52 protein-coding genes and 1 pseudogene (1 of these 53 running past the window's edge) are annotated in these 57,671 nt (G+C 49.5%); 10 read left to right on the top strand and 43 right to left on the bottom strand.

Annotated features, from left to right (window positions below):
- The 10 genes and pseudogenes from ABY044_RS08060 to hldE form a co-directional block, all read right to left on the bottom strand.
- Positions 1-95: pseudogene (locus ABY044_RS08060) on the bottom strand (glutamine--fructose-6-phosphate aminotransferase); its annotated part reaches 727 nt to the left of the window's first position; the annotation flags it as partial.
- A gap of 120 nt (positions 96-215) precedes the next feature.
- Complete coding sequence (locus ABY044_RS08055; protein WP_373019736.1) at positions 216-2,708, bottom strand: glycogen/starch/alpha-glucan phosphorylase; 2,493 nt, start codon at positions 2,706-2,708, stop codon at positions 216-218.
- A 1-nt stretch (position 2,709) separates the two neighbouring features.
- Positions 2,710-4,227, bottom strand: coding sequence for a glycogen synthase GlgA (gene glgA, locus ABY044_RS08050; RefSeq protein ID WP_373019734.1), 1,518 nt, complete (start codon positions 4,225-4,227; stop codon positions 2,710-2,712).
- Positions 4,228-4,306: 79 nt separating this feature from the next.
- Entirely contained in the window at positions 4,307-6,529 is a 2,223-nt protein-coding gene (gene glgB / locus ABY044_RS08045; protein WP_373019732.1) for a 1,4-alpha-glucan branching protein GlgB, read from the bottom strand.
- Positions 6,530-6,559: 30 nt separating this feature from the next.
- A complete protein-coding gene (malQ, locus tag ABY044_RS08040; RefSeq protein WP_373019730.1) occupies positions 6,560-7,963 on the bottom strand; it encodes a 4-alpha-glucanotransferase in 1,404 nt (467 codons plus the stop codon).
- 28 nt (positions 7,964-7,991) lie between these two features.
- Entirely contained in the window at positions 7,992-9,719 is a 1,728-nt protein-coding gene (locus ABY044_RS08035) for a glycoside hydrolase (protein ID WP_373019728.1), read from the bottom strand.
- Between the two features lie 28 nt (positions 9,720-9,747).
- Complete coding sequence (gene glgC / locus ABY044_RS08030) at positions 9,748-11,016, bottom strand: glucose-1-phosphate adenylyltransferase (RefSeq protein WP_373019727.1); 1,269 nt, start codon at positions 11,014-11,016, stop codon at positions 9,748-9,750.
- 61 nt (positions 11,017-11,077) lie between these two features.
- Positions 11,078-12,184: a glucokinase gene (gene glk, locus ABY044_RS08025; RefSeq protein WP_373019726.1), complete on the bottom strand. Its 1,107-nt coding sequence runs from the start codon at positions 12,182-12,184 to the stop codon at positions 11,078-11,080.
- 70 nt (positions 12,185-12,254) lie between these two features.
- The gene (locus tag ABY044_RS08020) at positions 12,255-12,860 is read right to left on the bottom strand and encodes an SIS domain-containing protein (protein WP_373019724.1); all 606 of its coding nucleotides are present in this window, start codon (positions 12,858-12,860) and stop codon (positions 12,255-12,257) included.
- Positions 12,853-14,292, bottom strand: coding sequence for a bifunctional D-glycero-beta-D-manno-heptose-7-phosphate kinase/D-glycero-beta-D-manno-heptose 1-phosphate adenylyltransferase HldE (hldE, locus tag ABY044_RS08015; RefSeq protein WP_373019723.1), 1,440 nt, complete (start codon positions 14,290-14,292; stop codon positions 12,853-12,855). Before hldE ends, ABY044_RS08020 begins: the two co-directional genes overlap by 8 nt.
- 123 nt (positions 14,293-14,415) lie before the next feature.
- Here hldE and ABY044_RS08010 point away from each other — a divergent pair, with 123 nt between their 5' ends.
- Genes ABY044_RS08010 through ABY044_RS08000 form a run of 3 tightly spaced genes read left to right on the top strand, consistent with a single transcriptional unit; the run spans position 14,416 to position 17,410 of the window.
- On the top strand, positions 14,416-15,090 hold the full coding sequence (locus ABY044_RS08010; RefSeq protein WP_373019722.1) for an acyloxyacyl hydrolase: 675 nt from the start codon (positions 14,416-14,418) through the stop codon (positions 15,088-15,090).
- Positions 15,091-15,124: 34 nt separating this feature from the next.
- On the top strand, positions 15,125-16,066 hold the full coding sequence (locus ABY044_RS08005; RefSeq protein ID WP_373019720.1) for an SIS domain-containing protein: 942 nt from the start codon (positions 15,125-15,127) through the stop codon (positions 16,064-16,066).
- Positions 16,067-16,078: 12 nt separating this feature from the next.
- Complete coding sequence (locus tag ABY044_RS08000) at positions 16,079-17,410, top strand: 3-deoxy-D-manno-octulosonic acid transferase (RefSeq protein WP_373019718.1); 1,332 nt, start codon at positions 16,079-16,081, stop codon at positions 17,408-17,410.
- 103 nt (positions 17,411-17,513) lie between these two features.
- Here ABY044_RS08000 and ABY044_RS07995 read toward each other — a convergent pair whose 3' ends face one another.
- From ABY044_RS07995 to dapF, 5 genes are all read right to left on the bottom strand, one after another.
- Positions 17,514-18,077 carry a YqhA family protein gene (locus ABY044_RS07995; protein ID WP_373019716.1) on the bottom strand — a complete coding sequence of 188 codons (564 nt, stop codon included), beginning with the start codon at positions 18,075-18,077 and terminating at the stop codon, positions 17,514-17,516.
- Positions 18,078-18,097: 20 nt separating this feature from the next.
- Positions 18,098-18,640: an ATP-dependent protease subunit HslV gene (gene hslV / locus ABY044_RS07990; RefSeq protein WP_373019714.1), complete on the bottom strand. Its 543-nt coding sequence runs from the start codon at positions 18,638-18,640 to the stop codon at positions 18,098-18,100.
- A gap of 160 nt (positions 18,641-18,800) precedes the next feature.
- A complete protein-coding gene (locus ABY044_RS07985; RefSeq protein ID WP_373019712.1) occupies positions 18,801-19,760 on the bottom strand; it encodes a tyrosine recombinase XerC in 960 nt (319 codons plus the stop codon).
- Positions 19,761-19,766: 6 nt separating this feature from the next.
- On the bottom strand, positions 19,767-20,444 hold the full coding sequence (locus ABY044_RS07980; RefSeq protein WP_373019711.1) for a DUF484 family protein: 678 nt from the start codon (positions 20,442-20,444) through the stop codon (positions 19,767-19,769).
- Positions 20,437-21,273, bottom strand: a complete 837-nt coding sequence (dapF, locus tag ABY044_RS07975; protein ID WP_373019710.1) for a diaminopimelate epimerase — start codon at positions 21,271-21,273, stop codon at positions 20,437-20,439. The genes ABY044_RS07980 and dapF overlap by 8 nt, the downstream gene beginning before the upstream one ends.
- Positions 21,274-21,409: 136 nt before the next feature.
- Between dapF and hslU the strand changes: the two genes are divergently transcribed.
- Genes hslU through ABY044_RS07940 form a run of 7 tightly spaced genes read left to right on the top strand, consistent with a single transcriptional unit; the run spans position 21,410 to position 27,398 of the window.
- On the top strand, positions 21,410-22,738 hold the full coding sequence (gene hslU / locus ABY044_RS07970) for an ATP-dependent protease ATPase subunit HslU (RefSeq protein ID WP_373019738.1): 1,329 nt from the start codon (positions 21,410-21,412) through the stop codon (positions 22,736-22,738).
- A 27-nt stretch (positions 22,739-22,765) separates the two neighbouring features.
- A complete protein-coding gene (locus ABY044_RS07965; protein WP_373019709.1) occupies positions 22,766-23,146 on the top strand; it encodes a gamma-butyrobetaine hydroxylase-like domain-containing protein in 381 nt (126 codons plus the stop codon).
- A 38-nt stretch (positions 23,147-23,184) separates the two neighbouring features.
- Complete coding sequence (gene ubiE / locus ABY044_RS07960) at positions 23,185-23,937, top strand: bifunctional demethylmenaquinone methyltransferase/2-methoxy-6-polyprenyl-1,4-benzoquinol methylase UbiE (protein ID WP_373019707.1); 753 nt, start codon at positions 23,185-23,187, stop codon at positions 23,935-23,937.
- A complete protein-coding gene (locus ABY044_RS07955) occupies positions 23,937-24,530 on the top strand; it encodes an SCP2 domain-containing protein (RefSeq protein ID WP_373019705.1) in 594 nt (197 codons plus the stop codon). The genes ubiE and ABY044_RS07955 overlap by 1 nt, the downstream gene beginning before the upstream one ends.
- A gap of 14 nt (positions 24,531-24,544) precedes the next feature.
- Entirely contained in the window at positions 24,545-26,158 is a 1,614-nt protein-coding gene (ubiB, locus tag ABY044_RS07950; RefSeq protein ID WP_373019703.1) for a ubiquinone biosynthesis regulatory protein kinase UbiB, read from the top strand.
- Positions 26,159-26,215: 57 nt separating this feature from the next.
- The gene (locus ABY044_RS07945) at positions 26,216-26,857 is read left to right on the top strand and encodes a hypothetical protein (RefSeq protein WP_373019701.1); all 642 of its coding nucleotides are present in this window, start codon (positions 26,216-26,218) and stop codon (positions 26,855-26,857) included.
- Between the two features lie 19 nt (positions 26,858-26,876).
- Positions 26,877-27,398, top strand: a complete 522-nt coding sequence (locus tag ABY044_RS07940) for a thioredoxin family protein (RefSeq protein WP_373019699.1) — start codon at positions 26,877-26,879, stop codon at positions 27,396-27,398.
- A gap of 60 nt (positions 27,399-27,458) precedes the next feature.
- On the opposite strand, the gene ABY044_RS07935 is transcribed toward ABY044_RS07940, so the two are convergent.
- The 28 genes from ABY044_RS07935 to ABY044_RS07800 form a co-directional block, all read right to left on the bottom strand.
- Entirely contained in the window at positions 27,459-28,022 is a 564-nt protein-coding gene (locus ABY044_RS07935; RefSeq protein ID WP_373019698.1) for a hypothetical protein, read from the bottom strand.
- Positions 28,023-28,044: 22 nt separating this feature from the next.
- A complete protein-coding gene (locus ABY044_RS07930; protein WP_373019697.1) occupies positions 28,045-29,997 on the bottom strand; it encodes a S8 family serine peptidase in 1,953 nt (650 codons plus the stop codon).
- Between the two features lie 18 nt (positions 29,998-30,015).
- Positions 30,016-30,798, bottom strand: coding sequence for a type II secretion system protein N (gene gspN / locus ABY044_RS07925; protein ID WP_373019696.1), 783 nt, complete (start codon positions 30,796-30,798; stop codon positions 30,016-30,018).
- Positions 30,798-31,286 (bottom strand): type II secretion system protein GspM, encoded by a 489-nt coding sequence (gspM, locus tag ABY044_RS07920; protein ID WP_373019695.1) that lies wholly within the window; start codon positions 31,284-31,286, stop codon positions 30,798-30,800. Before gspM ends, gspN begins: the two co-directional genes overlap by 1 nt.
- Complete coding sequence (gspL, locus tag ABY044_RS07915) at positions 31,270-32,547, bottom strand: type II secretion system protein GspL (RefSeq protein WP_373019693.1); 1,278 nt, start codon at positions 32,545-32,547, stop codon at positions 31,270-31,272. The genes gspM and gspL overlap by 17 nt, the downstream gene beginning before the upstream one ends.
- Complete coding sequence (gene gspK / locus ABY044_RS07910; RefSeq protein ID WP_373019691.1) at positions 32,528-33,574, bottom strand: type II secretion system minor pseudopilin GspK; 1,047 nt, start codon at positions 33,572-33,574, stop codon at positions 32,528-32,530. The genes gspL and gspK overlap by 20 nt, the downstream gene beginning before the upstream one ends.
- Positions 33,571-34,245, bottom strand: a complete 675-nt coding sequence (gene gspJ, locus ABY044_RS07905; RefSeq protein WP_373019689.1) for a type II secretion system minor pseudopilin GspJ — start codon at positions 34,243-34,245, stop codon at positions 33,571-33,573. The genes gspK and gspJ overlap by 4 nt, the downstream gene beginning before the upstream one ends.
- A complete protein-coding gene (gene gspI, locus ABY044_RS07900; RefSeq protein WP_373019688.1) occupies positions 34,242-34,610 on the bottom strand; it encodes a type II secretion system minor pseudopilin GspI in 369 nt (122 codons plus the stop codon). The genes gspJ and gspI overlap by 4 nt, the downstream gene beginning before the upstream one ends.
- Positions 34,607-35,134 (bottom strand): prepilin-type N-terminal cleavage/methylation domain-containing protein, encoded by a 528-nt coding sequence (locus ABY044_RS07895; RefSeq protein ID WP_373019687.1) that lies wholly within the window; start codon positions 35,132-35,134, stop codon positions 34,607-34,609. The genes gspI and ABY044_RS07895 overlap by 4 nt, the downstream gene beginning before the upstream one ends.
- Positions 35,135-35,160: 26 nt before the next feature.
- Positions 35,161-35,631: a type II secretion system major pseudopilin GspG gene (gene gspG, locus ABY044_RS07890; protein ID WP_373019686.1), complete on the bottom strand. Its 471-nt coding sequence runs from the start codon at positions 35,629-35,631 to the stop codon at positions 35,161-35,163.
- Positions 35,632-35,672: 41 nt separating this feature from the next.
- Entirely contained in the window at positions 35,673-36,896 is a 1,224-nt protein-coding gene (gene gspF / locus ABY044_RS07885; RefSeq protein ID WP_373019685.1) for a type II secretion system inner membrane protein GspF, read from the bottom strand.
- Positions 36,897-36,930: 34 nt separating this feature from the next.
- A complete protein-coding gene (gene gspE, locus ABY044_RS07880; RefSeq protein WP_373019684.1) occupies positions 36,931-38,406 on the bottom strand; it encodes a type II secretion system ATPase GspE in 1,476 nt (491 codons plus the stop codon).
- Entirely contained in the window at positions 38,403-40,490 is a 2,088-nt protein-coding gene (gspD, locus tag ABY044_RS07875; protein WP_373019683.1) for a type II secretion system secretin GspD, read from the bottom strand. The genes gspE and gspD overlap by 4 nt, the downstream gene beginning before the upstream one ends.
- A 38-nt stretch (positions 40,491-40,528) precedes the next feature.
- Complete coding sequence (gene gspC / locus ABY044_RS07870) at positions 40,529-41,392, bottom strand: type II secretion system protein GspC (RefSeq protein ID WP_373019682.1); 864 nt, start codon at positions 41,390-41,392, stop codon at positions 40,529-40,531.
- Positions 41,393-41,761: 369 nt separating this feature from the next.
- Complete coding sequence (locus ABY044_RS07865; RefSeq protein ID WP_373019681.1) at positions 41,762-42,079, bottom strand: hypothetical protein; 318 nt, start codon at positions 42,077-42,079, stop codon at positions 41,762-41,764.
- A gap of 362 nt (positions 42,080-42,441) precedes the next feature.
- A complete protein-coding gene (gene glnT / locus ABY044_RS07860) occupies positions 42,442-43,803 on the bottom strand; it encodes a type III glutamate--ammonia ligase (RefSeq protein WP_373019680.1) in 1,362 nt (453 codons plus the stop codon).
- Positions 43,804-43,824: 21 nt separating this feature from the next.
- Complete coding sequence (locus ABY044_RS07855) at positions 43,825-44,592, bottom strand: creatininase family protein (protein ID WP_373019679.1); 768 nt, start codon at positions 44,590-44,592, stop codon at positions 43,825-43,827.
- Positions 44,593-44,776: 184 nt separating this feature from the next.
- Positions 44,777-45,757 carry an ABC transporter substrate-binding protein gene (locus ABY044_RS07850; RefSeq protein ID WP_373019678.1) on the bottom strand — a complete coding sequence of 327 codons (981 nt, stop codon included), beginning with the start codon at positions 45,755-45,757 and terminating at the stop codon, positions 44,777-44,779.
- 186 nt (positions 45,758-45,943) lie between these two features.
- Positions 45,944-46,798, bottom strand: coding sequence for a DMT family transporter (locus ABY044_RS07845; protein ID WP_373019677.1), 855 nt, complete (start codon positions 46,796-46,798; stop codon positions 45,944-45,946).
- 37 nt (positions 46,799-46,835) lie between these two features.
- Positions 46,836-47,678, bottom strand: a complete 843-nt coding sequence (locus tag ABY044_RS07840; RefSeq protein WP_373019676.1) for a sugar phosphate isomerase/epimerase family protein — start codon at positions 47,676-47,678, stop codon at positions 46,836-46,838.
- Between the two features lie 8 nt (positions 47,679-47,686).
- Positions 47,687-48,469, bottom strand: a complete 783-nt coding sequence (locus tag ABY044_RS07835) for an N-acyl homoserine lactonase family protein (RefSeq protein WP_373019675.1) — start codon at positions 48,467-48,469, stop codon at positions 47,687-47,689.
- 37 nt (positions 48,470-48,506) lie between these two features.
- Entirely contained in the window at positions 48,507-49,514 is a 1,008-nt protein-coding gene (locus ABY044_RS07830) for a fatty acid desaturase (protein WP_373019674.1), read from the bottom strand.
- Positions 49,515-49,740: 226 nt separating this feature from the next.
- Complete coding sequence (gene atzF / locus ABY044_RS07825) at positions 49,741-51,561, bottom strand: allophanate hydrolase (protein ID WP_373019673.1); 1,821 nt, start codon at positions 51,559-51,561, stop codon at positions 49,741-49,743.
- Positions 51,551-55,159 (bottom strand): urea carboxylase, encoded by a 3,609-nt coding sequence (uca, locus tag ABY044_RS07820; RefSeq protein ID WP_373019672.1) that lies wholly within the window; start codon positions 55,157-55,159, stop codon positions 51,551-51,553. The genes atzF and uca overlap by 11 nt, the downstream gene beginning before the upstream one ends.
- Before the next feature lie 112 nt (positions 55,160-55,271).
- A complete protein-coding gene (locus tag ABY044_RS07815) occupies positions 55,272-55,913 on the bottom strand; it encodes an urea amidolyase associated protein UAAP2 (protein WP_373019671.1) in 642 nt (213 codons plus the stop codon).
- Complete coding sequence (locus tag ABY044_RS07810) at positions 55,897-56,640, bottom strand: urea amidolyase associated protein UAAP1 (protein ID WP_373019670.1); 744 nt, start codon at positions 56,638-56,640, stop codon at positions 55,897-55,899. The genes ABY044_RS07815 and ABY044_RS07810 overlap by 17 nt, the downstream gene beginning before the upstream one ends.
- 2 nt (positions 56,641-56,642) lie before the next feature.
- Positions 56,643-57,119, bottom strand: a complete 477-nt coding sequence (locus ABY044_RS07805; protein WP_373019669.1) for a CopG family ribbon-helix-helix protein — start codon at positions 57,117-57,119, stop codon at positions 56,643-56,645.
- A 3-nt stretch (positions 57,120-57,122) separates the two neighbouring features.
- A partial coding sequence (locus tag ABY044_RS07800) for an ABC transporter ATP-binding protein (RefSeq protein ID WP_373019668.1) occupies positions 57,123-57,671 on the bottom strand: 549 nt, incomplete at its 5' end.

Genomic DNA, 57,671 nt, shown 5'->3' with positions numbered 1-57,671 from the left:
GACGAGTCATATCCCCGGTACTCCAGTCGTTTTAACCCTTCCAAAAGGATCGGGACGATATTACGCTCCGCAACGCCCCCTACAATTCCACACATAGAGTCAATCTAACCTAGCTACAGTCATTAATTAAGCGCTCAATTATAACATAAACTTGCTACAGTAATATGAGCTGAGCCCCTAAAAAATACCTACTTTTACGTAAAACCGCATAATATTTATGACTTTTGTCCTATCGGCTCTAGATGCCAGATCTCTTCGTTATACTGCAACATCGTCCGATCAGTCGAAAAAATCCCGCTGCGAGCCGAATTGACAATACTCATCTTCAACCACGAAGAGCGGTTTTGATAAGCCTGAGCAGCACGATCCTGAGCAGTGACATAACTCTGGAAATCCGCCAAAGTCATCCAAGGATCCGAAGGGCTTTTAAGGGAATGAATAATCTCATTAAAAATACCCGGCTCAAACTGATTGAAATGCCCGGACTCAAGCAACCCCATCACCGCTTGCAAATCATAATTCTGATCGATATAACTCTGCGGATGGTATTCGGAACGTAAAGCTTCCACATCCGGTGTGTGCAATCCGAACAAGAAGAAATTCTCTTCACCGACGGCATCGTGAATCTCAACGTTTGCGCCATCCAAAGTTCCGATGGTCAAAGCACCGTTCATCATAAACTTCATATTCCCGGTTCCCGAAGCTTCTTTACCCGCCGTTGAAATTTGCTCGGAAAGATCCGTTCCCGGACAAATGACTTCCATGGCAGACACCCGGTAATTTGGGAAAAACACCACCTTAAGTTTATTACCTACATCCGGATCCGCATTGACGACATTGGCAACATTATTAATCAATTTGATGATTTTCTTTGCCATCGCATAACCCGGTGCCGCTTTACCTCCGAAGATAACGCTTCGATTGGTCCAGTTTTCCGCATCACCGCGCTTGATGCGAGAATAGAGATGGATAACATGCAGCACATTCAACAACTGACGTTTGTATTCATGAATACGCTTCACCTGAACGTCAAACATCGAATCGACACTCAAAGTAACGCCGGTTTCCTTGAAAACCATATCCGCCAAGCGCTGTTTATTGCCTTGTTTAACTTCATACCATGCTTGTTGAAACTTAGAATCTTCCGCCAACGGTTCAATTTGTTTCAACTCGGTTAGATTGGTAATCCAACCTTCCCCAATCTGCTCTTTTAATAGTGCACGCAAATTCGGATTACATCCCGCCAACCAACGTCGCTGCGTCACCCCATTGGTCTTATTGTTAAATTTTTTCGGCCACAACTGATAGAAGTCGTTAAACAACCCCTCTTTCAATAACGTGGAATGCAACTCGGCCACCCCGTTTACGGAATGACTTCCGACAATCGCCAAGTACGCCATACTGACATTGTTATGTTCATCGATAATCGACATGCGTCGCTGACGTTCCGTATCACCGGGCCATCTCATAGCCACTTCGGTTAAAAAGCGTCGATTGATTTCGTAAATAATCTCCAAAGGACGTGGCAATAATTTTGCAAACAGACTCACCGACCATTTCTCCAATGCCTCCGGCAACAAAGTATGATTGGTATAAGCCATTGTTTTAGATGTGATTTCCCACGCCTTTTCCCAACTAAGCTTCTCTTTATCCACCAACAAACGCATCAGTTCAGCCACAGCCAAACTTGGATGTGTATCGTTCAACTGAAACGCACTGTGAGCGGCAAAGTCCTTAAAGTCTCCATAACGAGCCTTCCACTGACCGACTACATCCTGCAAACTCGCCGACACTAGGAAATACTGCTGCTTGAGACGCAACTCCTTTCCGTTTTCGCTACTGTCATTAGGATACAGAACCATTGTAATGTTCTCGGCTGAAGCCTTTTTAGCCACCGCTTCGTGGTAAGACCCGGCGTTGAACTCAGAAAGGTCGAAACCTTCTCTGGCCATTGCCGACCACAAACGAAGGGTGTTTACGGTTTCATTTTTAAACCCGGGAATCGGCACGTCATAAGGAATCGCCAATACCACTTCGGCATGTTCCCAGTGAACCGTCATCTCTCCGGTAACCGGATCGATATATTGGCGAGACTCTCCACCAAACTTGACTACTTGGGTATATTCCGCACGCTGAATTTCCCACGGATAAGGTCCCATACCCAACCAATGATCCGGCTCTTCTACCTGATAACCGTTTTGAATGATCTGGCGAAACATCCCATACTCATAACGCAACCCGTATCCCATTACCGGCAGCTGCAAAGTAGCGCAACTATCCATAAAACACGCAGCCAAGCGCCCCAAGCCACCATTACCCAGACCGGCATCGCGTTCGGTTTCTTCAATCTCTTCCAGACTCAATCCCAATTCGTACATGGCCTGTTCGGTTTCGGTTTCAATACCCAGATTCAACAGGTTATTGGTCAAAGAGCGTCCGATCAAAAACTCCATTGACAAGTAATAAGCTTTTTTGAGCTTCTTTTCGTTATAAGCTTCCCACGTTCGCTTCCAATGGGTCATCAAACGGTCACGCGTGGTATAAGACAGCGCTTTGAATAGATAATAATCTTCTGAGGTGATATTGCGCCCCAAGGTATGACACAAATATTTCAAAAAATCGGTTTCGATATCTTCTTTTTCCATTCCGACATGGTGCAACATTTCGGAAACCAATTCCATTCGTTTTGCTTCTAGTGACGTTGGCATCTTATACATCCTCTGAATACAGTTCTACATAGTGCTTTGCACTGGCTTTCCAGCCAAAATTCTGTTGCATGCCGTTTTTCTGCAACTGCTGCCAGCTGCGTTTTTTGCCATACAAATGCAAAGCGTGTAATAAGGTTGACTTTAAGGCGTAACGACTCGGATCGTAAAAAACAAATCCGGTAGCCGTACCCTTCTTTAGATTTTCATCCGTGGCATTAACAACCGTGTCAGCCAGCCCACCGGTATGGTGAACGATCGGAGGCGTGCCATACGCCAAACTATACATTTGATTCAATCCGCAAGGTTCAAAACGCGAAGGCATTAAAAACAGATCCGCTCCTGCTTCAACCTGATGCGCCAAAACTTCCGAATATCCCACATAAACCCAAACTCGCTGAGGATAATTCTTTGCGATCTCCAACAAAGCCGCTTCAAAATACTTGTTCCCGTTACCGACAAATACAAAGTTCACATCGGTCTGATCAAGCACTTCGGGCAAAACCTCCAGAACCAGATCCAAGCCTTTCTGTCCCACCATACGCCCGACAAAACCAACCAAGGGAGCATCCAACCAAGCGGCTATCTCGTTTGCAACCGACTTTTCATCCAAGCCGCTCAACAAAGCCATTTCATTAAGCAAAAACGTTTTATTTTGCTTTTTACCGGCAACCCGCCCTTTTTCCAACGAATAGTTGCGGTGAATCAATTCATCCACTTTCGGGTTCCAGATTGTTTCATCGATACCGTTCAATATCCCAACCAAACGTCCTTCCTCCCGGCGTTTCTGTAAGACGCCTTCAAACCCGTAGGCAAATTCAGGAAAACAAATTTCTTTTGCATAAGTCGGGCTAACAGTCGTCACCCAATCCGATGACACCAGACCGGCTTTCAGCATGGAGAAATGTCCCCAAAACTCAACACCTTCCATCCCCCACAATTCGGCAGGAATATTTAACTGAGCGAATAAAGAGTGGGGAAAGTTACCCGGAAACGCCATGTTGTGAACCGTAAAGACGGTTTTAGGACGAGCCTCTTCCAGACTTAACAGTGCCGACACCAAGCCGGTCTGCCAATCATTAACATGCACCACGTCCGGCTTCCATTTCAAGCCGACTCGGTCCATCGACAATTCCGTGACCACTTTGGAAAATACGCCGTAACGCTCGCCGTTATCCCACCAGTCCGTTCCATCTTCCGCCAAATAAGGGTTTCCTCCTCGGGCGAACAGCTCTGGAATATCGACCAGCCACGCTGGCACATCGATACCTTCAAACGCACCCGCCTTTAACTGAAAGATTGACGCCGTATAAGTTCGACCGCAACCACCAACCTCCAATTCGGCGACTTTACGCATGGCTTTTTGTGGAATCTTGGCCATGACGTCACCGTAGGCAGGCAACACTAAACGCACCTTATGCTTAAGAGCCGACAAAGCGTTCGGCAAACTACCGGACACATCGGCCAAACCGCCGGTTTTAATCAAGGGATGTGCTTCAGAAGTGGCAAAAAGTATTTTCATTCCTCGTCCTAACAAGTTTAAATTTTAAATATCAATATTCTTGGATAAACGCCGAAAACAGTCATTTACGACGACACATTCACTTCAATGACAACACCAGTACCGACAACGGAGGCAAGGTCAATTCCGCCGAACAAGGTTGATTCATCCACGGTTGATCCTGAGTCGTCACAATACCGCCATTGCCCATATTGCTTCCTCCGAATCCTTCGGAATCGGAATTAAGCACTTCCACATACGTACCTGCATCCGGCAATCCGATGCGATAATTTTCCCTCGGTACCGGCGTGAAATTAAACACACACACCAACTTCTCATATTCGGAATAACGGATAAAACTTAAAATCGACTGTTGATAATCGTGGCAATCAATCCACGCAAACCCTTCACCGACGAAATCGCGTTCATAGAGTGCCGGATGGTTTTTATAGAGGTGGTTCAACTCCTTAGCCAAAAGCTGAATTCCGCGATTCAGAGGCACGTCGCACAAATGCCAATCCAAAGCGCGGGAATCGTTCCATTCCGTCCACTGTGCAAACTCCGATCCCATAAACAGTAACTTCTTACCGGGATTCAACATCTGATAAGCAAGCAGCAATCGCAAGTTAGCCGCTTTCTGCCAATCGTCTCCCGGCATCTTGCCGATCAACGAACCTTTCAAATGTACGACTTCATCGTGCGACAACGGCAAAATGAAATTTTCCGAATAGGCATACATTTGACTGAACGTCAGCTGATTATGATGGTAAGGGCGGTAGATCGGTTCCTTTTCAAAATAATCCAAAGTATCGTTCATCCAACCCATATTCCACTTCATGGAAAAGCCTAAACCGCCCATCCAGGTCGGCCGCGAAACCATCGGCCAGGAAGTGGACTCTTCAGCCATCACCACGGCACCCGGACACTGCGCATGAACTTCCTCGTTCAGTGCACGTAGAAAGTCGATCGCCTCAAGATTTTCTCGTCCGCCGTGCTCGTTCGGCACCCACTGCCCGTCTTCGCGCGAATAATCCAAATACAGCATCGAAGCCACAGCATCCACACGAAGACCGTCAATATGCAGCTCTTTAATCCAATACAACGCATTGCTCAACAGAAAATTGCGTACTTCGTTACGGCCGAAGTTGAAAATGTAAGTTCCCCAATCCTGGTGCTCGCCTTTACGCGGATCTTCATGTTCGTAAAGCGCCGTGCCGTCAAAACGGCCCAGTGCAAATTCGTCTTTAGGAAAATGCGCCGGCACCCAATCCAAAAACACGCCGATACTGTGCTGATGGCAATAATCCACAAAATAGCGGAAATCGTCCGGCGTACCGAAACGGCTGGTCGGAGAAAAATAACCGCTGGTTTGATAACCCCAAGATTGATCCAACGGGTGTTCGGAAATCGGCAGCAACTCAATATGCGTATACCCCATCCACTGAACATAATCGACCAATCGGTGAGCGATCTCCCGATAATTCAAAAAACCGCCGTCGTCGGCCTTTTGCCACGATCCCAAATGCACCTCATAAATATTGATCGGTGACTTCTGCCAATCGAATCCGGCCAGATAATCCAACCAGGCCCGATCGTTCCACTGATATTTCGAATCATAAACGATACATCCGGTTGCAGGACGATACTCCATCGATTGCGCATAAGGGTCGGTCTTGGTAAAGCTGTCTCCGGTATTACGATTTCGAATTTCAAATTTGTACAGGTCGCCGCTATGCAATCCCGGAATGAAAAGTTCCCACACCCCCGAACCGCCACGCACTCTCATGGGATGACGCAGACCATTCCAACCGTTAAAATCCCCGACCACGGACACCCGTTCCGCAGAAGGCGCCCATACGGCGAACTGAACACCTGCAATCCCGTCAACCGTTTTTGGATGCGCACCCAACACTTCATACAGATGCCAATGACGCCCTTCGGCAAATAAATGCAAATCCAATTCCCCAAGCTGAGGCAAAAAGGTATAAGGCGAAACCAAGCTATGCCGCGAGCCGTCGGCTTCGGTCCACAAAACCTTATAATGCAGCGGCAAAAGTGCTTTCTGCTCGGCGTCGATCACAACTACAAACAAGTCGCTGCCTTCGATACGTTCCAGTGTAATCGTTTGTTCGTCCTGAGTTAAAACGCAGGCCTCTTCCGCCGTCGGCAACCAAACACGAATCATCCAAGCCTGTTCATCTTCCGAAACCACATCCAGCGGATGACACCCCAGAACGGAGAAGGGATCGTGATGGCAACCTTGTTGCAAACACTGAATTTCGTTTTCAGAAACCGTATGAATCGCCTTTGATTTTATTTGCATCTGCTCTTTAACCCACCTATTGTTTTAACTTCATTCATTGGAATTTTCTTGAGACATCCGTTCGGTTCTTTCGATCAAAGCCTTAATATTTTGCTCCAATCCCGCTGGAATCTGTTCCCACCCGAACTGCCATCTCCAATTCCCATCCGGCACGCCGGGAACGTTCATTCGATGCGCCGAATCCAGCATCAGCCAATCCTGCATCGGCACAATTACTCTTTGCGCCACCGTATTCAAAGCGGCGGCAATTAACGGCCACGGCATTTTCGAAGGCAACTGCAACTCAGTCAACAAGCCTCCGACACGGGCGGCCAATTGTTCCCTGACCCAATATTCCGTCCCGGGATCCAAACTGTTATACCACCCAAGAGTGGTATCGTTGTCATGGGTACCGGTATAAGTCACGGAATTCTCCACTTGCTCGTCAAGCGAGTGCGGATTATCAGGCAGGCCGTTAAAGCCAAATTGCAGCACCGACATACCCGGAAGACCGTAACGGTTTTTCAGCGCGACCACACCTTCGGTGATAATCCCCAAATCCTCGGCAATCAACGGCATATCGGGAAAATCTTCGTGCAGAGCATCCAATAACGCCTCACCCGGCGTCTCCACCCAGTGGCCGTTGACCGCGGTCTCTTCGGAGGCGTCAATCTCCCAAGCCGCTTCAAACCCCCTAAAGTGGTCGATACGAACCAGGTCGAAATCTTCCAATGCCGCGGCTACCCGATCACGCCACCAGCCGAAGCCGTCAGCCTGCATCACTTCCCAGTTATAATGCGGGTTCCCCCAGCGCTGACCGGTTTTTGAAAAATAATCCGGCGGCACTCCGGTTACCACGGTGGGATTTAAATCCTCGTCCAATCGAAACTGCTGAGGATTCGCCCACACATCGGCGCTGTCAAACGCTACAAAAATAGGCATATCGCCAAACAGTTGTATGCCTTTGCGATTGGCATCCACTTTCAACTTGTGCCAGATTCGGTGCAATACAAACTGCTGGCGTTTTAAAGCCTGAATCACTGCTTGATGTTTTTCGGCAAAGGTTTGCAACGCTTTTGGTTCACGCGTTTTCAAATCATGAGGCCAATCCCGCCAACTTGCTAAATGATGCTCCTTGCGGATCGCCATAAACAAAGCATAATCATCCAACCAGTGCGGCGGATTATGAAGATAAGCTAAAAAGTCGCTTTCATCACACAAATCCGACCAATCATCCGGCAACAGTGCGGGGTTCAACGCAAAAGCGGATACCGCCTGATAAGGCGAACGATCTTCATGAGGTTCGCTCAATGGCAGCATCTGCCATATCGACAGACCGGAAGATTCCATCCAATCTAAAAAACGCCATGCCTGCTCATTCAACTGTCCGGGCTTACCGTCCGAATTGGGAAGAGAGGTTGGATGTAACAACACACCAGCTTGTCTTTTATTCACGGTCTTATCTCATGTTAAGAATTTATTCCTAATTGCGTCGCATCGTCCCTGAGTTTTCCATACTGCCACCGCCTTCCGAAATCGGTACGTTCAACGCTTCCGGCGGAGTTTCGCCCAACATCTGATATAACTTGGTCAAATGGCGTCGGTACAAGCGATCGAAATCTCTGACCGAATCCGACGGATTGTAATCTCCAAACCACCAGAACCAGTCGGAACCTTCGCAAATAGCCAATTGCTCCGTTGCCATTTCCACCTCTTGAGGTGTCAATCGATTGGCCGCCATCACCTCGTCGAAACAAAGCTTGGCTTCAACCAATAAATCCCACCCCTTGTTTTTATCCTTTTCGCCAATCCAGGTTGAAAACGAACCGTACACCCAACTCCCCGATTTTAATATCGGCAAATGACGGACTTTCGCCCCCTGTTCCAGCGCTTGAGAAAACGTCGTCATCTCTACACGCGGGTGACTGCTTAACGATTTATATAAACTCGATAAAAAATGATGGGCATTATCCGGGTAATATTCCCAGGCGTTCTCACCGTCCAAAATAACACTGACCACATGATCTTCGACATCTTCACCCAAAAAATTAGCGATATTCTGCATGTGTTGAACAAAATCCGCCGCGGCATCGTCCGGATGCCAGTCTTTATACTGAAAACCGATCAAATCGGACAAGCCGTCGTCCCTAAAGAACAAAGCACAATTTTGTGACGCATGCTGAAGAGGTTGATAAAGAGCTTTCTTACTGTGCAAATCATGCTGATTGATATGCGATGCTTCGCAGGAATGACGCCACACACCTTCCCCGGACGCCGTCCAACCGATGCCATATTCGTCCAACAGTCCGACAGCGGCACTGCTTAAAGCCCCTTCCGACAACCATATCCCCTTAGGACGGCAGCCAAAATGTTGTTCATAAACCTCAAAACCGTGCTGCATATGCCATTTTGAACGCTCGTAACCGTCCGGATAAGCGGCATAATGCGGAGACGGTGCATCCGGCAAAGCATCGCGCATGCTCTTAAAATCAATCAGTAAAGGAACGATCGGATGACCGTAAGGCGTCATTGAAATCTCTATCTGGCCTTTTTCCATCAAGGCGCGGTAACGAGGCACAATCCCGCCAACCGCATCCGCCATGATCTCAATCATCAAACGCTGATCGGCTTGACCGTAATTGTGTTTCTTAGCCATCAACCGATTAACCCGCGGGTCATCATGACGCAAACTAATCCCCATCCAAGCGAGGTGATACCACATTAAAAGGTCGGTGAAAAACTGGGCATTCAAATAACCGACACAAACGCTGTCGATCCCTTCCGGGGCACTATTGGCCTGAACCATCTCAACCAATTCACGGAAATGCGGCAACGGATTAATCATGGTCGGTGCATAGGCGCGTTGACAGACGGCGACTATCTCTGCACGCTGTTTGATATCGCTGGGTACCGGCGTTACGCCCGCCACCAGATTCAACAACGGATCCTGCATGGGTTCGCCGGAATCCAACCAACGTTGCATCTGCTGTTGATAATCGCTCAACTGCTCTAACAAAACCGGGGCAAAATTGACCACAACTTTAGCTTGCGGACAATTTTCCAAATGCCACACCATGTCGGTGTAATCCTTGATGGCATGCAAATACACCCACGGCAGACGGTAAACTCCGTCCAATCCGTCCCGGTAATGCGGCTGGTGCATATGCCAGCACAACACAACCTTAATTTTCTTATCGCTTTTCGCTTTCATCTTCGCCGCCGGTCTTGTTATAAATCGTTCAACGGATCATGTGCAGTCGGTTACCCAACATGTCGGGGGTCACTAAAACGATTCCGGAAGATTCTTCCACATAGAAACGTTTTGCATCTTCAACCGGATCTTCTCCGATTACCGTACCTTCCGGGATCACCGATCCTTTATCGATCACCGCATTTTGAATGCGACAATTACGCCCTACTTCGACTCTCGGTAAAAGAACCGAATCTTTAATCAAAGAGAAACTGTGAACGCGGGAACCGCTGGAAATAATCGAACGCTTAATTCTCGCTCCGGAAATAATACAACCACCGGCCACCATCGAATCAATCGCTTCACCGCGTCGGCCTTCGTCATCAAACGTAAATTTAGCGGGTGGCATTTGCGCCTGATACGTCCAAATCGGCCAATCGCGGTCATATAAATTCAACTCCGGCTCAATCGAACACAAATCCAAATTGGCTTTCCAAAAAGATTCGACCGTACCCACGTCACGCCAGTACATCGGCTCCCCGGTTTCATCCACAAACGGAAAAGCTCGTGCGCGCCAATCTTCAATAATCGAAGGAATGATATCCTTACCGAAATCGTGCGACGAATCCGGGTTATCTCGGTCTTCAATCAACTTTTGGTACAAAAATTCGGTTGAAAAAACATAAATCCCCATCGACGCCAATGCCATATCCGGTTTACCCGGCATGGAGTCAGGATCAGCCGGTTTTTCGGTAAACTTCGTGATATTCATCTCTTCGTCAACCGACATGACACCAAAACCTCTGGCTTCGTCTTTAGGAACTTCGATACAGCCAATCGTGACATCGGCACCTGAATTGGCATGCTCAACCAGCATATCGCTGTAATCCATCGAATAAATATGATCTCCACCTAGGACCAACACATATTCAGGGGTATGGCGGCGCATGATATCCAGGTTTTGGTACAGCGCGTCCGCCGTCCCTTTATACCATTCCTTATCAATTCGCTGCTGAGCCGGCAACAATTCGACGAATTCGCCAACCTCGTAACGCATGAAACTCCATGCACGCTGAATATGACGGATTAACGAGTGAGACTTGTACTGGGTCAAAACACCGATCTTTCGAATCCCGGTATTCACGCAGTTAGACAATACGAAATCGATAATTCGATATTTACCGCCGAAAGGAACTGCAGGCTTGGCACGCCATTTAGTTAAATCCTTTAGACGGCTTCCCTCCCCCCCAGCCAAAACAACAGCCAATGTCTTACGGGTCAATTCCGTTGCAGTCTTCGTCTCACAATAGTACTTCATTCAGATATCCTCTTTGCATCCAACTGTTCATGTCTATAACTAAATAAAACGTAAAAATCGACTAGGCGCCATTGGATTTTGAAAACCGCAAATTGTGTTGCATCGCGCCTCTCAAGCCCAATAAATCGTCATTAATCAAATAAACCGGACGACTCGCCACAATCTTCGACATACGTCCCTTCTCCAAATAAGCCTTATGAAAATAAGGCTTATTCATCCAATTAATGATCTTGGCAGCAATCCCTCCTGCAAGATAAACCCCCTGAGGAGCACTCCAAAGTAGTGCGGCTGCACCAACAAAGGCGCCATAAATCGTCACAAATTCGGTCATCGCCTTAACTGCAATCGGCTCATTTCGCTCTGCGGCACCGAATATTTCCGCGGCGGACAGGGGTTGAACATTTAGAGCATCCAACCGGGGTTCAGCAATAAATAAACCTAGTTGGTCATTTTGCGTACTTTTAATCCGATTTTTTTTAAAGTTTTGTGAATCATCCGCCGAATACGTCACCGGACAGTCATATAACTGAAAGAAACGATACAGGGTTTCCAACCCTGGTCCGGACAACACTCTTTCATAAGAGACGTGCTCATATTCCTGCCACAACCAGTTCAAAAGCAGCTGTTGGGTTTCCGAAATCGGCGCAAAATCGAAGTGTCCGCCTTCCGAAGCAATCGGATTTACCTCAGTACCGTCGAAAAAGACCGGAGAGACCCCCAAGCCGGTTCCTGCACCAATCACCAGATAATGTCCGGCAACCGGAAACGGCTCTTTTTCGTAGAGAGAAGGGTCATACAATGTCAACACCTGCTCGGAGGTCAGGGCCTGCACACCCAAGGCGGCAGCATGAAAATCGTTAATAAAAGAAACATTTCGAATTGAACAGAGCTGTTCGATTTGATCGGCATCGACTTCCCAAGGCAGATTCGTCAACTGCACGACACGACCGTCGACCGGCCCGGGCAGACCGAAACAAGCGGACTCAATAATATTGGAAGAAAGATTTAAACTGGAAAGAAAGGTTTGAATAATCGATTCGAGCGAGTCGAATTCTTGGCAAAGATAACGTTGTTGTCCACGATGAAGGGTTGTAGAAGTTTCCGGCTGAATTTCAATCAGTTGAAGCAGTGCTTTAGTGCCACCGATATCGCCCGCCAGAAACAACATCTAATTCCCCCTTTGCCCGTCGGGATCGTAATAACGACAGCCCCGGCAACGTGAGAGATTCATTTGATTCTTATTCCATCGCATATACTGAATCCAAGCCTTCGCAAATTAAATGGCTGATCATACTATGGGCTTCTTGGGCCCGGGCGGTTTCCATTGTATCCACCCGAAAGCAGATATCGGACAAATCATTCAAAGGACTCTCCGCACTGCCGGTCATTGCGACCGTAAAGCAGCCCTTATCTTTTGCGACCTCAATCGCCTTGACGACATTGGCGCTTTTTCCCGACGTGGACATTGCAATGACCACATCGTCCGGATTGGCCAACCCTTCAATTTGGCGGGCAAACACGGTCTCAAATTCATAATCGTTACTGTGTGCCGTCAAAATAGAACTGTCGGTAGTCAATGCAATGGATGCGATCGGACGACGATTCTTAACGTAACGCACCATCAGTTCGGCAGCCATGTGCTGAGCATCCGCCGCACTACCGCCGTTACCAAGCCAAATCACCTTACCACCGCTATCGACCGACTTAATGATGGACATAACGGCCTGTTCAATTTGCTGCGATTGCTGCAACACCGAATCAATCGCACGCTGGTGCTCAGCAAGTGCGTGAACAAAGTCAATCTGCATCTGTTTATTGTTCTTCAATGGTGATTCTCTATTCATCCAGCGCTTCTTGACGTTCCGCTTCATGGATACGCTCTACGATATTGGTGGTTGAATATCCCTGCCAGAAAGACAACACTTCAACCTGCCCTCCATTCTGCCAAACACACTGCGAACCTGCAATCTCTTCCGGACGATAATCTCCACCTTTTACGAGGACATCCGGTTTCAGCTTGCAGATCAGGCGCTCCGGCGTCTGCTCGTTGAACGGAACAACCCAATCAACGCAACTTAAAGCGGACAACAATTCCATTCGCCCTTCTAACGGCACAATCGGGCGGCTCGGCCCTTTCAGCATCTGCACCGATTCGTCTGAATTCACGGCGACAATCAAGCGCTCACCCAGTTTGGCGGCTTCGTTCAAATAACGCACATGCCCGCTATGAAGCAGATCGAAACAACCGTTGGTTATCACGACGCGCTCGCCGTTATTCTGTGCCAGCTGCACCAACTCCAACAATTCGTCCTCGTTCATGGCGACATAGCCCTGATGACGCATAGACGCTTTAATTGCTTCATCCAATTCGGCTTTAGAGACGGTTGAAGTACCAACTTTACGCACCACAATGCTGGCCGCCTGATTCGCCAGATGCACGGCATTCTGCATACTCATGCCACTGGCATACCCGGTCGCTAAGGCCGCCATCACCGTATCACCGGCACCGGTGACATCAAACACTTCCTGAGCCTGCGACTTCAATAAATACGGTTTTTCATTTTTAGTCACCAGCGCCATACCGTGTTCGCTGCGCGTCACCAACAAGCCCTGCAAATCCAGTTCCTGAAGAGATTGCTTCGCTTTCTCCACCAAACTTTCTTCATCCGCGCATATACCGGCAATGGCCTCAAACTCTCCCTGATTCGGTTTAATCAAGGTCGCGCCTCGGTAACGCGAGAAATCCAACCCTTTCGGATCGATGAGTACAGGCACGTCGACTTTTTTTGCCGCCGCAATCATCATTTCGACAAACTGCAAGGCCCCTTTGGCGTAATCGGAGATCACAACGACGTCATACTCACCGACCTTCTGAGCGACCTTATTCGCCAATTCCAAAGCAGGTTCGGCGGGAACCGGATTTTCAAAATCCATACGAATCAATTGCTGATGATGACTCAACACTCTCAATTTGCAGATCGTACCGCTATCCGAATAAGCCCAGTCGGACGTCACACCGGATTCTTCCAACAACGTTTCCAATTGCTGACCGTAAACATCATGGCCGACCACACCCATCAAATGCGCCTTAGCGCCTAAAGCGGCGATATTCAAAGCCACGTTGGCAGCACCGCCGGCACGCACCTCTTCACCCCCCACCTTAACTACCGGTACCGGTGCTTCGGGAGAAATGCGACCCGCTCGACCGGTCCAATACTGATCGAGCATTACGTCGCCCACGACTAGAATCTTTGATTGAGAAAAATCATGCATCATTTTTATAGGAAAAAACTCATTAACTATACAGGGTTTTAAAGACTTTAAATTCGTCCTTAAATTATCCAAAGCCCTGTTTAAATCGATTAGAATATGGGCGTTAGTTTATCAGGAAACCCCCAAATGCACAGTTGGAAAAAACAGTTTTCTTCACACTTCAAAAAATTATTTTTATTAGGTGCCGCGTTTAGCTGCGTTATCGGTTCTCAAAATGCTCTGGCGGGCAAATCCAATAACGATCCGATGACACTGGCGATTGCCGGCTCGATCATCTCTTTCGGTATGGCCTGTTACCAAGGCAAAGCCCCTTGTTCATTGTCTCCGGGCATCGATACCGATCAACTGACTTTCAGCGTGGACAAAGGCTCCGACAACACCATCGACCACTTACGCTTGGCACTTGGGGCGGATTGGAAAGAGAAGTTTTACGAATCCCCTAATTTCGAAATCGGCGGTCGTTGGGAAATCAACGCCAACCGTTGGAACTCTTCCCGCACCAACCCCGACAATAAAGAAGGCTACATTCTTGGAATCACGCCGCTTTTCCAATACAGCTACAAAATGTCGAAATTCGATATCTACATGGAAACCGGAGCCGGCCTTCAATGGCTCAACGACGCCACCATCGAAAACGAATTCAAATCCACCCAATTCCAATTCGGCGACATTTTCGGTCTGGGGATCAAGAACAAACGATTTGAACTCGGCTACCGTTACTTGCACATCTCTAATGCCGGTATTGAAATGCCGAATCCGGGAACCGATTTCCATAACATTCATTTAGGTTATCGTTTTTAATACGACTTAACAGAACAAACACAACGGAAAAACCATGTCTACAGATTACCAAGCCATCGCCAAACGCGTTTTCGACATCGAAGCCGAAGCGGTACTTCACCTTAAAACTCTTTTAGACAACGACTTCAACGGCAGCGTTGAGGCAATTCTAAAAGCACACGGGCGTGTCGTCATTTGCGGCATGGGCAAATCGGGACTCATCGGCAAAAAGATTATGGCGACTTTCGCCAGCACCGGAACGCCGTGCTTCTTCATGCACCCGGGCGAAGCTTTCCATGGTGATTTGGGGATGGTTGCGCCCGACGACGTGTTTCTCGCCTTATCCAATTCCGGCGAAACCGAAGAGGTGATTCGTTTACTGCCGTTTTTAAAAGACAACGGCAACATTCTGATTTCGATGACCGGACGCCCGGAATCGACCCTGGCGAAAAATTCCGATTTTCACCTCAACATTTCCGTGCCGCAGGAAGCGTGTCCGCACCAGTTGGCGCCGACCTCTTCCACTACCGCCACATTAGTCATGGGCGACGCATTGGCGGTCGCGCTAATGGAAGCGCGCAACTTCCAGCCGCACGACTTCGCGCGCTTCCATCCGGGCGGCAGTCTAGGGCGTAAACTTCTGGTCAAAGTCAAACACGAAATGACTTCGGCCAACCTACCGATGATCAGCTCTTCCGCATCAGTCAGCGACGTCATTCACACCATGAACGAAGGGCGTCTGGGACTGTGTATTGTCGATCAAGGCCGCGGCATCATCACCGACGGCGACCTGCGCCGACACATGGAGCAGGACGCCGGTAACTTCATGAACAAAACCGCCGCCGACCTAATGGGAACCAGCCCTAAGACCATCAGTAGCGAAGCGCGTTTAAGCGAAGCCGAGGAATTGATGAACCAATACAAGATCACGTCTTTATTGGTCACTGAAGCCGACGAGATCGTTGGCGTCATCCAAATTTACGACCTGAACCGCTAGGCGATTCCTGCGATGCGACTCGGCGTCTACCGTTTCCTTACCGCACTGGCAATGCCATTGATTGCCTACTCGGGCTGGAAACGCTGCAAGAAACACCAGTCGCAATGTGAACAGTACCCCGACCTACCGCCCATAGCGGATTGTTTTGCGTCTCGTTTCGGCCGTAACCGCCAAACTTACCGCAAAGGCGGGATTTGGATCCACGCCGTCTCCGTCGGCGAAACCCGCTCGATTTTCCCGTTGCTCAGCGCGTTGAAACAAAGCTATCCGGATCTGCCCTTAACCGTCACCAACGGTTCTACACAAGGCGCCATTCAGGCTCTGCAATTCTCGCCGGTCGACATTCAACACCAAATGATTCCTTACGACTTTCCGTTTGCCGTCAATCGCTTTCTTGACCAACTGCAACCCAAGCTCGTGGTCATGGTGGAAACCGAAATCTGGCCGAACCTATATCAAGCCTGCTCGGAACGCCAAATCCCGGTCATACTGGTGAATGCCCGCTTAAAAGAAAAATCCTTTCAAGCCTACCGGAAATGGGGCGGAGCCATGCTTAAAAAGGCTTTGAACCAGACCCGCTTTATCGCCGCACAATTTCCGGTCGATGCAAAATCGTTCCAAGCACTCGGTGCCGAACCGCAGAAAATCAAAACCCTCGGCAACATCAAATTCGATATGGAAATTCCGACCGGTTTAATCGAACAAGCCGAAGAATGGAAAAGTCAAAACCGTCTTCAAAACCGTTTTATATGGGTAGCCGCCAGCACGCATGCCGACCCGAACGCTCCGACACAAATGGAAAGCAGCGAAGAAAGTCTGATGTTACAGGCTCACCAACAATTGTTGGAAACCCGGCCGGATGCATTGCTCATCCTGGTGCCGCGTCATGCAGACCGCTTTGCCGAAGTCGCCGAAATGCTCGAGAACAGTTCATTCAAATGGGCTCGACGTAGCCAACACCAAGCCGTCACCGAGGACACACAAGTCTATCTAGCCGACAGCGTCGGCGAACTGATGCAATGGTTTGCCGCGAGCAACGCCGCCTTCATCGGCGGCAGCTTAGTACCGTTCGGCGGCCATAATATTCTGGAACCGGCCGCATTACACAAGCCGGTTATCTCCGGACCGCACTTCGCCAATCTGGATGCACTGTACCAAACCTTTATCGGTGAAGACGCGGTTCAATTAGTCGACGACTCCCACAGTTTGGGAGAGTTCCTGATGACAATCGCTTCCGATCCTCAAGCACAACAGGATGCCGGAGAAAAAGCTTATCGAGCGTTCGAACACAACACCGGCGCCTTGAAAAAGTTACTGGCTGAAATCAAGCCGCTCCTGGACTAATACGGAAGATGCGACCGCCAAGACGATCCGGACGATTTTAACAGACAATAAAAAAGCCCCGTTTAGGGGCTTTTTTATTCCTACTATCGCAAATCGAATCCGCTTAGTGATAGGCCTTATGCGACAGATACAACGCCAAGGCCACCATCATGATTGCCAAAGCGTAATACAACAATTCCAACGGCTCGGTCGGCTTCAAGAATATGGCTTGCTCGAAGAACATTACGATCAAAATCAACACGATGACTTTCGCCAAACGGTCTTTCAAATCGTCCAAAGAACTGATGAACAAAATATTACTCGCGCCGTGTTGGCTTTCCGCAATATCGATCTTGGAGATGAACAGTTCATACAACCCCAAAGAGAAGATCAACATAATCGCACCCAATAGGAAACCGTCAACCGAACCGACGACATGCGCCACCGTCTGCGCTTTCAACAAGGCACGCCCCGCATCGTCCATTTCGTGATAATGCGTCAAATGTGAAATCGTATAAAAAATATCCACCGAAGTCAGATAAAAAATCCCGAACGCCGTCACCATACTGGCAATGACCGCCACTAAAACGACAAAACGGCTGTTCCACAAAGCGGATTCAAACATCGATTCTACCTTGCTCGGTTGATGTTTCGGCACTGGCTGGCACTCAGTCTTATTGGCTTCCATCCAAATTACTCCTTTGTAAATTATTCTTTTGAACTCAACGATTCGATCGTCAAATTGTGATTCGTGTAAATGCAAAGTTCCGCTGCGATGTTCAACGCTTTCTCGACCACGTCACGCGCCGGCAATTCGGTATTTTCCATCAACGCCTGCGCCGCCGAGTGAGCATAACTGCCGCCGGAACCGATGGCGATAAAGTCATGCTGCGGTTCAATAACGTCGCCTGTTCCCGAAATCAGCAACATATTCTCCTGATCCGCGACCAACATCATCGCTTCCAATTTGCGCAAAGCTCGATCGGTTCGCCAATCTTTGGCCATCTCTACCGCTGCACGCATCAACTGTCCGTTATGGGCTTGCAAACGACCTTCAAAACGCTCGAACAAAGTAAACGCATCTGCGGTCGCACCAGCAAAACCGGCCAACACCTGACCGTTATACAAGCGGCGCACCTTGCGTGCATTGCCTTTCATCACCACGTGCCCCAAAGTGACTTGACCGTCTCCGCCGATGACCATTTCTCCGTCACGCTTGGCACACAATATCGTCGTTCCATGAAATGACATATTCAAACCCTTAAATTCTTATAATTCACATTTGTATTGGCGGCTATTCTAAATGAAAACAGGGGAAGAAACGAGCGATTTGCTTATTTCGAAAACCGGACAAGACCGTCGTTATTTTTTAGAAATTACGAATTCGTTTCAATTCATCCCCGAAATTACGTTATTTGTTTTTCTTAGCTCGAGGGTGCGCCTGGTCGTAGACTTGCGCCAGATGTTGGAGATCCAGTTTGGTATAAATTTGAGTGGTCGATAGATTGGCGTGGCCGAGCATTTCCTGAACCGCCCGCAAATCACCGCTGGATTCCAATACATGAGTTGCGCAAGCATGGCGCAGACGGTGCGGGGACATCTTAGTCGGCAAACCGGCTTGTAAGGTTCGTTCATCCAAACGCTTCTGCACACTACGCACACCTAAACGTCGACCGAGCCGATTGACGAAAACCGCCTGCTCGTCGGCCCTGGCGTAATCCGAACGAATCTTCAACCATTCCGATATTGCCTGTTGCGCTTTGGAACCCACCGGCGCCAAACGTGCTTTCTGGCCCTTACCCAATACATATACCCAACCGGAACGAAACTGATCCAATCCCGGAGTCAGATCCAATTCGGTACATTCGGACACACGCAGTCCGGCGGAATACAACAGTTCAAAAATAGCCTGATCGCGCACATCCTGCCAAGTCTTCAATGGCTGCTCCAACAACTTGCGCGTCCAATCTACATCGAGGCTTTTCGGCAACGGTTTAGGCTGTTTCGGAGACTTGACGCCCTTTGCCGGATTTTTCTCCACCACACCCTCTTCCAACAGATAATCGTAAAAGGAACGGATCGCGGATAATTGACGCGCGACGGTACGGGCACTGACGCCCTGCTGAACGCGATAACCTAAGAAAGCGCGAATCGCCTCCGAATCGATCAGCTTCCAATCATCAAATTTCGCCAACTTGGCTGACAACTGCGGATTATTGGACGCGGCATGCAGACCGTCGTCAAGGTCATTCAAATCGTCGGCAAAATAATAGCCCAGAAACGCTTCGACATCGCGCTGATAATTCAAAAGGGTATGAGGCGAACGGTTCTGCAATTTGAGATTGAGCAAAAACGCGTTCAGGGCTTGCATCGAAAATTATCCGGCAAACAAGTGAGACAAACGGGCGGTCACCATTTCCGCCATGATTCTCAGAAAATAGGTTCCCAAATTCGGGTGAAAACGGTCGGTCGTACTGCCCAACGCCAACACACCCCAAACACGTTTCTCGCCAAGCGGCAACAGACACACCGACTGCATCGGCTCGTTCGTATGGAACAACCCTTTCTGCCAAGCGTCTTCCAACAAACCACAGGCCGGCTCTTCCGGCTGCAACGTCGACTTCATGGTCTCGACCCAAGTCTGACTGATACCCAACTGGGTAATACCGTGCAAACTGGTTGAAGGCACATCCCAGGAAACCAATGCCACTTCTTCAACCTGAAAACGTTGTTGCATCTCCTCGATAATGCAGTCGACCGCTTCTTGTTCGCTACGAGCCGCCATCAATGCTTTAGTAAATTCCTTGACCTTATTGAACAGCTGGCCGTTTTCTCCGGCGATATTAATCAGGGTATCGACCTCCACCTGCAATTCGTCCCGCTGTTTGCGCAACTGGTAAATCTGGCGCTCCAACAACGAAACCGCCTTACCCGTCTCCGGATGGGGAATACTCAACTCGTCCAGCAGATTAGGAAAAACGTGAAAAAACTCGCGATTGCGGTTCAGGAAATTCGCCACGTCCTCTTCGTGAATATCGTTCAACAGACTAGACATGCTCAATCTCTCCTTCAAAAACGGTCTCCGCCGGACCGCTCATCCACACTGGCGACGAACGGTCGCCGTTCCAGACAATTTTCAAATCGCCGCCCGGCAGAGAAACCGTCACTTCGTCATCCACTTCTCCCCAGTTGCGATACACCACCATTGCAGCGCAAGCACCGGTTCCGCATGCCAGGGTTTCCTCGGCTCCGCGTTCAAACACCCGTAAACGGATACGACCGGCATCCACTTTCTCCGCGAAGCCGACATTCACACGCTCCGGAAAGAAGTCATGCGATTCGATCGCTGCGCCCAAAGTTTCAACCGGCGCCTGCCCGATGTCGGTTACGCGCAGTACCGCATGCGGGTTCCCCATCGAAACCGCTCCGATTTCAATCTGCTCGCCGTTGACTTCCAAATCATACACATCCTGTTCGGTCGGCATATTGAAAGGTAGTTTTTGCGGCAGAAAATGCGGCACGCCCATATTGACTCGAATCCAGCCGTTATCTTCGACATACAACACAATCATTCCGGAAGCCGTCTCTACGCGAATCTCTTTTTTATCGGTCAGGCCTTTGTCGTAAACAAACTTGGCAAAACAACGCGCGCCGTTACCGCACTGCTGGACTTCCGAACCGTCGGCATTGAAAATCCGGTAACGAAAATCCACATCGGGGGTTTCGGTCGACTCGACCACCAACAATTGGTCAAAACCCACACCGAAATGGCGGTCTGACCAGCGTTTGACTTGTTCGGCAGAAAGGTTAACGGTTTGACGGACGGCATCGATGACCATGAAGTCATTTCCCAAGCCATGCATTTTGGTGAATTTCAAGCCCATTTAGGCACCCTATATTTTTTATGGTTATTACATTGAAAACGATTATAAACGCAAATCTATCATGCGCACAGGGAATACGCAAACCGAAGCATTTTCCTTTATAATGACCCAATTATTCGTTAAACATTCAGGACAGATTTACCCAATGATGACTCCAAAAGAGATTGTTCACAGTTTAGACACCCACATTGTCGGTCAAAGCGAAGCAAAGCGTGCGGTTGCCATCGCCCTGCGCAATCGCTGGCGTCGTTCTCAACTCTCCGACGAGATGCGTCAGGAAGTCACGCCTAAAAACATCCTGATGATCGGACCGACCGGGGTTGGTAAAACCGAAATCGCGCGCCGTCTTGCCAAATTGGCGAACTCGCCTTTTTTGAAAATTGAAGCCACTAAGTTTACCGAAGTAGGTTATGTCGGCCGCGACGTCGATTCGATCATCCGCGACCTGATGGAAAACGCCATCAAGATGACCCGCGAGCAGGCAATGCAAAAAGTGCAACGCCAAGCGGAAGACGCAGCCGAAGAACGCGTTTTGGATATTCTTCTGCCACCGGCGCGCGGGCGTGAAGAAGAAAGTTACGACAATATGTCCGAAACTCGCCAGAAATTCCGTAAACGCTTGCGCGAAGGTTCTTTGGATGACAAAGAGATCGAAGTCAATATCAGCGCCACTCCGGCGCATGTCGAAATTCTTGGCGCTCCGGGTCTTGAAGACATGACCCAGCAGCTACAAAGCATGTTCGAAGGCATGAACCAGGGCAAGAAAGAAAAACGCAAAATGCCGATCAAAAATGCTCTTAAAGCGCTGGCCGAAGAAGAAGCGCAGCGTCTGGTCAACGAAGAAGACATCAAGACTCAGGCAGTTGAAGCGGTCGAACAGAACGGAATCGTTTTCATCGACGAGATCGACAAGGTCGCCAAACGTCAGGATGCCAGCGGCGGCGACGTCTCCCGAGAAGGCGTACAGCGCGACCTTTTGCCTTTAATCGAAGGTTCGACGGTATCGACCAAATACGGCATGATCAAAACCGACCACATCCTGTTCATCGCCTCCGGTGCATTCCACCTATCGAAACCGTCCGACCTGATTCCGGAATTGCAGGGTCGTCTGCCGATTCGAGTCGAACTGCAATCGCTTAAAGTCGAAGATTTCGTGCGCATCCTTACCGAACCGAAAGCGGCTTTGACCACCCAAGCGATCGCACTGATGAAAACCGAAGGCGTCGAATTAAGTTTCACTAACGGCGGAATCCAGCGTTTGGCGGAAATCGCCTTCCAAGTCAACGAAACCACCGAAAACATCGGCGCACGCCGTTTGCATACGGTTCTGGAAAGGCTTTTGGAAGAGATTTCGTTCGATGCGCCCGAAAAATCCGGCAGCAAAATCGAAATTACGCCTGAATTCGTCGAAGAACGTCTCGGTGAATTGGCGCAAGATCAAGACCTGTCGCAGTACATTCTGTAACCGACGGTAATTAATCAGGAATCCGTTATGCCACATCCTACCGACATCAAGCTGCACCAGCGCTCCAAAATACTGGAAGTCGCTTTTGACAGCGGCGAAACGTTCAAACTGCCTTGCGAATACCTGCGCGTCTATTCGCAATCGGCGGAAGTCACCGGACATGCTCCGGGACAGGAAGTGCTTCAAGTCGGCAAGCAGGACGTCAATATCGAGAACATCACGCCGGTCGGCAACTACGCGGTGAAACTGCATTTCGACGACGGTCACGACAGCGGCATCTATACTTGGGAACGCCTTTACGATCTGGGCAAAAACCAAGAAGAATACTGGGTGGACTATCTGCGCAGACTGATGCGCGCGGGTCACGACCACGAAGATTTACAGCGCCTAAAAGCGCAAAACCGATAAACCGAACAACACTCTTATCAAACACATAGGCAACCAATATGAGTCAGCAAAAGAAAACCATTGATTTCGGATTTAGCGAAGTTCCGCTTGAAGAGAAAGTCAAAAAAGTTAAAGGCGTATTCGACTCGGTTGCCGATAAATACGACGTCATGAACGATGTCATGTCCTTGGGAATCCACCGTCTTTGGAAACGCCATACCATCGAACTCAGCGGTATCCGTCCGGGCAATTGCGTGCTGGATCTGGCGGGCGGCACCGGCGACCTTACCAAAGAGTTCGCTAAACGCGTCGGCAAAAGCGGGCGTGTGGTCTTGGCGGACATCAACGAAAGCATGGTGCGTGTCGGCCGCGACCGTTTGATCAACCAAGGTATCGCCGGCAACGTCGATTACACCATCACCAATGCCGAAGCATTGGGCTTTCCCGACAACACGTTCGACCTGGCGACCATCGCCTTCGGACTTAGAAACGTCACCAACAAAGACAAAGCGCTTGAAGAACTCTACCGCGTTTTAAAGCCGGGCGGACAGTTGATGGTGCTTGAATTCTCTAAAGTCACCCAACCTCTATTGGCAAAAGCTTACGACTTTTACTCGTTCAACATCCTGCCGAAAATGGGCAAATTAATCGCGGACGACGAAGCAAGCTACCAATATCTGGCGGAATCGATCCGTATGCATCCCGATCAAGACACCTTGAAACAGATGATGCTGGATGCCGGTTTCGATAAAGCCGAATACCTCAACATGAGCGAAGGTATCGTCGCTCTTCACCGCGGCTGGAAATACTGATGGTTCTCAACAAAGCGCTGGAATTCATGCTCAACGAGGCGATACGTCTGGACGAGCGTCAAGGCGCAGACTTCAAACCGTTGGAAGATAAGGTCATTAGCCTGACGTTGAATGATTTGGGAACGACCTCACACCTATTGTTCACCGCCTACGGCGTCAGTGTACAAAGTGATCTTCAAGGCGAAGCCGATGCCGTCATCGAAACGTCACTGGGCAGTTTGCTTGCTTTTCCTCAGACAAATGAACTTAAAGGAGTCGTCTTTCACGGAGACGAAACCTTGGCGGAACAGTTCGTCCATGCCTTGAATTCGTTGGAAATCGATTGGGAAGAACACCTATCGCACTATACCGGCGATCTGATCGCTTTCAAAATCGGCCATGCCGCACGCACCGTACTGCAAACCAAACAAGCCGTTAAACAGCAGAGCGGCGACACTTTGAAAGAATATCTTCAATTCGAAATCAACGCTCTTCCGACCCAATCGCAAGTGCAACGCTTCAACCGTCAGGTCGGCCAGATCAGTGAAGCAGTGAACGAGTTGGAACTCCGTATCGACAAACTCCTCCAATCCGCTAAAGCGGCCACACAATAACAGAATACGACTCAATGAAACTACTGAAACAACTGTCGCGAATCATCAAAATCAACCGTGTACTGACGCACTACCAAATCGATCGCATGGTATTGGCCAATAGTAAATATGCCTGGCTGATCGTCGTCAACCAGCTATTGCCGTGGAACTGGCGCAGCAAATCCAAAGCCAGCCGCGGTGAACGCATTCGTTTTGCACTGGAAGAACTGGGGCCGATTTTCATTAAACTCGGACAGGCGTTATCAACCCGTAAAGACCTGTTACCGCAAGACATCTCGGTGGAGTTGACCAAACTTCAGGACGACTGTCCTCCGTTTGACGAAACACACTCCAAACAGATTATCGAACAGGCACTTAAACAACCGGTGGAAGAGGCTTTCGCCAGTTTTGACCCGGTACCGATGGCATCCGCTTCGATCGCCCAAGTGCATGCGGCCACGCTGCACAGCGGCACAGATGTCGTAGTCAAAGTCGTGCGTCCGGACATCAAACCGGTCATCGAACAAGACGTTAGCATCATGTTCAGCCTGGCCGGTCTGTTGGAAAAAGCGGTCAAAGAAACCCGCCGTCTCCATCCGGTGGAAGTGGTGGCCGAGTTCGAAAAAACCATACTCGACGAACTCGACATGATGCGCGAAGCGGCCAACGCCACCCAATTACGCCGTAACTTCGAAGATTCCGACTTGCTTTACGTTCCGGAAATTTACTGGTCGCACACCAACGACAATGTCATGACCATGGAACGCATTTACGGTACTCGCATCAGCGAAACCGAAAAACTGATCGAACAAGGCATCGACCTGACCGACCTATCCGCCAAAGGCGTGACTATCTTCTTCACCCAGGTGTTCAAACACAACTTTTTCCACGCCGACATGCACCCGGGCAACATTTTCGTCTTGCCCGACGGACGCTATGCGGCAATCGATTTTGGAATCATGGGCACTCTGACGCCGGAAGACCAACGTTATCTGGCGGAAAACTTCCTGGCCTTCTTCAACCGCGACTACCTGCGCGTATCGGAACTGCACATCGAATCGGAATGGGTGCCGCGCGATACCCGCGTTAACGAACTGGAGTCGGCGATCCGTGCAGTATGCGAACCGATCTGGGACCGCCCGTTGAAAGAGATCTCTTTCGGCCTTTTCCTAATGCGCCTGTTCCAGACTGCGCGTCGCTTCGGCATGGAAGTACAGCCACAATTGGTATTACTGCAAAAAACCTTACTAAATATTGAAGGTTTAGGTCGCCAGCTGGATGACGAACTTGATCTATGGGATACTGCTAAACCGTTCCTGGAAGAATGGATGCAGGATCGTGTCGGGCCGCAAAGCCTGATCAAAAACATCAAAGCCAACCTACCTTTCTGGATCGAACAGGCCCCGCAAATGCCGGGATTGTTACACAGCACACTGAATAAACTGGCACATGACGGAGTCGGCATAAAGTCCGGACAAATGGCCGAACTACAGCACGAGATTCGCACTCAAAATCGTCAACAACGTCAACGTGCGATCGGATTAGGATTGATTCTGTTCGGGCTGTTCCTGCCGTTTGAGATTCCTTACGGCGGCTGGGTACAAATCGGGCTGTTAGCGCTTGGCGGTTACTTCATCATTAAGAAATAACCGAATCAACAACTTAGTAACTATCGTTTTCACGTTCAAGGTCATCACGGAGCTGTCATGAAAAAAATCTTACTACTATCGGTTACCGCTTTATTGCTGGCTTCCTGTGCAAGCAACCCCTACCCGCTCAATATGAACGAAGAGCAGTGGCAGAAACTCACTCCGCAAGAACGCCAAGCCTTATTGTTGAAACAACAAGAGTATCAAGAAACTCAACGCCTTGAACGCATCAAGGCCGATGCCAAACAGCGCGAGTTGGATAAAAAGCTGGAACTCAAAGAACAGGAACGCTTGAATCGACTATACGATCACCCGAGTGGCGGAGACGTTGTTCGGATTAACATTTATAGCGGTGAATATCGCTATAAAAAACAAGTATTTAAGCTACAACCGTTCTCCACCCTGATCGCCCGCGGCGAAATCAAAGAAGTCGATCTTTCGATGCGCGACTACAAACAACGCCATCACCGCGAACGCGCTTATTTGAAATATAATCAGGACGGAACCGGTATCTACCTTTATTTATCGCATCCGAGTCACTATAACAATGACTATATCGCGCTATTACGCGATCGAAGCTGGGCATGCGGTTCCGAAAGCCGTAAAAGTTTCCAGTTCTCGAAAAACGAAGCATTGAACAACATGAAGTTCTATGTAGAAGAGCTTAATTCAAACTGCCGCGACCGACGCTATCGATAAAGCGGCAAGAGGAAACCCAATGAAAACGCTTATTACCCTTATCCTGTCTGCCGTCATGCTTGCTCCGTTACCGGGCAAAGCCGGGGAAGTCTTGCCTTTGGCTGTCGACCTGCAAAAAGCCGGAACGGTGGCCGATAAATATCAGGTTCCGGTCGTCATTTTCTTCACGGCAACCTGGTGTAATTATTGTAAGAAGCTGGAAGAGAATATCATCACGCCTCTGTTGGAAACCACTCCAATTGAACAGTACGCTCAATTTCAGCAGGTATTACTGGATAAAGACCACTGGATGATGAAAGACTTTGCCGGTAACGATATCGAGATGAAAACCCTTGGGCCTAAATTGGGCGTTGTCGTTGCACCGACCACACTGTTTTTTAACAGCAAAGGCGAGCAGATTGCCGAGCCTATCATCGGTCTGACACTGGAAGAACACTACCCGGGAAATCTTGAGAAACGTATCAACCAAGCTTTGGAAAAACTCGGGAATCCTAAACGTTTAGATCTTTATAAACTGGTGGAAGAGAGTAACGGCATCTAAGCCGTATTCAATCCTCTTAAGCGTATTCCGAACAAGTCTGTTCGGAATACCATCATCACTTTAACGTAAACGGTAACGCGGCTCCGAGAGCACCGGTACTGCGACTTGAATGTCCTTATCCCGATCCAACTCTTCCAACATACGGTCGTAAGAAATCACTCCGCTCACATCGAAAATGGCCGAACCGCCTCTCGGTAACAAGGTCAATAATTTAAAGCCGTAACGTTCGCCGATTTTATCGATATCGGCCTTTTGGTATGTCTTCACCAAAAAGCTTGACGTAATCACTGCATTTCGTCCACTGGTGCGGTTCAATAACACCGGCGCAAATTCAATCTCTTTATTCTGATGCCATTTCTTCAAAGGCGCACAGGTTTCCTTGTCGAACCAGCTCTCGTCGGCCTGGTAAATAAACCAGCCTCCGTTCTGTTCCAACAACGTCAAATTCCACTCTTCCGGCATTTCGGTGTTAGGGGTGAAACTGGCAATGCGCTTCGGCTGATTGTCGTAGGTCGGCCCCGCCATTTTCGCAACCAACTGGCACGGTTCGGTAAATGCAAATCCTTGTGTCGGCAACATGGCCGATGCCGCCAGTAACAGGCCTGTCCAAATCGATTTTTTCATATTTAATCTCTCTTTAACGGGCTTAATGACCATATACTTTCAACGACCAGGCAGTCAATTTACCGGTACCTGGATGATTGATCTGATTATTGGTGGAATTATCCAAATCACGCACAGTCAAGGCCCAATCCCCTGCACTGTTTTCTCCGTAAAAGGCGTGACTGATCAATGTCAAATTCACCATGTCGTAACCGGACTGATACGCATTGAACGGTGTCAGCAAGATACTTTCGGTACCGGAAGGCGAACGCAAAACAACTTGATAGTCGCTTATGTCGATCTTATTTTCCGAACCGTCCGTCGCCACACCATCAAGATCTTCAATGGACAACGTCAATTCGACACTTTCGGTCGCCAAGTTATTTGCAACGCTGACACTGGTCGACAGACCGGTCGCATTATAGTCCGGTATTTGATTTGCAACCGGCACCGTTCCGGCGATATCCGCCGTAGTTTGCAAAGCGGCCATCGAAGTACCGGCCGACTTCCACTCCAACGCCATCTGAAGGGCGGCATTGGTATTCGGCGCCCCGAACCCGTAAGCATTACTGTATGCAAAATAATTTCCGCTGTAAGGGTTAACCGCCTTGTTACTGACCCAGCCGCGCTCCAACACAACCGATTGCCCACCGACGGAGACCGTATTCGTAGCCAGATTCGGGTCGAGTTGACGTGCGGTCACGGCCAGAATGTGTTTGACGTCTCTCCAGGTCAGATTCGGATTGGCCTGCAACAGAAGTGCGACAATTCCACTCATCACCGGAGTCGAGGACGACGTTCCGTTGAACGCGGAAAAATAATTGCACTGTTCGTTATCGGTACCGTTCACACCGGTGTTGAAGTCAGAGTTATAAGGGGAATAAGCGAATATGCCGGCCGTCGATTGATTCTGACTGAAGCCGTAGGTACAGCCGCTCATATCCGTGGTAATCAGCGCGGGTGAATCCACCCCGTATTCGCCCGCCGGACCGACCATCCACAAGGCGGATCCGGTATTGGAGTAGGTAGAACGCTTGTCGTCGGCATTGAAACCGCCGATCACCATCAGATAAGGATTAACGTTTTCGTATTCCATATTGACGTTATAGCAAGTTAATCCGTTGGTAATCGCCTGACTGCACCAATCCGAAGAAAAAGCCGTACCACCGGCGTACTCATTTCCCGCCGCCTTCATGTAAAGCGCGCCCTTGCCGTCACGAAGATTCTCGGTTCCCCACTGGAACCCGGAAATGATCACCTCGCCATTCGTTTTTTCCACCCCGGTCGTGCCTTGGTACGGGTTTAGACCGTAACTCATATTAAAGACGTCGACATTCGCACTGTAGAGTTCCGGGTAAGATGAAACCGAATTGGCATAACCCAATGCCGCCATCTCCATATTCAAATCAAACCCGGAATACAACAGGTTATAACCGATCAACTCCGCTTGAGGTGCGACCCCCCATATACCAAGACTGTTTCCGCCTACGGCCGTCGCCAAACCGGCAACGGCAACGCCGTGATAACCGCTAGGGTTTTCTACCGTATTGGGCGGAGTCGGATCGTGTAAATCCTTGGTATTGCTAGCGGAAAAGAAATTATAAGAGGCGTTGGCTAATACATTACCAACCAAATCTTCATGTGCGATATCGACCCCGGTATCGATAATGGCAATTTGCACACCGTCGCCGGTATACCCTTTGGCGTAAGCCGAGACCGAATCCGTCGTACCGTCAAAAACCCGAATATCCGCATATTCATCGTCGCTGTTGACCGTCCCGCCAGTATTCGACACCGTCAAAGCCGTCTGGCCGTAATTGTAGAGATACCATTGGTGCTGAACAAATGGATCGTTAATCGCCGTAATCAATTCGTCCGGTACCGGTTCGGGAGCAGGAGCAACATAAGAGTCCGAACTGCCGCCTCCGCCGCCGCAACCGCCGATCGAGCCTATAACAAATAATAACGCGGTGAAACCAAACTTGTTGCTGTTCATCCTAACTACGCCTTATTCTTACCAACGTCCTTTTTGAACCAATGTAGCCAATACCGGTGTTTTTTTGCGCATTACCAAATCGATCCAGTCCGGCATACTTTGCGCATTGTCCGCCTGAATTTTCAAATTGTGCTGAAACGCTTTTGGACCCATCAGCGAACTGCCGCTCAGCTTCCATCCCGGCCCGCCGCCGTCCAAGCTCAGTTCAACCTGCTTGTTTTTCAATGCCGGTTCAACCTTCAACTGTGGGATATTGGCACCCAAAAAGTCCGCCTGACTGAATTGTGCGGAACCGTTGATCGAAGCCAACCAGCCCGTCTGAACGTCCCAAACCAATCCCAACTGCAGCAAACCGACTTGCCCTTTCAACTCACCCAAACCGCGAACACTATTGGGTAAAAACGCTTGAAAAGCCGTCAACTGCCACATCCCGTTCAAATCGCTCACTTCAATTCGGCTTTGATCCAGCAATCCGGTAGCAATATTCCATTTCGAACCGCCCTGCGCGTTATCCAACGACATCGCCAGATTCGGCTGCAACATCAATAAAGACCAAGGACTGAGTTGCCACTCCAACTTAGCCGAAAACACGCTCTGAGCCGACGGCGAAAAGGTCAACTGCGTCTGCCCTTGCCACAAAGTGCCCTGAGGTTCGGACAAGTGCAGATTTTTCGGCAACTGACTCTGCAAATTCATCTGCTTGAACACCCAACCGGCCGGCAAATGATATACAAAAGAAATCAGCAGGACTAAAACGAAGATCGACAGCAATCCAGCCAAAGAAGATTTAGTGCGTTGCATTATTTGCCCACCTCGAAGCTCACCGTCGCTTCGATCATTCCGGTTTTCACCGGAGTCACCTGCAACTGGCTACTCACCAATCCCTGCTTTTCAAGTAGCGATAACCAACGGAAAAAACGCGGCGCAGGCACTTCTTTAAAGCCGACCTTAATCGCCTTGGCATTCGGAGTAATGCTCTGCATAAAAGGTAATAGATTTTCGTCACGCAGGGTTTTCTGCACGCTTCCCATCAACTGCGACTGCGTCGAGAACAATAGTCCCGACTCTGCGGATGCGACTCTAGGATGGGCAACGACTTGCTCGCTCAACCACTGCCAGTCGTTAAGTGCTTGCTGTTCTTTTTGCACGGCTTGTTCATAACCCTTATGAATCGGCGACCATACCAGCAGATAAAACAAGACCACGGCAAGAAATGCGATCATACCGGAGAGCATCATTCTCTCGCGCTGTGCCAACTGCGACCACGTCTGGTTAATTTGCGCCAACATACAACACTCCTTCCGCCAACGTTTGCGAAACGTTCTTCACTTTCAATTCCACCAACATTTTCTGACCGGCCGCTTGCGCCAGACTTTGCAAATCGTTAACCTGCGCGGACTGGATCTGTAGGCTTAACTGCCCGCTTGACGCCTTCCAATCCAATCCGACAACCTGCACCTTCGGAAACTGTGCAAACACCGCTTCAACCTGATGAACCAACTGGCTCGGTCCAACTTTATCACCGGTTGTCGATCCCTGATTAAAGCCGGTTTTCGCTTGCGTGCGGATATTGATGATGCGTTTCACTTCCGGGAATCGCTGCTTAAATAATTTTTCAGTCTGAGCTTGATACGCCGCAGCTTGATCACGGTGTTGCTGGGCCTGCATAAACAGACTCAACAGATAAACCGCCACCAGAGCAACCAATAGAATCCCCGCGCTTTGCCAGATTTTCCATTGCCCACCCGATTTCGATTTAGACTGGAACTCGCCGCTGCGTAAATTGAAGCCTTTGCAGGCATGACGAACGCCCGCAATCGATGTCGCACAGTCGTTCGACAACGCAGATTCTTCCACGGTCTCAATCAACACCTCGCCGTGCTGTTGAATATGCAACTGTTTAAGCGGTTCAAACCATCCCGGACTTGCTGCAAACCCCGTATATTCGCCACTACGAACCAACAGACGTTGGTCGGTCTGCTGATAAACCGACCAGACCTGTCCATTTTGCGACTCTGAAGACGGTTCTTGTGCCATTGTATTTGCGGCTGTATTCGCCATACGCTCGGTCGGCGGAACCCGGAAACAATCGGCCACCAACAAAACGTGATCCAAGCCAATTTGACGAAGTTGCTCGACCCACAACTGCATACGTTCTTTGGTAATCACCGCCACGCTCACCTCACCTTGCGGGGTTCGGTTCAACGCCACAAAATGCAGACTTTCCACCGGTTCAGCCAGTGATTCTTCCAATGCATAAGGTAAGGCCGCAATCCAATCCGAACGGCGTTTTCCGGGAACGAAATGCTGCATCAGGCTCACCTGCTCGGTCGGCACCCAGACGACGGAAACCGCCGCTAATACTTTCTTCAATGCGTCCTTGTTATCCTTGCCCTCTTGTGCCTGAATAAACAACACCGCCTCTTGGCTTTCTCCTGATTCGGTCTCAACGAGCAATTTTCCGGACAGGTCAAATCGAACCTGACGGAAGACCGGCAAATGACTTTGCTTCACTTGCATCCCTTTTTGTTCAGTGTGTTTCTGCGACACTTAACCACCTTTGTACTAACTTAACTTGGTTTCTATCCGGGCGATAAAAAATGGCCGACAAACCTTGTAATGACTCGCCGAAATCGACTTGGCCGACCAATAAAAAATACTGACTGTTCACACTGATCAACCAATCCGGCAGCGCATCAGTTAAAGGCCCGCTTTCCATCCCGGTCTGTTGAGCGATAAACGTCCTGAATTCCTCAATGCTATTGGCAGGCGTTTCCTTACGCTGTGCAATCCAAGCCTCGGCAACCGATTCGTTCATCCAATCGGTCAATGCCATCAACACCTCTTTCGGAGCGGTATTAACATTGATGGCCGTCACCGTCGGCAACACGCTTGCCGTCAATTTCATGCGCTGCCAAATTTCAAAATCGATATTTTGCAGTCCCTGAATATTCTTCAACTCTTCGAACATCACCAAAGGTTGGTTGGCGGCACGATACGGAGGCTGCATCAGCAGATAAGCATCGCTCTCCGCACCGTTCGGTAAACGTTCGTCGTCTGCATCCACCCAATCGGTCAACACTTCCGCCGGGGCTTGTTGCAACCCTAACAGCAACGCCCATCGATTGATGATTGCCTGCCATGTCTCACGCTGCGCCTTATCGCTTTCCTGAACGTTATTCAGGTTCAGGCGCGCTTGCATATCGTAGAGCTGCCCGGAAATTTCTCCGCCTTCAAACGGCACTTTCAACATGGGCTGCGCCCAAAGTTCTTGTAAATGGTCGGTCTGGTTGTTTTTTGCGTCCAACAACAATCCCTGTTTAACCCAACCTTCCAGCCCCCATGCCACGGCTAACGACTGCGCTTGATGCAGCATATTGGTACTGCGGCTCAACGTCAGATGTTGTTGATAAATCAACTGGCCGGACAAAGTCGCCACCAACGCGACAATCAACAATACGGTTAACAGCGCAAACCCCTGCTGAGGTTTTTCTTGCGCCAAGCAAACCCGATTACGGTCGCCAAGGTGCCGCTTTCCATTTTCTTCACCGTATGCAGCGCGACTGACCGACTTCATTGATCGTTCGCCTCATTGTTATCGGTCGTCTGCGTAGCCGTGGCACCGGCTGCACTGATCTCCGCATCCGCCCCCATAAACAATCTCGTCATCTCGCCCATGCCGTCAATCTCCAGACTCACTTCCGTCAATCTCGGCAATGCGGTCAATGTCTGCTGCTCGCTCGGCCAGCTGCGAACATATTCGTTATTCGCGTTTAGCAAGCGTATCTCAAAACGCTCGACGTGATCCAAAACCGGCAGCTTGGTTGGCTGGGTATCCGGTGCGCGATCCAATACCGGCCACACTAACCGGTACAAAACACCGTCTTCCAAACGATACGCGACCCGCAACAAACCGCCCATGCCGTAAGGCGTCGGGAATTCGGCGATGCGAGTCAACTCAACCCCTAAATCGCGACGGTATTGGAATGCCGGCAGCACTCCGCCCAAACCATCCTGAATGGTTCGCGGCGCCAACTGGATGAAGTCTTGTTCCATCCACCAAATCGCACGCTGTAATTGTTCCATCTTGGCCGCATGATCTTCTGTACGCTCTTGCACCGTTACCACACTGCTGACGGTTTGGTAAGCCAACACCGCAATCACCGCTGAAATCGTCAAAGCGATCAGCAGCTCAATCAAAGTGAAGCCCGCTTGCCTTGAAGTCGAGTCGTTTACCGTCGAATTCACGGGCCGACCACCGTCGCCAGTGCGGCTGAAGGTTTTTTGCTGCCTTCCAATGTCACCGTCATGGTCGCTTTTTTAACATCCGCAATCATAGTGTCTTCGGTCGCCAACTCCGAAACCCAAGTCCGGTTCAACATCGTCACTTCCTGCTTGGCTTCCGCACGGCTATTAGGCATAACTTGCAATTTCACCAGTTCGTCTTCCGCCACCCAAGTAGCGACAATACGTTCGTCCAGCGCACTGTGATTGCTTACCGTCAAACCCATCGCTCGAGACAATGCGGCCAATGCGATCGACACTACGGCCAGCGCCACCATGACTTCAATCAAGGTAAACCCTTGTTGACGCTTGCGAACCGATCCAATCATTTCACGTTCCCGTTTTCTTGTTCGGCATCAAATTGCAGCAATCCATTCCAATGCACACTGTATGAGGATTCAGCCTGCTTACCGCGTAAAGAGGAATTCGAACGCGGACTAAATAAAACCGATCCGGCCATGACATCTCCGCTCGGCCAGAACACCCAACCTTCCCTCGGCAAATTCTGCTGTCGGGCGAACTGTTGATTATCGATTGTCCATTCGACCTGCAACGATTCCGACCACGCCAAAGAATCGATTTTCTCATCCTTCTGCCATTTACCGCGTTGCTGACTATAGGCGCTCAAACCTTTTTCGTCGACGGCCACCAGATACAATCTCTGCTTAAGCGCCGCCTGATCGCGAACGAAGCTCAACAAGGATTTAACGCTGCGTTCTTGGGAACGTAACGTTGCCTGTTCGCTGGAACCGATCGACATCATGCCGACGGTGACGACCACCGACATAATAACGACCACCACCATCAATTCAATCAAGGTGAAGCCCGATTGCGCGACTCGTCTGCTGACCATGTTAGGCTTCACCCCGTCAAAGGGCGTTACTTGATATTCCAGTTACCGATGGTTGCATTCACGCCGTCACCGCCGTCCTGTCCGTCAGCACCGTAAGTAAACAGGTCGAAATCGCCGTGCTCACCCGGACTCAAATAAAGGTACGGATTGCCCCAAGGATCCATCGGCATCTGTTCAAGGTACTGTTTCCAATGCTTCGGCTGAGGTTCGGTCGTCGGCTGTTTAACCAACGCTTCGATTCCCTGATCGGTTGTCGGATAAACATAGTTATCCAGTTTATACAGTTTCAAGGCGGACGAAATCGAACTGATATCCTGCTTGGCTTTAACGATTCTCGCTTCGTCCGGACGATCCATCAACTTAGGGGCGACAAACGCGGCCAATACCGCCAGAATGACCACCACGACCATCAATTCGATTAACGTAAAACCTTTCTGTACAGCAGAATTACGCTTCGCCTTAATCGTCTGCATCATCGGTGTTTGTGTATTTTCCATCTCATACTCCTAAAAACGTCTGTTTTATTTCTTTGTTACGCTTAACCAACCATTTGGTTCATTTCAAAAATCGGCATCATGATCGCCAGAACAATGGTCAAAACCACGCCCCCCATGACGATGATCAACATCGGTTCCAAAATGCTGACCAGGGTGCCTGCGGCATTTTCGACCGCCTGTTCGTAATGCACTGCACCCTTCAACATCATATTATCCAGTTCGCCGCCGCTTTCACCGGTCTGCACCAAGTTCAACAACAACGGCGGGAAAAAGCCGGCCTGTTGCATGGTAACGCTGATACGTTTCCCTTCGCGAACCTGAGCGACCATCTTCTCCACTGCCTGTTTCATCGGATCCAGACTCATTACCTCTGCCGATATCTTCAAAGCGTCGGTGGCGGTCACGCCACTGGAAAGCAAAACCCCGACGGTACGAGACCAACGTGCGGTCGCCGAATAAATCACAAATCGTTTCACGCCCGGGGTTCGCATCATCAACTGATGTACCCGGTAACGCCAGGCCGGCTGGCGCATCATCAACTTAAAGCCGACAAACGCCGCAATTACCGCAATTAAAATCCAACCCCATTGAGCTTGAATGAACTCGCTCACCGTCAATAACCCTTGCGTTAACGGCGGCAAGGTCTGATTCATGTTATCGAAAACGCCGACGACTTTCGGCACCACATACACCATCAGGAAAAACACGATGATGACGGCGACGACCACCATCAAGATCGGGTAGATCAAAGCGGTTTTCATTTTCTTGTTAAGCTGGTCTCGCTGTTCGATCGCATCCGCCAGACGCGACAGCACCTTATCCAAATGCCCACTCTCTTCACCGGCACGGATGGTGGCGATAAAATCCTGTCCTACCCGATAGTTCGATTTTTCCAACGCATGGGCCAATGAATAACCTTCCGACACCCGGGTATGAAGATTGGCTAAAAAACGTCGCATCAATTTAGATTCGGCTTGCTGGGAGATCGACTGCAAAGCTTGAGTCAGCGGCGTACCGGCATCCAATAAAGTGAACAATTGACGGGTGGCCAACGCCAGATCGGCAGTTTGAATCTTCGGCGCGAAGAAAGATTGTGCGGCAACGTTTTTAGATGCGTTCTTTTTCTGCTCGATGGATTTCAGTTCCACCGGCGTCAGGTTCTGTTCGCGCAGCATTTGGCGAACCTGACGTTCGGAATCCCCTTCCATCAGGCCTTTCTTCATCTGACCCGTTTGGGTCATCGCTTTGTATTCAAATGCAGCCATGAACGCTATCTATCTTCCATCAATTTTTAAAGAGTTAGTTTTGGGTTACCCGCAAAACTTCTTCGAGACTGGTTTCGCCGCTCAACACTTTTTCCAAACCGCTTTGCATCAAGGATTTAGCGTCTTTATGAACATAACGTTCAATTTCCAATTCGGATTCATCCGCGTGGATCATCTGGCGCACCTGATCGTCCACCATCACTAATTCATACAGCCCCATTCGTCCCTGATAACCGGTATGCTGGCAGTGGTCGCAACCAACGTGCTGATAAATCAACGCCTGATCGACGCCCAAGGTCGCACATTCCGCATCGTCGGCCTGATGTTCCTGCTTACAGTGCGGACACAACTTTCGGACCAGACGCTGCGCCAAAACACCGATTAGACTCGATGATAGCAAAAACGGTTCGATGCCCATATCGCGCAAACGGGTGATGGCACCTACTGCCGTATTGGTGTGCAAGGTCGACAAAACCAGGTGTCCGGTCAAGGAGGCCTGAACCGCGATTTCCGCCGTCTCGATGTCTCGGATCTCACCGATCATCACCACATCCGGATCCTGACGCAAAATGGCGCGCAATCCTTTGGCGAAAGTCATATTGGCTTTATTGTTAACTTGAGTCTGACTAATACCGTCAATGTTGTATTCGACCGGGTCTTCGACCGTCATGATATTGCGCTGGGCATCATTCAAGCGGCTCAAACCGGCATACAGTGTGGTGGTTTTACCGGAACCGGTCGGCCCGGTCACCAGGAAAATACCATGGGGCTTATTCAGCAGGTGTTGGATACCTGCATAGATCGGTTCAGCCAAACCCAGCTGATTCAGGTTCAAACGTCCGGCGCTCTTATCCAACAAACGCATAACCACTCTTTCACCAAAACTCGACGGGATTGTGGAAACACGTAAATCAACCGCGCGACCGCCGAGTTTCAAAGCAATACGCCCGTCTTGCGGCAGACGCTTCTCGGCGATATCCAAACGCGCCATAACCTTGATACGCGACACCAACATACTGCCGATGCCGGGCTTAGGCGTTAAAACCGTACTTAATCGCCCGTCGATACGGAAGCGGATTCGCAACTGGCTCTCGAACGGTTCGATATGCACGTCGGACGCATTAGCGCGGATCGCTTCGGCCAGAATCGCATTCAGTAATTTGATGACCGGCGCATCGTCGGCGCTGTTCAACAAGTCTTCCGGCTCGCCCAGTTCCGCAACGACGCTGGCTAAATCTTCGCTTTCGAACTCATCGAAAGTCTCGATCGATTTCTGTCCGCTGCCGGCATAAACCGCTTGAATCTTACGCTCGAAACTCGACTCGTCCAATTGTTGGAAAACAATCTCGCACTGCTCGGCTTTTTCGGCCTGCTCGATTTTTCGCTGCAACTCCAACAGAGCCGTAGCCGGGGTTTTTTGAGTGTAAAACACTCCGACACGACCGTCTTCTAGAGCAGTCAGCACAACCTCATTGGATCGGGCGAATGCAAAAGCCAGTTCGGTGTTCATAGATCCCTCTCAAGCAAGGCATCTGAATCCGAACTCTGCTTGTCATTCGCTTCCAATTCAGTCTTTCCGCCCGATTTCGACTGGAAAGGCGTCGCCGGTTCCTGTTTTTTCCACTGATCTATGCTTGGTAAGCGAGGACGTAAACCGTTAAGCAATTCGGAATCGTATTTATTCAACAAATGATCCTGCTGCTGTTGAATTTGAGAATATTTCTTATGGCTGTAATAGTCACTCGTTGCACGGTCACGAATAATCACAGGACGTAGGAAGATCATTAAATTGACCTTCTCACGTTCGTTCTGCTTGGAGCGGAACAAGGCTCCCACAACGGGAAGGTCTCCTAATCCCGGTACCTTGGAAACCACTTCGTTTTCACGCTCCTGAATCAATCCGCCCAATACGATGACATTACCGTCTCCGACAATCACGCGGGTCTTAATCTGACGCTTGGAAGTCTGCACATCGACGGCTTCCGCTTTCGGAATGACATCCGAAATTTCCTGATCGATATCCAGATAAATTTCGTCGCCTTCGTTGATTTGCGGTTTCACCTTAAGTTTCAAACCGACGTCTTTACGCTCGATGGTATTAAACGGATTGCTGACGCTGGTCGTGGTACTGGTGTAACTTCCCGTCTGGAACGGAACTTCCTTACCGACCACAATCTCTGCCTCTTCGTTATCCAAGGTCACCAGAGACGGTGTCGCCAGAATGTTTGCATTGGTATCGCTGTTCAAGGCACGAATCAACGCACCCCAACCGTAACCGCTGGAATCCACTTCGCCTAATCCGCTCGTCACACCATGCCCGATTGCGGAAAGCTGCGTGGTCGGATCGCCGCTCAACAACGCCGGAATTGTGCCGGAGAAGTTGATCAAACCACCGCCGTTCGGACCGTAAGCACCCCATTCCACACCCAATTCAGCCGCTTTGGTTTCGGTCAATTCGACAAAAATCGCTTCGATTAATACTTGGGCACGACGAATATCCAGCTGCTTAACGACTTCCTTAAGTGCGCTGACCATGGCTGGCGGCGCACTGATAACCAAGGCATTCATACGCTCGTCAGCTTCGATACTGATACGTTCCTGCAGATTTTTCTTATCCATACTCGCGGTGGCCGACGTAGCCGCCCCTGCAGCCGGAGCCGCTTCCGCTCCGCCTTCGGCGACAACAGGCATATTCAATTCGAGCGGACTGCCGTCATCAGACAACAACAAGGAACGGTTGGTCGACAGGTTCTGTAAAACCGGCACCAAGTCCTTCGCTTTGGCGTAATGCAGATAAATCACCTGAACGCGACCCTGAGTAGGCACCTGTACATCCAGCTCTGCCACCATCGTTCTCAACATCATGCGCTTGGCTTCGTCTCCGACCAGGATCACTCGGTTGGAACGCTCGTCAAACGTTACTTTGGCTCCGGTAGAACCCATACCTTTCGGCAAAACGTTGCGCAACGTTTTAGCAACTTCTTCCGCCGAGGCGTGTTTCAATTCGATGATTTCGTAACCGCTTTGCGTATCGACGTCAACGCGCGCCAACACTTTCTTAATACGCTGAATATTGGCAACCGTATCGGTCACGATCAATTTATTACTTTCCGCCAACGCGACCAAATGCCCTTCTTTGGCAACTAACGGTCTCAACACGGCAACCAACTTGGAAGCGGAGACATTCTTAACGCCGATGACTTCAGAAACCCATGCTTCGTTGCCTTCTCCGCGCACACGGTAAGGTAGTTGATCGCGCGCCAGGTTAGCCGGTACGATTTTGATGACATTATCACTCGGAATCGCGGTATAACCGTGAACGTTCAAAATCGTCAACAACGTTTCATATAAAGCGCTCGGCTCCATCGGCTCCGGGGCGATCAACGTCACCTTACCTTTGACGCGAGGATCGATCACGAAGTTGTGTCCCGTAATTTTGGCAACCGCTTCAATCACCGTGGAAATATCCGCGTCCTTGAAGTTCTGCTTCAGGCTTTCCGCCGCATAGGCTGGAGTTACGTACATTACGCTGGCGGAAAAAGCCATCATACCCGCCAAACCAAATGACACCACTATCGCTTTAAACTTATTCATCACTGTCCCGTTTGTCATCATTCGATACAAAAACTGCATCAATTTAAATCTACTGAAAGGTTTACTAACTGCCCTTGCCGCTCAATGGTCAAGTCGAACTGACTCTCGTTCAGAAAGGCTTGCCAAAGGCTTGGTTCCTGCGCCATCTCTTGAATCGTACGACCGTTTACCGACTTAAGCAAATCTCCGGCCTTAAAGCCGATCTCGTTAAAAATTTCCGGTTCGGATTTCGGCCAGATCTTAACCGCATCCCACTTTCCGTCTTTGTTCATCGGCTGGAATCGAATGTACTTTGATATGCTTATCGGATTGGAACGCAAGTCTTCGCCGATCTTTCTCAAAGTCTGCTTATGCTCGGTCGTGATTTCGGAGGTTTCTCCTGCTCCACTCTGGGTCGCAGGTTCAAACAAATCTTTCCCACCCTGTTCTATCATCAACTTTTCACGCTTACCGCGATTTAAAATAATGACCTGATCGGAGTAGACCTTCAGCAGATCGACCCCACTGATAATCTCTTCACCTTCGCTAACCACCAGGGTCGAGCCGGAAGATTCGATAATCGCCACCCCTTTCCCATCAATGGCGATCGCACCGACCAACTTCAAACGCAATCGACTAGCATCCACCTCAGAAGGCGACATACCGCTATCATTCAAATCGGTCGTTTGCGTCAAATCCACTTCCGGCTTTCCGAACAACAGAGAATCATCCCCTTGAAGCTTAAGATTCTTTTGGGGTTTGGCTACGATTTCGGGAAGAGCAGGCGTGGTCACAACATTCAATTGAGAACTGAAAAGCTTACCGCCCTGCCAAGCCAGCAACACGAGCAAAAAATACGTGGCCCATTTAGCCAGTTTGGGATTGCTCGAAATCGCACGAAGAAAAGGAAAAAAATTGACCATAAAAGCAGACGGATTCACATGTTTATAACCATACAGAAAGAAGTATTGTAAACCAGAAACCGCTGAAGCTCACCCCAAACTTGTTTATAGTTTTATGACAAGAAAAATTATAGAAAACAGGAGCCATTCCAATCCCGACCACAAACGTTTACTTACCGGAAATGCCCGCTTCAAATCAGGAGTGTTCGGGCGTTACATTTGTAAACAAACAAAACTAAAAATACCCAGACACTATTTCATTTTCCAAAACTTCCAAACATCGCGCATCGTTATGCACGTATAAAGACTTGAACACAAAAAAGCCCTGCAACCACGTTGGCAGCAGAGCAAGGTTAACAAAACTAATTTTTAAAAATCAAAAGCAGCGGTTTACCGATTAAGCTCTCTTAAGCTCGCAACTTCCGTATCCAGCAATTTCTGATCTTTTTTAAATTTCATTTTACAGACTCTAAAGTCGTCTTTTTTTACACTGGCCTGAATACACATTTGATACCCTTGAATCACTTGCGCTCTTTTGAAATGAGACTGAATTTCTAATTGCATCAGGTTTTGCGTGCCGGCCAACAATTCCATTTTTTCTTGAATTAGCATTTGTCGAGCATCTTTCTGTGGATTAGCTGTCGCGACGCTTGATAACGTTAAACCGAACATAGCTGTACTGACGGCTAAAAGCGCTAATTTTTTCATTAATTTCGTCCTTAACTCAGATTGGTTGGTTAATAAAACTCAGAATAAGAACAGCCTGAGTTTTGAACACCAAAAGTATTAAATACCGCGTTCAATTAAATACTAACAAAAACCAATACGTAATACTGCTAATTATTTTTTGCTTTAAATCAATGCTATTTATATTAGCTTCAACTTAAATTCCTTGAGAAAATCCAACTGAAGATAAGCACTCAAATAATTTCAAACTCGCAATAGAACAATTTCCTAAACATTCGCCTCTCTAACCAATCCGCCCGTTCCGACACTGCACTAACCACCAAATTACGCCACAAAAAAAGCGGCCATATAGGCCGCTTTTAACAATCGAACGATTACCACTCTTAGAACATGTGACTGTATCGTTTGATTTCCCATGCAGAAATCGTACGGTGGTACTCTTCCCATTCCATAGTTTTGTACTTGACGAACTCGTCTTTAAGCCCTTTACCAAGCACCTCTTCGACAAACGGATCGCTATCGAACGCTTCAACCGCTTCCGCAAGGTTCTGAGGCAGGAATTCGATTCCCTTTTCAGCCAACTGCTCTTCGGTATATTCGTACAAGTTCTCTTCCTGAGCCTGGCCCGGATCCAACTTCTCGCGAATCCCCTGAAGACCGGCCGCCAACACTAAGGCTGCCGCCAAGTATGGGTTAACCGCACCGTCGGCGTTACGCGATTCGAAACGTCCGCCGCCCATTGGAACACGCACCGAGTTGGTACGGTTGTTGGAACCGAACGAGTTGAATACCGGCGCCCAAGAGAAGGTCGCCATCGCACCCTGTCTGACCAAACGCTTATAACTGTTCACCGTCGGCGAGAACACGGCACACAATGCTGGACCGTGCTTCAGGACACCCGCGATGAACTGGTAACCGATTTCGGTCAAACCTAGACCGCGCGGATCGTCTTTAGGATCGCACTTGAAGACGTTTTCGCCGGTCTCTTTGTCGAACAACGACATGTTGAAGTGCGCACCGTTACCGGTCTTGTCCGCAAACGGCTTAGGCATGAAGGTTGCCAACAAACCTTCTTCCTGCGCATAGTGTTTCGCCATGTAACGGAAGAAGATGAAGCGGTCACACATCGTCAATGCATCGCTGTACTGGAAGTCGAACTCATACTGACCGTTCGCATCTTCGTGATCCAAAGAGTACAAATCCCACCCCAAATCATTGATGGTGGTCGCCATCTTATCCAACCAAGTGAATCGGTTCATGAAGCTGCGCACGTCGTAACAAGGCTTGATCAACTTATCATCCTTATCCGGAACCGACAGCGTTCCGTCTTCCTCTTCTTTCAAAACAAACAATTCACACTCGATACCCAGATTGAAGCCGAAGCCCATCTCTTCCGCTTCCGCCAATACTTTCTTAAGTGCGACACGGGTGTTGATTTCGTACGGCTCGCCATGCAAGGTGTTGTCCGCTGCCATCCAAGCCACTTCAGGCTGCCAAGGCAACTGAATCAAACTGTCCAAGTCCGGAACCGATGCGATCTCGTCTTCGTTAGGCGCCTGACCCAAACCGTCAAGTGCATAACCGGTATACAATTCCGAACCTTTCACCATGTGATCCAAGTGCTCAATCGGAACGAATTTCCCTTTAGGAATACCATGAATATCGACATACGCACCGATGCAATATTTAACACCGGCAGCTTGTAACTTGCGTTTCGTATCTTCTACATCAAATTTACTGTTCATAATTTTCTTTTAACCTTTCTTCTAACTTTTAACTTTTTCAAAATAACCGTGTGCCAAAGGGGGCTCTTCTCGCATACCCTTCGTCACAACTCCACTTAAATCTTCTACCATCCAGGCGAACAACTCTTCACCCTTCTCTACACTTGCAAGACTCGGCTTGCCCGTAACGCCATTGAGACTGGTCCGATTGACCGGATGCGAAAACACGCAATCTTCGGTTCGATCGGGATCGTCACTCTCCGGTATACGGGACTCCCTTACCAATTCCGGCGCGACGGCCATCATCAAAGAGGTTTCCGCCTCATTGGCGTGCCAATCATCCGCGTCTTCAAAATGCCGCTGCTTAACGCGTTCGCTGACGGAAGCCGAATTGATAATCGCGACCATAAAATCGTCATGCTCCGCCCGTAACATTTCTAAAGCGCAACGCAAAGGCGCAAAGTTGGAAACGTGGCTGTTTAAAATAAACAGACGCTTAAAGCCTGAGGCATAAACCCAATCACCGATTTCCTTGACCACATCGATCATGGTTTTAGGCTGTAGGGCAATCGTTCCCGGCCAACGTTGTGAATGCCCGATCGAGCACCCGTAAGGTAAAGTGGGTAATAAAGCGATTTGAGTGTTATCGGCAACCTGAAGACTTAGCTTTTCAGCGATCTCCGAGTCCATACCGCAACCCAAATGAGGACCGTGCTGTTCAGTCGCACCGACTGGTAGCAACGCTGCATCCATACCAGAGTCGACCAGTTGCCCGATCTCTTCCCATGTCATTTGATGCCATTGATTCATACTGTTCTCCCCGCTCATCCTACTGAGCAATAAAATATAGACACACCCAACCACACAACCTATTTAGAGGTCGTCAGGCATATCGTATTTTGTGGGGTTAATAGGAGTAAGCCGCCGCGAGAATCGCGGCAGCTGGATTAAGAAAATAGTTAAACTAAGAAAACAATCTTTTCAAACCTTGAGATTATTTCAATCCCATTGTGATTGAAGGATCGATGTACGCATCTACACTCTGTGGCGTATCGTAGACCTTGTTGGCGATGTTGAAATCGTCGGAGATCTTGGTAGAACCATATAGAGAGTCGAATCCGTCACCTTTCTTAAAGTGCGCTTTCGCTTCGTCCAAAGTCAGGATTTTAGTCCCTTCGATGAACTGTTTGTACTCGTCAGGAGACAAACCTACACGTGAAGCCATGATAGCGATCGCATCGTCACGAGTCTTAGGATCATTGATATAGTCAACTGCCTTATACCAAACCTTAGCGACTTTTTCCCAATCAGCACGGTTAGAAGCCAAGCTGCTTGGAGAAACTGCCAATAAGTCATAGATCAGACCAGGTTCGTTCTTACTGGTGTAAATCGCTTTAGAACCAGGAACCAACTGCAATGCAGAACCTGAACTTGGCTGCCAAGCAACGATTGCATCAACCTGACCGGAAGCCAGAACCTGAGGCGTTTCGTTTGTCGGAACGTTAACCAACTCAACATCCGCTTCGGTCAAACCGTTCTTTTCAAGTGCATTCAAAAGCAACAAGTGACTTACGAAACCAACTTCAACACCGATTTTCTTACCGGCCAAATCCTTAACAGAGTTGATACCCGGTGCACCGATAACCATGTCGTTACCGTTACTGTAATCGTTCATAATAATCATGACACTTTTCGCACCGGTCGCACCCGTTACCAAAGCATCACCATTTGTCATACCTACCGCATCAATCTGACCCGCTGCGAAAGCGTCCATAGAAGCAACGTAGTCGAACCATTCGAACTGTACGTCAACACCTTCTTCTGCAAACCATTTCTTTTCAACAGCCACTTCCCAAGCTACCCAGCCAGGCCAGTCACTGTATCCGATCTTCAATGGTTCCGCATTTACCGATAAAGCTTGCGCCGAAAGGAACAAACCAGCCAAAGCACCTAGAATTTTTTTGCCACCCAACATAATCGTACCTCCTAAAAATTATTACGATTTATACAAAAGGTAATAATCACTAATCACTTTGCATGCCAATAAATATAAAATCCCTTTAAAAACAACAGGTAATGAAAATAATGGCTGTTTGTGAAAAAAATTAGCTTCAAAATACCTGTCCATGTTGGTTCAAAAGGCCAGTTTGGTGCGAAAAATTTATTTCGCCCTACTCGCTTCAATCAACGCGGCCAATAAAATGAAACTTCCCCCGACCATTTCGACCGGCGCCATGGTTTCGCCCAGGATCAAACTGGCGGAAACGACCGCCGTGACCAACTCCATAATCACGATAATCGAAGAACGCCCGGTCTCCATTTGCGTCACCGCCCACTGGGTTGCGAAATTGGCAATCATCATCCAGACTGCGGCATATAGGAACAGTACACCCCAGGCTTCCCATCCCTGGTCAACGGATACGCTATCCCCCGACATTAATACCGCCCCACCGGCCAAAGCAACCGCACCAAAAAACATCGAAGTCAGTTTGATCTTAACCGGAACGTCTTGAGATGCGCGGAATACCACATTATTCATCGCAAACAGAAATCCGGAAAGCAGAGCCAACACATCGATCCACGACGGCGGCGAAATAAATGCATTAAACCCGCCGACGATGAGAAACGCTCCGATAATAGCCAATCCGACGCCTAGCCAACGCCAGTTATCGACCTGTTCGTGCAAGAAAATACGTCCGCCGAGTACACCCCAGATCGGTACCAGATAAAACAGCACCATCACCCGAATCACATCACCGTAAATCAGGGCCGTATTAAACGCCAACTGCGCGCCGCCTCCCAATAAAGCCACCCCAATCAACACTTTCCAATGGGTTTTCACATAGTGACGCTGATTCCAAACCCAAGGGATCATAATAATAAAAATCAGCAAATAAACAAACAACGTCAACGGCAGGCCGTCAAACCCCAACTGATTAAGGTATTTAAGGGGCAACCAGGTCAAGCCCCACAAAATTGAGGCAACAAACAACACAGCCACCGGAAAAGCGCTCATATCCTATCCTTATAAATTTGAATGCTTGATAAATGAATTATCGTTGAGAAAAATTTTCGAAATGTGCTCGTTCGGTGCGCCCCATCCACTGGTTGATTTCCCAGAGATCGGCGACCGGAGCCTGTGTAAACGGAAGTAGATGCAAATAACCGTCCGGACCGAATTCCGGCGTCATTGTTGTGACGGCATTGCCTGCCTCCTTTTGGACTTGCCACACCAACGACCAAATCGTCTGATGCGAATGCAGTGCGTTAACGTATTCCGGTGCAGCCGGATGCGGCACCTGCGGACCTTGATCGTATCCGACCCGCGCGTGAATGTGTTTCACTTGCGGCAGGATCTTTTCGATCACCGAAATTTCAGAATCCATCAAACGTTCGCAGACTGCACACCAGTGACTGATATCCAGTGTGAAGCGCATTTCTGGGATCGCTTCGGCGATGCGTTGCGTCACCCAAGGATTAAATAAAGAACGGCTACGGTGCGTCTCGAAGTTAATCGGCAAATCGTAGCTATCCGCTAACGCAATCGCAGTTTTAAAAAAGTCGATGCTCTCGCTCTCCGGCCAGGCGTCATAACCGCCGATACAGGTTGCAAATAGCGGTTTCAACGGCAGACTGTTTTCGATCCCTTCTTTAATATCGCGCAGATGCTGTTCCGGCGTGGCGCTGGCATGCGGCACATAATCTCCGCCGGTGACAATTTCGGCAATGTAATCCAGACCAGCCTGCTCAAATGCCGCCGACCATTCAGCCCGCTCTTGAGCGTCGACCGGTGCACGCCCTTCGATTCCCTGAAATCCGGATTCGACAGCTTGCGCTGCGGCCTGTTCGATCGGCAAATCACAACCCCATAATGTTTTAAAGGTTTTTAATTGCATCGTAAAATCTACTCGAAGAAATTAGGGAACACGTTGTGTTTCTTAAAAAATTCCATATCGTGGTTCGGCCACAAGTTAGCACCGGTTTCCAGACCTAACCGCTTTAGCTTCTGAATACTTTCGATCGCCAAATCGTCTCGATCCTGCCAACACAATCCCGGAGCGATTTCCTGCTCCAGGTTCTCGGTCAAATCCGCCGCGTCACCTGCCAACAAGATCGGCGATCCTTTCGGCAATTCGATCAACATCGACATATGTCCGGCCGTGTGGCCCGGCGTCTCGATCGCACGAACGCCTTCAATCAAGTCGTACTCTCCGGTCTGAATTTTCCAGTTCAAAGGCATGGAAAAATCCTCTGCAAAATAGGCGTCGTCGGCCGGCTGTTTCGCCGCTTCCAACTCACGCTGATGCACATGCACGTCCGCATGACAGAATTCGCACAACCCGCCGGCATGATCGAAGTGCAAGTGACTGCAAAACACCAAGTCCACATCCAACGGTGACAAACCAAGAATCTCCAATTTATTCGGTAATCTTTGCTCTTCGGTCATCTCCGGAGGCCCGAACGGAAACGCTTCATTCTCATAATAGTGTTTACGCTGTTCCTGCTCTTTGATCTTGTGATAATCACACCCGACATCAAACAGAATACGGCCGTTATTGGTTTCGATCAGATACGCCAGAATCGGCGCATCGATAAACGTACCTTGCCCTTTGTTACGGGTCGAAAGCGTTTTTTCATAATGGTGCGTGCCAGTCAAAATCGGCCAAAACTTCTTAACTTGTGTCATATTTTCATTCCTTTTAAACCGTTTTAAACAACCGCACTCAGTGCGCCGTCAAAAAAGAGACGCCGTCCACACCAATGAAAGTCTCGCCTTCATTTTGCTTAACGTTCAAATTAATCGGATCCGCATTCAGGATTCTAGGAACCCGATAACGGTGGTAACTCTTAATTAAATGTCTGAAAGTCAGAACCTGCCGCTCGTCGTCGCCGTAGTTCTGTTCGTGCAGACGACGCAACCGGTACCAAGGTTGAACCTGCTGGTCATGATGTACATTGTGGTAACAGAAATTCAACACCAGCAGATTCAGCCACGGATAACGTTCCGACAGCAGATTCGAATACGTATTGTGATGTTCGAACTCCATATCTCTCAGCTTGGCTTCCGGGCCGCGCTTTTGATCGAGCGTTTCAAACAGTTCATAGGTATGCTGGTGCACGTCCATAAAGCGCATTACCGTCAAAAACAACATATAAGCGATTGGATACAGAATCAGAATTTTCCAAGAGATGGAAACCAACCCGACGAAAAACAGACCGCGCAGAATCAAAAACAACAACACTCTTCCCCGGCGCGGCTTACGGCTTTCTTTGACGAACGGCAAAACAATCACCAAGGCGTGCATCAGCACCTCAAGAGCCGGAATGTAAAACCACTCTAAAATTTGAATGATTTTAAGCGTGAGCGGGTATTGCAAAAGACGGGTACGGAAATCGAAAGAAACGATATCTGCTCGATCGCTGTGGTGGCGATTATGTTTGCGTTTGATATCTTCGAAACTGCTGTAACTGGAACCGCAAATCCAAAGCAACAGTTCGCTGTACCATCGATTGAAACGTCGATCCTTGAACAGGCTCTCGTGAGCGCACTCGTGGATTAGATAGGCGGCAATCACCATGCTGTGCGCCACCAGTATGACACCGACGACATTCAGCACGATGTAATCCGAAACTAGACCATAAAGACCGAAACCGTAACCAAACAGAACGTAACTCAACGCCATCACGTTAGGCCACAAGGCATCGTCATAACGAAACAGTGACTTGAACACTTTCTCACCCCTTCAAAAGCATCGACGGGTCGTCCCGCAACCACAAACCAAATACCGGGTCGTCCCGATATGTCATTCCCCATGTAAACTGCTGCAATCCCGTTTATTCGACAACCCTCGATAGCGCTCGAATAGAACGGCAATAGCCCGAACAAGTCGGGCCAATTCAACACACAATCAACCACCTACTTAAACGGCGCAGGCGGTGCAATGAATAAAGCTGAAATTATTCTTGCGGACGCACTTTCATCCAGTTACGCCAACCGCCATGCTCGGTAATCTCTCTCGCTCCGGCCACGCCGCTCGGCTCGCAGATGAACCCGACCACTTCAGAACCGTCTTCCAGTTCGACTTTCCCCAGCCCCAAAGGCGAAGGAATCAACGCCAGGAAACTGCCCAGATGTTCTTTCGGCATCGCCCAGACTTCCAATTCGATCGAAGCGCCTGCCGACCCGTCGGTTTTCACCAGCCCCGGTTTCAGGATTGGTCGGCTGCTCAATTCAAAGAACTGATACTTCGGTGCCGTTTTAGTCACTTTCAACAACTTCGCACCGCGTTCGATCAACTGACCGTTCAACGGGAACCCGGTCAAGTGAGCACCGACGACCGCCAACGGAATCGACTTGTCGTCCACCGTCATGTCGGCCGACTGGATCGGACTGCGGTTGACTGCGGCAAAGTCCACAAACTCGCCATGCCACTGTTTGGTCAGGTTCAGCAACTTGTTATCGCTGCCCGCCGGAGCAAACAAGGTAATACCGCAAGGCATGCCGTCTTCACGGAAACCGGTCGGCATCGCCACCGCACTGTAATCCAGCAGGTTCATGAAATTGGTGTAAGTACCCAGAGCACTGTTCAATGCAACAGGCTCTTTCTGAACCTCTTCGATCTTGAAGATGGTCGGCGTCGTCGGCGTCACGAAACAATCGATCTCATCCCAGATTGACTCGGTCTGTCTGATCGCGTCCTGCAACTGGTAAGCGCCTCGGTAGGCATCCGCCGCACTCAAACCACAGGCCGAACGGATAATCCCTTCCACCGTCGGATCCATGTCTATCGGGTCGGTCTCGATAAATTCGGCAATCGCCGCATAGCGTTCCGCCACCCAAGCACCGCCGTAAAGCAATTTGGCCGTTTCCAACCAAGGGGTGAAATCAATCTCCTTGACCTCATACCCCATTTCTCTAAGCGATTCGATACTCTGTTTGAAATTGGCTTCCGCTTGCATATCGCCGTAGAACACCACGCTTTGAGCATCCGGAATCCCGATGACCGGTTTCGGCCCCCAGGCCGGTACAGTCAAATCCGCCATATCTCGACTGAACGAATCTTCGGCATCCTGCTTAGCTGCCACAGAGAACACCTTCTCGGCATCAACACTGTCCAATGCGAAAATCGACACCACGTCCTGCGACTTCACCGCCGGAACCACACCACGGGTACTCAATGCCCCTTTGCTCGGCTTAAGCCCTAATAGGTTATTGAAGGCAGCCGGTACACGACCCGAACCTGCGGTATCGGTTCCCAACGAGAAGCTGCACAGCCCCATGGCCACCGAAATCGCCGAGCCGGAACTGGAACCGCCCGAGACATAATCGAAATCGAAACTGTTGTGGCAAACGCCGTAAGGTGAGCGCGTTCCCACCAGACCTGTCGCGAATTGATCCAAATTGGTTTTACCCAACGGAATCGCTCCGGCCTCGATCAGCAAACGGACCACTTCGGCATCTTCGCTTGGCGTAAAGGCATAAGACGGGCACGCCGCCGTAGTCGGGACGTTCGCCAGATCGATATTGTCTTTGATTGCGAACGGCACCCCCCACAACGGCTTGGCTTCAGGATCAAAGTCGCCCAAGTTGTCCAGATACGCCTGAATCTCGTCAAACGACAACAGACGAATCCAAATATTGTATTCGGCCAATTCACCGGCCTTCTGATGCAAGCTCGCAAACAATTCCTGCGGCGTTAGCTTACCTTCGGCGTACTGCTTATGCAGCTCGCCGATATTCAATGCATATTGATTTTGAGCCTTATCATTAAGCTTCATTGTCCAACTCCAATACCATCAAACGCTGGCCGTTTTGAATCAAATCCCCTTCGTTCACCAGAATTTCGGTCACCGTCCCGTCCATTTCGGCTTCGATATGGATTTCGATTTTCATGGTTTCCAAGCTGGCGATAATATCGCCCTCTTTCACCTTGTCGCCCGGGCGTACCGGAATCTTCCAGACGCTACCGGTAATCGGTGAAAGCGCGGCTTCGAATCCTTCCGGAATTTCCGCTTCCGGTTCGCTGGCCACTTCTTCCTGCCCGCTACCGGAATCGTAGTTCGCCTGACCGTTCTCTTCCCAACGCTGACGCTCTTCCTGGAAGGCCTGCTGCTGCTTAGCCTGGAACTCTTCGATCGAAGACGATTCGTTTTCCAGGAACTGCTGGTAATCCGCCAACGACAGCTCGGTCTCTTCAATCTTGATATCGAAACGTCCTAACGGGAAGTCCTGACGCGCTTGGGTCAACTCTTCATGCGAAACCGGATAGAACTTGATCTGGTCGAAGAACTGCAACAACCACGGCTTTTCGGTATTGAAGAACGGTGTCTGATGATAGGCGTTCCAAACCTGGATGGTACGTCCTACGAACTGGTAACCACCCGGCCCTTCCATACCGTAGATACACATGTAAGCCCCACCGATACCGACGGCATTTTCCGGCGTCCAGGTACGTGCAGGGTTGTATTTGGTCGTGACCAGACGATGACGCGGATCCAACGGTGTCGCTACCGGCGCACCCAGATAAACGTCACCCAACCCCATAACCAGATAGTTGGCGTCGAAGACGATTTTCTTAACTTCTTCGATCGAATCCAGACCGTTGATACGACGGATAAATTCGATGTTGCTCGGACACCACGGCGCATCCGGACGAACCGACTGGGTATACTTGTCGATCGCCAATTGCGTACTCGGATCGTCCCAAGACAACGGCAAGTGGACGATACGGCTCTTGACCACCATGTCACTACCGCTGGACAACTGAGATTCGATTTCGTGAATCTGTTTGACCAATTCCAACTGGGAAATCTGCTTGGCATCGTAATGCACCTGAAGACTGCGGATACCCGGGGTCAAATCGACGATGCAAGGCCATTCCAGCCCTTTCAATTTTTCATACAGTACCTGAGCACGGAAACGCAAGGCGATGTCCAATTCCATCTTACCGAATTCGATTAACAGGTTGCTGTCACCCGAACGGCGGTAACGGATACCGACTTCATGCTGGGTATCGTCCAACTCCATCAAGATGCACGAACTTTCGGTCGGCTCTTTCAGGAACGACATTTCAGGCAACAGCTTGAATTCTTCGATGAATCCTTCCAACGCCTTAAGTTGTTCTTCAGCCGTTTCGATTGAAACCGCCTTGAATTTAACCTTATCGCCCGGACGCAATTGTCCCATCTTCCACTGCTGTGCCTGGATGATGGTTGCCGGACAGACGAAACCACCCAAACTCGGACCGTCCTGAGCCAAGATAACCGGCATATCACCCGTAAAGTCGATCGCACCGATTGCATAAGGGTTGTCGTGGATGTTGGACGGATGCAATCCGGCCTCGCCACCGTCTTTACGCGCCCACTTAGGCTTAGGACCGATCAGACGGATACCGGTACGGCTTGAGTTATAGTGCACTTCCCACTCGGTCGAGAAGAACGTCTCGATGTCTTCGTCGGTAAAGAAATCCGGCGCACCCTGAGGGCCGTAAGTCACGGCGATCTCGTATTCGTTACCGTACTGAGGAATCAATTCAAGAGGAATGGCCGCATAATCGGCATCCTTATCCAACTCATGGACCGGCAAAACATCACCGGCACGCAACAAGCGTCCGCCGTGACCACCGAATCCACCCAATGAGAAGGTAGTCTGGCTACCCATATAATCCGGTACGTCAAAGCCGCCCTGCACTGCAAGGTAAGCACGCTGACCAGCCTCTTTGATGACTTTCGATTTCAAAATCTGACCGGCTTTAACCGCCACCGGCTCCCACATCGCAATCGGCTCTTTATCCAGAGTCGGCTTAACGTCCGCCCCGGTCAAACAGATGACCGTATCCTGATTGAATTTCAGGCTCACACCGGAAACCGTCATTTCGATGGTCGACGCTTCCTTCTCGTTACCTAAAGCGCGGTTCGCCAAACGATGCGCCAACGCATCCATTGGACCGGAAGGCGGAACACCGATGTCCCAGAACCCGATACGCCCCGGATAACTGATGATCATCGAATGCGTACCCGGATTCAGGACTTCGATAGTGGAAGGCGTAGGCGCGAAACCGGCCAAGTATTTGGTGTATAAATCTTTCCCACTCAAAAATTGTGGGTCTTTAGACAAAGCTGTCAGATAACGCACGTTGGTTTCGAAACCGTAGATTTTGGTCTGCTCTAACGCTTCTTGAAGTTTCTCGGTCGCTTCCTCGCGCACCGGTTCGTGAACGATGATTTTCGCCAACATCGGATCATAGTAGGAACTGACTTCCTGCCCGCCCGTTACCCAGGTATCGACGCGTACGTCTTCCGGCATTTGCCATTTGGTGACTTTACCACTGCTCGGCTGGAAGTTTTTCGCCGGATCTTCGGCGTAAACACGGACTTCGATCGCATGCCCTATCGCCGGTTTGACCGGTTCCGGGAACTTGTTGCTGTATGCGACTTCCACCATCCATTGAACCAAGTCAACATTGCGGACCGCTTCGGTGATACCGTGTTCAACCTGCAAGCGGGTATTCACTTCCAGGAAATAATATTCATTGGTGTCGCCGTCATAAACGTATTCGACCGTACCTGCGGATTGGTAAGCAACCGATTCACCCAAACGAACCGCATCGTACTCCATCGACTCGACCAGATCACGATCGATGTCGACCACCGGCGTTTCCTCGACCACTTTCTGGTTACGGCGCTGCAAAGAGCAATCACGCTCACCGAACGAAACGACATTGCCTCGTCCGTCACCGAAAATCTGAATTTCGATATGACGTGCATTGGTCACGAATTTTTCAAGGAAGACGCCGTTCTGACCGAAAGCGTTCTGGCTCATGCGCACAACCTGTTCGAATGCGTCGTCCAGCTCCTGGGCGTTATGACATTTCTGCATCCCGATTCCGCCGCCGCCCGCGGTACTTTTCAACATGACCGGATAGCCGATGCGCTCGGCTTCTTCCAACGCTTCTTCCTTGTTCTCCAGCAAGTCGGAACCAGGCAAAAGCGGCACTCGACTCTTGATCGCCAATTCACGTGCGGTATGCTTCAAACCGAATTCGCGAATATGTTTCGGGCTCGGACCGATAAACGTGATGCCGCTGGCCTCACACATTTCCGCAAACGAGGCGTTCTCACTCAAGAAACCGTAACCCGGATGAATTGCGTCTACGTTTAAACGTTTGGCTTCTTCCAAAATCAATGGGACGTTCAGATAAGTCTCGGTCGCCGTCGCGCCCTTTAACAAGATAACTTCGTCCGCCATCTGCACATGCAGCGAACCCTGATCCACTTCGGAAGCCAGCGCCACCGAACGGATGTTCATCTTCTTAAGCGTTCTCATGATGCGCGTCGCAATTGCACCGCGGTTTGCCACTAATACCTTTGAAAACATTATCTTTCTCTCTTTTTGCTTCTTTGCTAAGTGAGTCGTCCCACTTTTAAACTCTCGCCTAAACGGTCACACGGCCGGGTCGTCCCTTTCGTGCTTGAGCCTTACTCCGGCTTTATTCTTCCCAAATCACCATTTCAACCGGCGTCGGATTGTAACCGTTACACGGGTTATTCAATTGCGGACAGTTCGAAACCAACACCAATGTATCCATATGCGCCGTCATTTCGACATAACGTCCCGGAGCGGAAATCCCGTCGTCAAAATCCAGATGACCTTCCGGAGAAACCGGTACGTTCATGAAGAAGTTGATATTGCTCGACAGGTCGCGCTTGGTCATCCCGTAGTCCCATTTGCTCAATGCAGTCAAAAAGCTGTCGCGGCAAGAGTGCATGTGACGCTTGTCGATCGAATAACGTACGGTGTTACTTTCCGCCGAACAGGCACCGCCCAACGTGTCGTGACGACCACAGGTGTCCTCGGTGATGGTCAGCATCGGATTATTCAAGTTAGAACGCAAAACCGACCCCGTTGTCAGGTAGATATTCCCTTGACCTTTAATCGTGTCCGTCGCACTGTAACGCTCTTCGGTATCGTTGGCGTTATAGAACAGCGTATCCACCGCTTGGTTTCCTTCCAAGTCGACGATACGGAATTTTTGGCCTGCTTTGACCACATACATCCATGGATCACCCGCCTTAACCACTTCACGGTGAACGATTTGGCTGTCCGGAATCTGCTCAGTTGCTAAAGTCATAAGGTTTCTCTCCATAATAAATCGCAGTGTTGTAAAACGCTCGTTCGTTTTCTTTCTTGTGTCTTAGACAGGCATCGTCGCTCTGTACCGGTTCTGCTTTCATCGCCGTTAACTGGATCGGCTTAGGCGCATATTCCGAGCTTGGATCCAATGGGTGCTGAGCGGTAGCCAGCACGACAATGCAATCCATCTCGAAGCGCAAATCGACATAGTCGCCCGCTTTGCTGTTGCCCACAACGTAGGTCATGGCACCATCCAGCTCAACGCGGATTTTCGAGAAGAAATTGACGTTCGGAACCAAGTCTTTGGCATCCAAGCCCCACTTTTCCAGTTCGTTGATCAAACTGTCGTAACCGTTTTTATAGTAGTCGTTATGAACTTTCTGATAATCCGCTTCGCCGTATTTCTCTTTAACCATGGCCGCATCCGAAATACCGCCGATGGTGTCGTGCCAACCGCACGTGTCTTCGACGATCGAACACAAGACGCGTCCCATATCCGAATAGCAAACATTCGGCGTGGTCAAGAATGCGGTTTTTTGTCCTTTCAACGTATCAGGCATGTTGTAACGCTCGCTCGGGACTTCGATGTTGTACATCAATGCAGAAACATTCGCTCCGCCTTCGACATCCTTAATTCTCAAAGTCGTGCCGCGACGCATTACGCCTGACCAGTGCGCTCCACCCGGAAGCTGCTCGGACCAGATAATTGAATTTTGATCACTCATAATTACCCTTCTTTCCTTTCGTACATATTTTTCGTAGCGGCCTCTTTCTGGCTCTGAATCGGCGGCAACACCGAATTGACCAGATAAAGGTTTCCGGTTTTAACCCCTCGGTTGGCAATCATTTCATCGCTGATGATTTGTAATTGCTGTGCAGCACCCTGCAACAGATTCACTTCCAACGTATGCTGATCCACCAACTGAATCTGAGTGGAAGAGATAATTTCCGCCACGTATTTGTGTTTAATTGCGTTCAATCTATGCTGCAATCCCGGCACGGTATGATCGTAATAAAGCGTGACCGTTCCGGCCATAACCTGATTACTGTGCTTTTGGTTCTGCAACGCCACTTCTTTTTGAATCATTTCAGTCAACAAAGCAGAACGGTTATTGAATCCGCGACGCTTCACCAGACTGTCTAGATTCTCCAATATTTGAGCCGGCATCGAAGCACTGACTCTGACTAATGATGACTTATTCATAACTTAAAATATATTCGGTACTTCGGCATTCACCGGAACCATTTGGACCATACTGAGTTTTTCCTCAATATCCAAATCGGTAATCGGCGGATGCACCAGGGTTTCTAAATAACGCTTGGTCGCCAAAAACGGCTCGCTCAACATAATGTCCAACGGACGCGGACGAGGAAGCGGCACTTTCAGCACTTCACGTACACGCCCCGGATGCGCATCCAACACCAGCACTCTGTCAGACAGATAAACCGCCTCGTCCAAATCGTGCGTAATGAACAGAATCGTAATGTCGATGTTCTGCCAGATCTCAAGCAGATACTGTTGCATCTTGGCGCGGTTCTGCGGATCCAATGCCGAAAACGGCTCGTCCATCAATAACACCTTAGGCTGAGTCGCCAAAGCACGGGCGATGGCGACACGCTGCTGCATCCCGCCCGAAAGCTGGTGAGGATAAGCTTCCTTATATTTTGAAAGCCCCACCAAATCAATCCACTGCAAAGCTTCGGTTTCGGCATCCGGTTCAGCCATTCCCGACTGAACCATACCGAACATGACGTT

This window comes from Thiomicrorhabdus sp., from assembly GCF_041583835.1.
Taxonomy (GTDB): domain Bacteria; phylum Pseudomonadota; class Gammaproteobacteria; order Thiomicrospirales; family Thiomicrospiraceae; genus Thiomicrorhabdus.
This window is presented reverse-complemented; position numbering and strand designations above follow the sequence as displayed.

Excerpts from the sequence above, each read along its gene's own strand:
- ABY044_RS07855 (WP_373019679.1), bottom strand. The coding sequence starts at position 44,592 with ATGAATCAATGGCATCAAATGACATGGGAAGAGATCGGGCAACTGGTC.
- glk (WP_373019726.1), bottom strand. The coding sequence starts at position 12,184 with ATGTTGTTTCTGGCGGGCGATATCGGTGGCACTAAAGCACTGCTTCAA.
- uca (WP_373019672.1), bottom strand. The coding sequence starts at position 55,159 with ATGTTTTCAAAGGTATTAGTGGCAAACCGCGGTGCAATTGCGACGCGC.
- gspI (WP_373019688.1), bottom strand. The coding sequence starts at position 34,610 with ATGATTGGATCGGTTCGCAAGCGTCAACAAGGGTTTACCTTGATTGAA.
- ABY044_RS07935 (WP_373019698.1), bottom strand. The coding sequence starts at position 28,022 with ATGAAAAAATCGATTTGGACAGGCCTGTTACTGGCGGCATCGGCCATG.
- glnT (WP_373019680.1), bottom strand. The coding sequence starts at position 43,803 with ATGAACAGTAAATTTGATGTAGAAGATACGAAACGCAAGTTACAAGCT.
- gspD (WP_373019683.1), bottom strand. The coding sequence starts at position 40,490 with ATGAATAAGTTTAAAGCGATAGTGGTGTCATTTGGTTTGGCGGGTATG.
- glgC (WP_373019727.1), bottom strand. The coding sequence starts at position 11,016 with ATGAAGTACTATTGTGAGACGAAGACTGCAACGGAATTGACCCGTAAG.
- ABY044_RS07865 (WP_373019681.1), bottom strand. The coding sequence starts at position 42,079 with ATGAAAAAATTAGCGCTTTTAGCCGTCAGTACAGCTATGTTCGGTTTA.
- ABY044_RS07895 (WP_373019687.1), bottom strand. The coding sequence starts at position 35,134 with ATGGTCAGCAGACGAGTCGCGCAATCGGGCTTCACCTTGATTGAATTG.
- ABY044_RS07845 (WP_373019677.1), bottom strand. The coding sequence starts at position 46,798 with ATGAGCGCTTTTCCGGTGGCTGTGTTGTTTGTTGCCTCAATTTTGTGG.
- ABY044_RS08010 (WP_373019722.1), top strand. The coding sequence starts at position 14,416 with ATGCACAGTTGGAAAAAACAGTTTTCTTCACACTTCAAAAAATTATTT.
- gspC (WP_373019682.1), bottom strand. The coding sequence starts at position 41,392 with ATGGTCAATTTTTTTCCTTTTCTTCGTGCGATTTCGAGCAATCCCAAA.
- ABY044_RS07815 (WP_373019671.1), bottom strand. The coding sequence starts at position 55,913 with ATGACTTTAGCAACTGAGCAGATTCCGGACAGCCAAATCGTTCACCGT.
- ABY044_RS07850 (WP_373019678.1), bottom strand. The coding sequence starts at position 45,757 with ATGTTGGGTGGCAAAAAAATTCTAGGTGCTTTGGCTGGTTTGTTCCTT.
- ABY044_RS07965 (WP_373019709.1), top strand. The coding sequence starts at position 22,766 with ATGCCACATCCTACCGACATCAAGCTGCACCAGCGCTCCAAAATACTG.
- ABY044_RS07980 (WP_373019711.1), bottom strand. The coding sequence starts at position 20,444 with ATGTCTAGTCTGTTGAACGATATTCACGAAGAGGACGTGGCGAATTTC.
- ABY044_RS07805 (WP_373019669.1), bottom strand. The coding sequence starts at position 57,119 with ATGAATAAGTCATCATTAGTCAGAGTCAGTGCTTCGATGCCGGCTCAA.
- ABY044_RS07945 (WP_373019701.1), top strand. The coding sequence starts at position 26,216 with ATGAAAAAAATCTTACTACTATCGGTTACCGCTTTATTGCTGGCTTCC.
- ABY044_RS07840 (WP_373019676.1), bottom strand. The coding sequence starts at position 47,678 with ATGCAATTAAAAACCTTTAAAACATTATGGGGTTGTGATTTGCCGATC.
- ABY044_RS07985 (WP_373019712.1), bottom strand. The coding sequence starts at position 19,760 with ATGCAAGCCCTGAACGCGTTTTTGCTCAATCTCAAATTGCAGAACCGT.
- ABY044_RS07835 (WP_373019675.1), bottom strand. The coding sequence starts at position 48,469 with ATGACACAAGTTAAGAAGTTTTGGCCGATTTTGACTGGCACGCACCAT.
- gspF (WP_373019685.1), bottom strand. The coding sequence starts at position 36,896 with ATGGCTGCATTTGAATACAAAGCGATGACCCAAACGGGTCAGATGAAG.
- ABY044_RS07810 (WP_373019670.1), bottom strand. The coding sequence starts at position 56,640 with ATGAGTGATCAAAATTCAATTATCTGGTCCGAGCAGCTTCCGGGTGGA.
- gspN (WP_373019696.1), bottom strand. The coding sequence starts at position 30,798 with ATGCAACGCACTAAATCTTCTTTGGCTGGATTGCTGTCGATCTTCGTT.
- ABY044_RS08035 (WP_373019728.1), bottom strand. The coding sequence starts at position 9,719 with ATGAAAGCGAAAAGCGATAAGAAAATTAAGGTTGTGTTGTGCTGGCAT.
- hslV (WP_373019714.1), bottom strand. The coding sequence starts at position 18,640 with ATGTCATTTCATGGAACGACGATATTGTGTGCCAAGCGTGACGGAGAA.
- ubiB (WP_373019703.1), top strand. The coding sequence starts at position 24,545 with ATGAAACTACTGAAACAACTGTCGCGAATCATCAAAATCAACCGTGTA.
- gspK (WP_373019691.1), bottom strand. The coding sequence starts at position 33,574 with ATGAAGTCGGTCAGTCGCGCTGCATACGGTGAAGAAAATGGAAAGCGG.
- atzF (WP_373019673.1), bottom strand. The coding sequence starts at position 51,561 with ATGAAGCTTAATGATAAGGCTCAAAATCAATATGCATTGAATATCGGC.
- gspE (WP_373019684.1), bottom strand. The coding sequence starts at position 38,406 with ATGAACACCGAACTGGCTTTTGCATTCGCCCGATCCAATGAGGTTGTG.
- dapF (WP_373019710.1), bottom strand. The coding sequence starts at position 21,273 with ATGGGCTTGAAATTCACCAAAATGCATGGCTTGGGAAATGACTTCATG.
- ABY044_RS07995 (WP_373019716.1), bottom strand. The coding sequence starts at position 18,077 with ATGGAAGCCAATAAGACTGAGTGCCAGCCAGTGCCGAAACATCAACCG.
- gspG (WP_373019686.1), bottom strand. The coding sequence starts at position 35,631 with ATGGAAAATACACAAACACCGATGATGCAGACGATTAAGGCGAAGCGT.
- ABY044_RS07955 (WP_373019705.1), top strand. The coding sequence starts at position 23,937 with ATGGTTCTCAACAAAGCGCTGGAATTCATGCTCAACGAGGCGATACGT.
- ubiE (WP_373019707.1), top strand. The coding sequence starts at position 23,185 with ATGAGTCAGCAAAAGAAAACCATTGATTTCGGATTTAGCGAAGTTCCG.
- ABY044_RS07930 (WP_373019697.1), bottom strand. The coding sequence starts at position 29,997 with ATGAACAGCAACAAGTTTGGTTTCACCGCGTTATTATTTGTTATAGGC.
- hldE (WP_373019723.1), bottom strand. The coding sequence starts at position 14,292 with ATGATGCATGATTTTTCTCAATCAAAGATTCTAGTCGTGGGCGACGTA.
- ABY044_RS08055 (WP_373019736.1), bottom strand. The coding sequence starts at position 2,708 with ATGCCAACGTCACTAGAAGCAAAACGAATGGAATTGGTTTCCGAAATG.
- ABY044_RS08020 (WP_373019724.1), bottom strand. The coding sequence starts at position 12,860 with ATGAATAGAGAATCACCATTGAAGAACAATAAACAGATGCAGATTGAC.
- ABY044_RS08000 (WP_373019718.1), top strand. The coding sequence starts at position 16,079 with ATGCGACTCGGCGTCTACCGTTTCCTTACCGCACTGGCAATGCCATTG.
- gspM (WP_373019695.1), bottom strand. The coding sequence starts at position 31,286 with ATGTTGGCGCAAATTAACCAGACGTGGTCGCAGTTGGCACAGCGCGAG.
- ABY044_RS07940 (WP_373019699.1), top strand. The coding sequence starts at position 26,877 with ATGAAAACGCTTATTACCCTTATCCTGTCTGCCGTCATGCTTGCTCCG.
- glgA (WP_373019734.1), bottom strand. The coding sequence starts at position 4,227 with ATGAAAATACTTTTTGCCACTTCTGAAGCACATCCCTTGATTAAAACC.
- glgB (WP_373019732.1), bottom strand. The coding sequence starts at position 6,529 with ATGCAAATAAAATCAAAGGCGATTCATACGGTTTCTGAAAACGAAATT.
- ABY044_RS08005 (WP_373019720.1), top strand. The coding sequence starts at position 15,125 with ATGTCTACAGATTACCAAGCCATCGCCAAACGCGTTTTCGACATCGAA.